This is a genomic window from Sulfurovum sp. (assembly GCF_041562805.1).
Taxonomy (GTDB): domain Bacteria; phylum Campylobacterota; class Campylobacteria; order Campylobacterales; family Sulfurovaceae; genus Sulfurovum.
This window is the reverse complement of the sequence record NZ_JBFFOH010000006.1, coordinates 1-52,240: the sequence shown is the minus strand read 5'-3', so window position 1 is coordinate 52,240 and position 52,240 is coordinate 1. Positions and strand designations below refer to the sequence as shown.

The following is a 52,240-nucleotide window of genomic DNA, read 5'->3' as shown; positions in this document are numbered from 1 at the left end:
GTGAAGAACAACCAAACACAACAGCATCTGGACTTTACATCCCAGATACAGCCAAAGAGAAGCCTCTAGAAGGTAAAGTAATTGCAGTTGGACCGGTCGCAAGAGAAGACGGTATCGATGTAGGTGACACGGTAGTATTTGCAAACTTTTCAGGTATGGAAATTACTATAGAAGGTAAAGAATATCTTATTTTACTCAGTAAAGAAGTCTTGGGACTTATCAAATAATTATTAACTATATAAGGAACAAACGATGGCAAAAGAAATATTTTATTCAGACAAAGCAAGAAGTGGACTTTATGCAGGTGTCAGCAAACTAGCTGATGCTGTAAAAGTGACAATGGGACCTAGAGGTCGTAACGTACTCATCCAGAAAAGTTATGGTGCACCACATATTACAAAAGATGGTGTCAGTGTTGCTAGAGAGATAGAACTTGTAGATCCTTTGGAAAATATGGGGGCACAACTTGTAAAAGAAGTTGCAAGTAACACAGCAGATGAAGCGGGTGACGGGACTACTACAGCAACCGTACTTGCACACTCTATTTTCAAAGAAGGTCTTAGAAACATTACTGCCGGAGCAAATCCTATAGAAGTTAAAAGAGGGATGGATAAAGCATCTGCAGCAATCATCGTAGAACTTCAAAAAATGGCCAAAGAGGTCAAAGATAAAAAAGAGATAGCTCAAGTAGCAACTATCTCTGCAAACTCTGACGAGACTATCGGTAATTTGATCGCTGAAGCGATGGATAAAGTGGGAAAAGACGGTGTCATTACGGTAGAAGAAGCTAAAGGTATCAATGATGATCTGGAAGTAGTAGAAGGTATGCAGTTTGACAGAGGATATCTCTCACCATACTTCGTAACAAACTCTGAAAAGATGACATGTGAGATGGAGAATCCTATCATACTTTTAACAGATACAAAGATCACATCACTTAAAGACCTTGTTCCTATGTTAGAGCAAGTACAGCAAAGTGGAAGACCTCTTCTTATTATTGCGGATGATCTAGAAGGTGAAGCACTTGCAACACTTGTACTTAACCGTCTTAAAGGTGTGCTGAACATCGTTGCAGTGAAAGCACCTGGTTTTGGTGACAGAAAAAAAGAGATGCTCAAAGATATCGCTATCCTAACTGGTGCGACACTCATCACTGAAGAGCTTGGACTTACCCTGGAAAAAGCAACACTGGCTGATCTTGGTCAAGCGACAAGAGTAGTCATAGACAAAGACAATACAGTGATCGTAGACGGTAAAGGTGATAAAAATGCCGTAGTTGCAAGAGTGGGAGAGATCAAAACACAGATTTCGACAACTACGAGTGAATATGACAAAGAAAAACTTCAAGAGAGACTTGCAAAACTCTCCGGTGGTGTTGCGGTTATCAAAGTAGGTGCTGCAACAGAGACTGAAATGAAAGAGAAAAAAGACAGGGTAGATGATGCACTTTCAGCAACTAAAGCTGCTGTAGACGAAGGTATCGTTATCGGGGGTGGAGCTGCACTCATCAAAGCAAGTCAGGCTGCTTCACTCAACCTTACAGGAGATGAAGAAGTAGGTGCACAGATCATACTAAGAGCTGTATTTGCACCAATGAAGCAAATCGCACAAAATGCTGGATTTGATGCAGGTGTTGTAGCAGATAAAATTGCTCATGCCACTGAAGAAAATTTAGGATTTAATGCTGCAACTGGAGAATATGTAGATATGCTGGAAGCAGGTATCATCGATCCGCTTAAAGTAGCGCGTGTAGCACTTCAGAATGCTACTTCAGTAGCATCATTGCTTCTTACAACTGAAGCCACAGTTTCAGATATACCAGAAGCACCGGGTGCACAACCTACTATGCCAGACATGGGTGGTATGGGTGGAATGCCAGGTATGATGTAAATATGAGAGGCACTCTGCCTCTTATACTTACTATTTTAATAACTCTTGAAACTCAATGGCTGGTAACGGTCTGGAAAATAAATACCCTTGAGCATAATCACATCCTAAATTAAACAGAAGCGATGATTCCTTCGAAGTTTCAACTCCTTCAGCTACAACTTCAAAACCCAGTCCATGAAAGAATGCTATCATAGATTTAACAGCTATTTGATGATCTAAATTTAAATAAAGATCAAAAATAAGCGATCTGTCTATTTTGATCATAGAGAGCGGTAATGCCTGCAGATGCTTTAATGATGAATAACCCGCACCAACATGATCTAAAGAAAGAGAAAGTCCCAACTCTTTAAAGAGTTTAAAATCTATCAGTGTCTGTTCAATATTTGCCATAGCGGAATCTTCTGTAATATCTAAATTAAAATCTTTTGGATTTACAGAATAATGTTCAAATAGATTTGTCAGTTTTTGTATGAGCGTACTTACTTGCATCTCTTTTAAAGAGAGATTTACTGTGATTTGAAATTTCTGCACACCTAATGCATCCCACTGCTTACGCTGTTTAATAGCTTCTCTAAATACATACTCTCCAATGTCAACTATCAGGCCAGTTCTCTCGGCAACATCTAAAAATTTATCTGCTGTGATCAAACCATGTTCAGGATGATTCCAACGTATAAGTGCTTCAGCACCAACCATCTCTTCATTTTTCAAACTGAACATAGGTTGATAATAAAGAAAAAATTCGTTATTTTTCAATCCTTTGCGGATCTCTTCATTCATTTTGACTTCATCTTTGTGTACAGCTTGATGTTCTGTCGCAAAAAATTCAATATTTGCTTCACTCTCTTTTTGCGAATGATCTAGCGCAATGTAACTATGATTGATCAATTTAGTAGCATTCTCACCATGTGCTGGGAACATAGCAATACCTAGTGAAGCAGTCAATCGAACTGCACTGTCTGACTTATAAAAATTACAAATATTAGCAACCATTTCCCTGGCTACATTACGTACTTCTTCTTCATCTTCTATCTTCTCAACAATGAGTAAAAACTTGTCACCATCCATACGATAAACGCGAATATTTTCTTCTTTATTTTTTTTGAAATAATCAGACATTTTTTTGATGATCTGGTTTGAGTATCCTAATCCCAAAGTAGTCTGTAATTCTTGAAAATTATCAATACCCAATAAAAAAAGTGCAAATGCCTTAGATTTATTTTGACTCTCTATCACTAGAGTATTGATATCTGTAAGCGCAGAAAATTGGCTGGGTAATCCTGTAAAAAAATCAACACCTCCATCTTTTGGTGCAACTTGATTCGTTACAGCGGGTGTGATCAATTGCATATCTATAATACATGTGATTGTTTTATTAAGGTTCCAAGCACTTTTATCAACATATATATTGACTTGTTTCATCTTTCCTGAGATCACAAGCAGTACATTTTTTAAATGGAAACTATCTGCTTCCCCTTGAGCTTTTTCTTTCAATACCTTAAAAAATTCATCAGGATAAGAAGTATCGAGCTTAAGTTCAACTACCTTACCCGTGTTAAGCCTGATATTGTTTGAATCTAGAGAAAAGAGTACTTTTGCTGATTGATTAGCAAAAACGATATCATAGTTGTCAGACAAAACTAGCATTGCTTCATCATAATATTCTTTTTCTTGTTTAAAAAATTTTAATTCATCACATGCAGTTACCAATTGTTTTTTAGATGATTTATATATCCATAAAACCCCTATAACGAGTATGATTACCGCCACACCCAAAATATTAACCATCATATTATCCATTGTTATACACCTTCTTTTTCTTGATATAATAATTTTTGAAATTCATACACAGGTACAGGTTTTGCAAAATAATACCCCTGAAGATAGTCACATCCGTAAGAAACAATAAGATCGGACATCCTTTGATTTTCAATCCCTTCAACCACCACTTTCATCTCTAAAGTGTGCCCTAGTTCTATCATCGCTTTTACAATTCTTTGATTCTCTTTATTTGTTACAATGGAATCAACCAACTTTCTATCTATCTTTAACAGTTCACCAGGAAAATTTTGTAAATAAGAGAACGAGTTATATCCTGTTCCAAAGTCATCCAGAGTGATACCTACACCCAATTCTTGTAATTTAGACAAATATTTTTCTATATTACCTTCATTGGTCAGTGCAGAATTTTCAGTGATCTCAAAACGAATAAGTTCCGGATTTACCTTATAGTGAATGAGCTGCTGTTCAACATTCTCTATAAAATCCTCTATTTTTAACTCCATTGAAGCCACATTGATAGCTATAACAATCTGCTTGAACTGAAACAGTTCCCAACGTTTTTGCTGTTTCAAGACCTCTTCTAAAACAAAATGTCCCAATTCTACAATAAACCCTGTTTTTTCCATAAGGGTGATAAATACATCCGGTGTAATGATCCCATGTTCAGGGTGTACCCATCGTACCAATGCTTCTGCAGATACGATCTTTTGTGTCTTAGCATCAAAAACAGGTTGATAATAGACTTCAAATTCATTATTTTTCAATGCACTGTACATTTCATTATGTAGAGAAAATTCATCATAATCTTCTTTAGATTCATCTGGTATATAAATATGAATTCTACCCTCTCCACTTTTCTGTGCCTCATATAAGGCCTTATAGGTATTATCAAGTAGGTTTCGAGATGTACCACTGTCTGGATAGATACTTATACCCACAGACATCGTTAGGTGTAATCTCACTTCATTCATTTTATATAATAAGGCTACTTGTTCCTGTATCTCTTCTACCAAAGAAATAACGGCCAGTGAAGAGTTTATATTTGATATAGTCAATAAAAAATTATTACCAAAAGTATGATAAGACGATAAATTGAGCTCCGTTTCTATATTTTGTAAATAGTCTGTAAATTTAATCAGTATTTTATTGGCTTGTTCATACCCAACAATAGCTCTTACCATATTAAGGTTATCTAAATGTAATAATACAAGTGCTACTTTGCTATTTTGTAAATGTATTTTCGAATAAAGGATAGGAATATCATGAAGTGCCTGGATCTCTGTTGGCATTTTAGTCACAGGATGAAGATGTTTACCTTGTACATACTCCTGTTCTTTACGTAAGTCCTCTATAGAAATGATGGTACAAAACTTTGTCTCTTTCTCCTTCATTTCACTTCTTTGAAGATGTAAATTTATCGGTATACCTTCTTCATATTCAAATCGTAGATCCACCTGCTGGAAAGAAAGAGTATGTTCTTTAAATGCTCCCTTATTCTCTTCTATCATTATATCTAATGGTAACCAACTCTCTTTGATTTTTATTTGTGGTATCGGAGAAAGTTTTTGAGTAAGAAAATTACGCTTTAATTTAAATAATTTCACCATAGTACGATTGGCATAGAGTATTTCATTTTTATCTGAAAGAATTAAAGTGGGATCTTGAGAAACATCAAATGTTTTTTGAAATATTTCCACTTTATTCTCTGCGATCATTTGTTGTTTCTTTTGCTTTCGAAACAATGAATAGAGATAGAGAGATACTAAAAGAGATAAAATAAGCATACCTAACAATAGATATTCCTCCTGACTTAACTGCCCGGATAGTTGCGTAACTGTCTCTAATTCATTCTGCATTCGGCGGCCTTATTATTTAGTATTTAATTGTATCATACACATGTCAAGTTACTATTAAACATTAAGTGCAATATTCTGGTCTATACCATCTTAAAGTCTATCTAAGTAGTTTTTGAAATTCAAAGACAGGCAGGGGTTTTGCAAAATAGTACCCTTGCATATAGTCACATCCATAAGAAGCTATCATATCGACCATTTTCTGATTTTCTATACCTTCCACAACTATTTTCATTCCTAAGGTGTGTGCCAATTCTATAATTGCTTTTACAATTCTTTGATCTTCTTCATTTGTTAAAATATAATCTACTAAACTCTTGTCAATTTTTACATTATCCGCAGGAAATTTTTTCAAATATCCAAAAGAAGTATACCCAGTACCAAAATCATCCAATGAAATACCTACACCCAACTTTTTTAGCGCAAGAAAGTATTTCTCAGTCTCAGACTCATTGATCATAGCTAGGCCCTCTGTGATCTCAAACTTTATACATTCGGGATTAACCTGATGCTCACCAAGTTTTCTTTCTACATGTTGTACAAATTCACCCGTATTGATCTCAACCATAGATACGTTGATCGAAACCTCAATCTGCTTAAATTTAAATAACTCCCAACGCTTATGCTGTTTAAGTACCTCTTCAAGTACATATTGACCTAACTTAATAATAAAACCTGTTTTTTCCATTAAAGAGATAAATACATCTGGGGGAATCAAACCATATTGAGGATGTTTCCAACGAATAAGTGCTTCAGCAGCTACAATCTCTTGATTTTCAACTTTGATAATAGGTTGATAATAGACTTCAAATTCACCCTTTCTTAATGCCCCTGGCATATCACTATTCAGTCTCAATTCATCGTAATCCTTAGCAAATTCTTCAGGTATAAATATATTGATCTTACCATCACCATCTTTTTCTGCCTCTGCCAATGATTTATAGGCATTGTCAAGCAATTTACGTATATTTCCGCTATCTGGATATATGGCTATACCTGCGGAAACTGTTAAATGTAGATTCACGTCTTCTATCTTATAAAATAATGCCAGTTGCTTCTGGATATCTTCAACGAATGTTCTTGCCTCTTCTAGGGAATGTAAATTGGTTACAGTCAGTAAAAAATGGTTATCGAAGGTATGATAAACGGATACATTTAAACTCAGCCCTAAAGTCTCCAGATAGGTAGCAAACTTTTTTAGCACAGCATTGGCTTGTTCATACCCTATAATAGATCGCAACATGGAAAAATTATCTAAACTCAGTAGCATGAGTGCAAGTTTGTTTTTTTCTAAATGCACTTTAGAAAAAAATGACGGTAGATCATGATATGCTTGCAGTTGATTGGGTAAGTTTGTAAGTTGATGCTTGAAATGTGTACCGGAACGTTCTTTTTCTTTCGTCATATCTTGTATGGATATTACATCACACAACACCTCATTAGGCATTCTCATAATGATAGTATCCAAATATAAATTAATAGGTATTTCATCACCCTCTGAAATTTTCAAGATCGCGTGGCGGTATGAGCGGACCTTTTCCTTGGTCCCGACACGATTATCTTTGACAAATTGATCTAACGCTATCCAATCTTTTTTTACTTTTACTTCGGCGATGCTTTTAAATGATTTCAATAAAAAAGTATTATTTAACTGCAGTAGTCTGACCATTGTGTTATTGGCATACATCACTTCATTTTTATCAGAGAGTATTAAAACTGCATCTTCAGAGATCTCAAATGCTTTCTCGAAAACCTTTAGATTATCCTCAAGGGCTTTTCTTAGTTTCTTTTTTTCTTGCGCAAGTGAATAAATATAGAGTAAAAAGAAAATGATTAAGATAGACAACATGATCAATGCATATCCCTCTTGCGTCATTTGATTCATAACCTGCCCAAGTTTTTCCAATATATTATTCATCCAGCAACCTTATAGGTATTAAATTAGGTTATATTATACCAATATTCAAACTCATGTTTTACTTAAACATAAAGCTTCTATTTGTGTGGTAGCATCTTCAATGATGAATTTTTGATTCTCTTTGAGTGCACTAAGTTCTATTATCTTTCCGTCTATAGACGTTTGTGCCCATCCCTTACGGTACTGAAGTTTTGGATCATTCATCTTCAATTTTTTATCTATATACTCTAGATATTGGCTTTTTTGTTCCAAAATAAAGAGCATATTTTGAGTATAGCTCTTATGCATTTCAGGTAAAGAAGAAGAAAAACGCTCTAACTTGTACGCTATTACCCTCTTAAGTTCATCTTTTAAACGCATAAATTCTATCTGCGTCTCATTTAATTGTCTAGCAGGTGAACTACGTAACAATATCTCCTCTGTATGTTTTAACTCACGTACAAGATGTTGTAGCTTTTGATTCATCATGTAGGTAAATCGTTCGCTGGTCTCAGCCAGAGTATAGAGTATCTCTCTCGCATCAGGGAGTATCATCTCCATGGCAGCACTAGGTGTAGGTGCACGTAAGTCTGCAACCAAATCACTTATCATGACATCTACCTCATGTCCTACTGCACTCACAACTGGTGTTTGTATGGTAAAAATGGCATCTGCTACAACTTCTTCGTTAAAACTCCATAGATCCTCTGCACTTCCGCCGCCACGTCCCACAACAATAACATCCACAGCCAAACTATCTGCATAATGTAAGGCATTGGCTATTTGAACAGCTGCCTGATCTCCCTGTACCAAAGTATCGACGATCACAACTTCAAGTAAGGGCCAGCGTTGTTCAATAATTTTTAACATATCATGTAATGCCGCACTCTCTTTTGCTGTGACTAAAGCTATTTTTTTTATATGTTTAGGGATGGGGTTTTTCCTTTGTGTATCAAAGTAACCTTTCGCCTTAAGACGCTCTTTAAGCTGTTCATAGGCCAGTGCCAAAGCACCCTTTCCATAAGGTTCAATATGTACAGCATAGAACTGATATTCACCTCTTGGTGTATATACCCCTACAGAACCTTCTATAACGATATGCATCCCTTTTTCTATACGAAACTTCAATTTCGAAACAGACGAACGCCACATGACACATTTGATACTGCTCTCTTTGTCTTTTATCGAAAAGTATACATGTCCTGTAGTATGGTAAGTAACGGAAGCCACTTCACCTTCAACAAGGATATGCATAAATGTAGCTTCAAGTAGTGATTTTATTTTTATATTGAGTGAGGAGACACTCATCATTGATTGTGACATATGAGACTCCTGTAGTATGTAGTTTTTACTTTTTTTGTGCGACTAAAAGTGTAGAGATCCCCATAGAGAAGGATTTTGTGTATTTCATTTCAAAGCCTGCTTCTTCTAACTCTTTAGCCAACATTTCTGTAGTTAAAAACTCTTCTATAGATTCAGGAAGATACTTATATGCTTCATAGTTCTTAGAGATAAGTCCGCCAATTCTAGGTAAAACTTTTTTCATACCAAAGTCAACAACTTTATCTAAAAGCCCTGCTCTTTCTTGTTTTGTAAACTCCAGGATCACTACGATACCATTAGGTTTTAATGCCCTGTAAAATTCTTCCAATGCTTCGACTCTATCTACCACATTACGTATACCGTAAGAGATAGAAATTACATCCGTACTCTCATCAGCAATAGGCAATTCTTGTGCTTTACCTTCTATGAACTGTGCAAAATCCACTTTCTTTTTAGCTACTTCAAGCATACCTACAGAAGGGTCAACGCCAACATACTTATCAATAGCTACACCATTCTTTTCTGCCTGTTCTTTCCAATAAATAAGTAGATCACCTGTTCCAGTTGCGACATCAGTGATTTGCGTTAACTCTTTTTGATCTAATATCTCAAATGCCTTATCACAACCTTTTTTACGCCACTGGATATCAATCCCCATACTCAATACTCTATTGGCTAAATCATAAGTTGATGCAATATCATCAAACATTGTGACAATTTTTTCTTGTTTTTCTTGTTTATCTGTGAGTTTTTCAATGCCCAATTTGTTTGCTCCATATCATCAGATCTATATCTTTTTTATTTTGATGTAAAAAATGTAAATTCATAGTTGTATTATAGGTTAAATTATTCGTAGATAGCTTAGGGACTTGATAAATCAGCATCCAGTCTATCTTCTCTTGGAGTGCCTCCAGCATCCCCTCTCCACCTTCTACCAAGACAAAAGAAGGATCATCTAAAAAGTCTAATCTATTGACGATCTCAACATTCCTCTCTTCAATACCAAACAGTGGGATATCTCTATCAAAATTATCTTCCTTCGTATAGATCTTGACACTGGGTGCTTTTCCTTCTACAAATCGGCAATCCAAAGTTGGTCTATCTTCTCGTACGGTATTGCCACCTATGAGCAATGTATCACAAACTTCTCTTAACTGATGTACATGTGTTAAAGAAGCTTTACAACTGAGATATCCTCCACCGATACGTCCATTGGTTGTCTGTGCAAGTTTGAAGAGAACAAAAGCTCTCTTTTGCCATATCAGAAAGGGCTCTATCAAAGATTGACATGCTTCTTCAAGCAAACCAATACTTGCATTTTCTAGCATTTGCATACCACCATCATGCCCCTCGACAGGGTCACGTATACCTATCACCACTCTACTTAATGTCAATGACTGTAATAAAGAGGCACATGAAGGTGTTTGACCTTCATGAGAACAGGGTTCAAGTGTCACATAAATAGTGCATTGACTAAAAAAATCTTTAGGGAGTGCTAATAGAAAAGAATGTGCTTTTTGGGCATTTTGAGGCTCAAAGTCTATAGAGGTGTTTGAAAGTGTTTCGTAGGCTGAAAGTAAAGCCAAAACTTCAGCATGTGAGGTACCTGCTTTTTGATGGGCTGCTACTGCTAAGATTTTACCGTTTAGAGTGACGACTGCACCCACAGCAGGATTTGGGTAGGTTAAACCTTGGTATTCCCAAGCTTTATCAAGAGCGAGTTGCATATAAAATTCGTCTCTCATAGCAACACCTCCCTTTATTTAAAAAGTAAATTAGTTCCAGTCAAAATAGGTTTTTGCTGTACCTAATGCCCCATATTCAAAGCTTTCATCACCCTGCTTTGTTTCCACAACGATACCATTATTATCGGCACTTTTCAGTATACCTTTTAGTTTATCTGCACCTGTGATCTTGAGCTTCACTTTTTCACCAATGGCATTTTTAAAGTGTACTGGTTTTGTAAGTTTTCTCTCTATGCCCGGAGAACTGACCTCTAAACGGTATCTTTGACTCATAGGCGGATGTACATCTAAAAAAGGTGATAGTTCATGAGAAATAGTGGCACACAAGTCAAGACTTACGCCACCTACTTTTGTGACCAAAACACGAAAAATAGTCTCATCAAATTCACTGACTATCTCTGTATCATACAGCGCTGCCCCGTTGGCTTCTACGATTTTAGCTATTTGTGTTTCAAGATTCATCTTTTGACTCCTCATCATCTTTAGAATGTCTACTGCCTATTTGTTTAAAAAGGTCTTCTATACGACTTACCTTTTCTAGCTGATGGTCAAATTCAAAAGTAAATCGTGGGGCCTTAAACCAGCCTTCACTCTGTTTACAATGATTTTGTATATACCCAGCCACAGCTCGTAGCTGTCTTAATGCTTCATTTTGTTCTTTCTCATTCAGAAATGAAGTATCAAGATACACTTTTGCATCTGATCTACCTTTTGAACAAACCACATCTGTAACAGTAAGTCCATTGATACGTTCATCATCCAAGCTGCCAAGTGCTTCTGGAATGATCTCTTTCAGTACAGACTCTACTCTATGTCGTTTAATTTCTTCCTGCGTCATATTAGAACCTTTCTAAAATGCAACTGCTTGCATGAGCACTCTTAAGAAGAGGACTCAGTGTCAACAATCTCAACTTCAAAGAAGGTGCTTGGGTGCACGTTCTTGAATAGAGACAATTTTGGTCTTTACTCAAATTGCGTCCTATAGTGTAACCTGTTCTTCAACATCTTTAAATGTTTCAATCACATCACCATCTTTAATATCATTAAAGTTTTCAAGCATGATACCACACTCGTAACCGTTCTTCACTTCTTTAGCGTCTTCATTGAAACGCTTGAGTGAAGAGATAGTACTTTCATATACAACAATACCATCACGGATAAGTCTTGCTTTAGAGTTTCTTGTAATTGTACCATCGGAGACTTTACATCCAGCAATCGTACCAACCTTACCAACAACAAATGTCTCACGTACATCTGCTTGTCCCGTAACTTCTTCAGAAATAACCGGACTCATCATACCACCAAGAAGTGCTTTCACATCATCAAGAAGATCATAAATGATAGAGTAAGAACGTATCTCTATACCTAATTCTTTTGACTTCTTCTTCACTGCACCTGTTGGACGTACATTAAATCCAAGTACAACCGCATGTTCTGATGCATCTGCAAGCGCAAGATCACTCTCAGTCACTCCACCTACACCTTCATGAATAATGTTGACTTTTACTTCTTCATTTCTAAGCTTCTCTAAGCTGCCTTTGATGGCTTCAAGAGACCCTTGAACATCCGCTTTGATAATCACAGGAAGTGACTTTAGCTGTCCTTCTGCAATAAGTGCAGAAAGATCATCAAGAGATGCTTTCGTACTCTTAGAAAGTTGCTTAGTTCTATCATATTCAGCTCTTTTCTCAGCCAATTCACGTACTTCTCTATCTGTACCCATCACAATAAGTTCATCACCGGCCCCAGGTACTTCATTAAGTCCTACGATAGCTGCTGGTGTACTTGGTCCGATCTCTTTAACATTACTTCCGTCATCAAGTCTAATCGCCTTGATACGCCCATATGTTTTACCTACGATCACATTATCACCGATACGCAATGTACCATTTTTGATAATCACATTGGCAACTGGCCCAAAACCTTTTTCAAGAGAACTTTCAACCACAACAGCTTTTGCTTCTCTACTTGGATCAGCTTTTAGTTCCATCACTTCTGCCTGCAGAAGAATAGTTTCAAGTAAATCATCTATACCTAAACCAGAGTGTGCAGAGACAGGAACGAATTCATACTCTCCACCCCAGTCAGTTGCCATGACACCAATCTCTGACAATTGAGCCGTAACATTATCAGGATTTGCACTCTCTTTATCCATTTTGTTAATGGCAACAATGAGTGGTACACCTGCCGCTTTAGTATGGGCAATGGCCTCTTTTGTTTGAGGCATTACCCCGTCATCTGCTGCAACAACGATAATAACAATATCTGTTGCCTGTGCTCCACGTGAACGCATTTCTGTAAATGCCTCGTGACCCGGAGTATCGACAAAAGTGATCTTCTTACCATTCTTTTCTACCTGGTAGGCACCTACGTGTTGCGTAATACCACCGGCTTCCTTGTCTGCTACTTTTGAAGTACGAATTCTGTCAAGAAGTGATGTCTTACCGTGGTCAACATGTCCCATGATAGTAATAACCGGTGGTCTCTCTTCAAGATTCTCGTCTTCAACTGCATCATAAGCGTCTGAATAATCAAGTTCATCAAGCGGGTTGACCGTCGTGACTTCCACTTCAAACTCTTCAGCTAATATTTCGATTTCATCTTTACTTAAAAAGTCATTCTTCGTTACCATCATACCAAGTGCAAAAAGTACACCGACAACTTCACCTACAGAACGGTTTACTTTTTCAGCAAACTCATAAACCCTTACATTCTCAGGAATCTCTACAGAAGTTACAACTTCAGTATTTTCTATTTTGTCATACTTCTTACGTTTGCCGCCACGCTTAAGTGAACGTTTTTGTTGAGGACGGAATGGCTGTCTACCTTTTGTAGGTCCACCATTTGCTGCTTCTCTCTTTTTCGCTTCTTCTTTACGCTTTTGCTCTTGACGCATCATATCTTCATAGATATTTTTATCAGAGAAATCTAAAAGTACTACTTCTTCACCACCAAAACCGCTATCGATCTCAGTACTCATACTATCATGATTGAAAATATCTATCTTCGTACCAGTGTCTCTGGCTTCTGCTACTTTCTTAGGTTTCTTTTTTGCTACATATTGCTCACCCATAGAAATCTTGGTTCCTGCTCTTACAGGTGCCGGCTTCGCTTTTCTAACGATTTTGATTCCACCACGTGAAAGTGTTCTTCTCTTTGGTTTATTTTCATCTGAAGCAGCAGATTCTTCAGCTTCTGTTTTCTTACTGACAACAGAAATACCCTTACGTTTCTTCACCTCTTTAGGTACAGGTTTTTCAACGATCTCGTCAGTGACTTCTGGAGTCACTGCCTCAACTGTTTCTTCTACTATCACTTCTGGAGTCACTGCTTCAACTGTTTCTTCTGCTATCACTTCAGGAGTCTCTACAGTAGTTTCAACTGCAGGCTCTTCTGTAACTGCGGTTTCGACTTCAGGAGTTGAAACTTTCTTCTCAACAACTTCTACTTTTTTCTTCACTACAGTAATGTTTGGTTTGCTACCTGGCTTAGTAAAGCCTTTTGGTAATGTTCCGCTAATCGCATAATCTACGAGGATACCAGCATCTTCCATACTGATAGTACTGTTGGCTGCTTTTACATCAAAACCTAACTCTTTGGCTTTGTCTAGCAAATCTCCGTTTGACAATCCCGCTTCATCTGCTATTTCTTGGATTTTAACTTTATCCATTCTTGATTAACTCCTTTAATATAATGCAATTACTTGCATGTGTTGACTTCTGAAGTCAACTTTCTCAACAACTTAGTAAATCGTTACGCATCTTGTTTAAAACGCTTCACTAAGCCTTTGATTTTTTTCTCATTTGTTCCACAAACATCACAAAGGTAAAAACTTCTTCCTTTACCATCAAATGCTATTACCTCATTACCCTCATATTTTAATCGAATCAAAGTGTTTTGAGGATGTCTACTTCGGCAAGAGATGCACATACGTGTTGGCTGTAATTTTTTCATGCGTATTATACCTAAAAAGAGATTAAGCGTACAGCTTAACTTTTGGTGATGACACCATTATTGTCTAAAGAGAGAATAAAAACCCTGAATTGAGGGAAACGTGCTTGCAGTGCTTGTGCCATTTTATCTGCATCTTTATCGTATGCAAGGTTAAAAAATGTGGAACCCGAACCTGAAAGAGTACTCATAAGTGCACCATGTTTCAATGCCACTTTCTGTACATCAAACAGTTCAGGCATCATCTTCATTCGTCTCGCCTGGTGTAGTTTATCTTTGGATGCGATACGCAAAAGATCCCACGATTCACTCATAAACAGTGCTGTCATGTACGATGACCGGGAAAGTGAATAGACTGTCTCTTCTTTTCTATACATTTTAGGTAGGACCGTACGAGATCTAGCTGTGGAGATAGTACGGTTCGGTACAACCACTACAGCCCTTAAATAGTCAGGCATACGTCTTTTTTTACTATAGACTCTGTCGCCTTCCACACAGGCAACATTAAAGCCACCCATCACTGCAGGTGTAATGTTGTCCGGGTGATGTTCATAACGTAGTGCATGATTTAGTATTTCTCTTTTGTTGTATTTTTTATCTGCCGCAGTATAAGCAGCACTCAATGCTGCAACGATCACTGCAGAAGAACTTCCAAGTCCTCTTGAGATAGGAATACGGTTTATAAACTCAAATCTAAAATTATCATCCCTGCTTGTAAGTCTTTTATAGTTTTCATTAAAAATACTTAAAAACAGTGAATTCTTTTTGATCTTAGGGTTGTCAGCACCCTCTCCATGTGTGGAGATACTTAAAAATTTTGAAGGTGTGATCGTAATTTCATTTCTGAGATCGACTGCAAGACCCAAGGTATCAAATCCTGGTCCCAAGTTTGCAGAGGTTGCGGGTACACTTATAAACATCGTTGTCCTTATTTTGAACGCTTTTAGAGCAAAACTCCAAAAACTACGCTGACGCTATGTCTCAACTTCAGCTCTTAGCTCATGCAACGGGGTACATGTAATCTAGACAGCTGGTAGTATGTAGTCAGGTGTTGATTCTTCATCTAATTCAAGATCTTGAATACTCTGAGGTAATGTAAACTTTACATTGACTGGTTGTTCATATTTTTTTGTAATTATAGTCTCTTTTTCCTTGATAAAATAAAGATTTCCTACCGCTTTGATAGGTTCCCCTCCATTTAAGGCAAAACCACTACATCCCACACACTTAATACCTTGCATGATCTCTATCGTTTTCAGCATAATATAGGTGAGTTTTATGGCCATATATGACCCGGGACCTCGTGTATATATGATCGTAGAGATATCATATTTATCTAGACACTCTTTGATCAGAGGTAAAAGAATTTCAGAAGTTTTTAAATCACTTGATAGCGTTTCAATAAGCATATCATCTTCGTACACCCCTAATATAAGAGGTGAAGAGATAGATATAATGAGAAGTTCGTATCTCTTAGGCAAAGCTTTTTGCAAATGCTCTACTTTGTAACTCTTCTACTGCTACAAGATCATAGTTTTTACTGTCAGAGAGTAATTTCGCGGTAAGCTGATAATTCAAATTATGACTTCCTGCAAATGATTCATATTTAGCCAGAATATTGTGTCCAGAGACCATCATATCTCCCATAGCATCCAATATCTTATGTCTTGCAAACTCATTGTCAAAACGTAATCCTTCTGGGTTCAAGACTTTATGGTCATCCAGCCCTATGGCATTTTGAAGTGTTGCACCAAGTGCCAGATTTTGACTTTGCAGATACTGTATGTCTTTGGCAAATCCAAATGTTCTTGCTCTTGCGATCTCTTCTACAAAATTCTTGGTACTAAAGTTAAAACTTGCTTGCTGATCACCTATGACTGGGTGGTCAAACTTGATACGAAAATCAAATTGTGCACTGTCATGAGGCAGTAGACGTACAAACTTATCACCATCACTAACCTCAATCGGTTTTTTAACGCAGATGATTTTCTTTGGTGCATCCTGTTCCTGGATACCTGCTTCTTCTAACAAAAGACAAAAAGAGATAGATGAACCATCCATAATAGGCATCTCATTTCCATCTACAATTACACGTATATTGTCTATTCCATACGCATATACTGAAGAGAGAAAGTGCTCTATCGTAGAGATATACCCTTTCTCATTTCCTATCACTGTAGCCATACGTGTATCGATCACTGAGTCCGGAGAAAGTGGTATACTCATCGCAAGATCTTCCCGATAGAACATGATACCAGCATCTACATCCAGTGGTTCAAGTCTTAACTTAATAGGCTCACCTTTGTGTAAACCAATACCCACAACTTCAACTGGTTTTTTAAGTGTTCTTTGTTGCATTACTTCCTCCTTTCTAGTTTTTTATTGCTGGTATTATAGTGTAAAATTATAATTATTGCAAAGTATACACTTTTACTGTGTATACTTTGTGGACTATTTCCCTTGTATTATCTTATCTGCAGCCTTAAATATATCGTCCACATTCTTCCTGATCCACTCTTTATCAAACCACTCTACCGGTCTCACTTCTATACCTTGAACCAAGAGACCAAAATGCAGATGATCTCCAAGAGCCAAGCCCGAAACGCCTGTTTTAGCTATGTCATCTCCTGCCTTCACTTCATCGCCTTCACTCACTAAAAGTTGTGAACAGTGACCATAGAGTGAATAGAGTCCCAATCCATGATCGATCATAGGCATATTTCCGTAGATCCCATTTTCTCCTGCATAGACTACTTTACCGGCATTGGATGTTTTGATCGTTGCCATTTTTGTACTGGCCAGATCATATCCGACATGAAAAGAGTGTGAAACTACATTGTCTTTTGTTTCATAGTAATAATGTCTTTCATCACCGTAACTGGCAACTTTCTGTCCATTTCTAAGCGGATAAAATCTTTGCACTTTCCAACTCTCCAACATTTCTGAAGAGACTTCTTGACTTAAATTATGGATTAGGTCCTCATTTTTCAAACGCATTGTTTCGTTGATCGCTTTTAATTTTTCCAGTCTATCATCGATATGGGCATATTCAGGGTTACTTGATGCCAGATCTGTGATCTTCCCATCTATAAATTTGTCTTTTGCTTTGATCCATGAAACTTTATACTCATGATTTTTAACATAAAAAGGAATATCCACAGTACGTTTATTCTTCGCAGCATCTATCGCTACAACTTTAGCTTTAAAGTCTTTATCCGTAAATGGCCATGCTATGAGTGCAACATAGTATCCTTCTTTTTTATAGGGCTGTGCTTTAAACTTTTCTTTCCCTACTTCTACATACAGTGTGTCTAGATTTTCATCTGCTGCCTGAAATATAACCAAAGCACTTCCACCTTGTGTAATACTATAAGAGTTTGCAAGTACATTTACATTTGGTCTTTTAAAGTCAACATTGATATCGATCTCTTTTTCACTCTTATTACCTTGAGAAAAATTCCACATACTACTGTCATTGACCAAGACTTTTAATTTTAGCTTGGTTGCTTTAGGGTCCAGTGTTTTACTTTTAGGGTAGTTCACAAGAAGCGTTTGCTCTTTTGGTTTTCCATCAAATCTCCCCTGTCCAACAATAAGACTATTTTTTCCATCACTCATGATGAGTTCAAAACTTTTTAACCCTTCATTATCAGCAAGTTGAACCATAAATGGATCCGTACGATTCCAAAACAAATTTTGTTCACTGTGCACTGTTGGAACTTCTCTTTCAAATTCCGGTGCAGTATAGACGTATCCAGCTCCGACAAGTAAAGCCACTAATAACAATAAGAATAATCCGCCTACTATTTTTGCTCCGCCTCTTTTACCATTTCTATTTCTCATCTATTAATCCTAATTCTTTTATCTTTACTAAAATTGTATCTATACTTTCTTGTAATCCGCATTGTGATCCCCCATTGGGGAAGGTAAAACCTGCAGCGACTTTATGCCCACCACCGCCAAAAGCCATAGCCACTTTGGACACATCCACTTTCTTGCTGCGTAAAGAGATACGTATACCATCTTCTAACTCCATGGCAAAAAGTGCCACTTCTACAGTTGCTAAAGCCCTTGCATAATCCACAATACCTTCCATATCCGGTATTGTTGCACCAGTCGCTGCTATCTCCTTTTTAGTCACCATGAGTGTAGCTATTTTCGCTTCATGATATAAAGATAAAGAGGCTAAAGCTTTTTCCAAAAGACGCAATGAACTCAAAGGTCGTCTCTGTGTACAATTATAGGCAACCTCGTCAGGCATGGCACCTGCTTTGACTAAATTTTTTGCTACGCTAAACACCTCTTCATTCACTGAATTAGTAGTAAAGTACCTTGTATCAGAGAGTAGTGCCGCATAAAAACATGTTGCTGCATCAGCCTCTACAGCATAAAGGTCTTTAAACAATGCAAATGCAACTTGAGATGCAGACGCATATTCTGTTATCACTACATTGATACTTCCATAACGTGTATTACTCTGATGGTGATCGATGTTGATAATATCTCTACCTTCTAGATCAAACCCCAGTCTATCTACACTTCCACAATCACAAGAGAGTATCAAACTGTCTGTATAATCCATATGGTGCTTAATTTTTTTAAAGTTTGGTAAAAAATCAATATGTAAAGGGAACACAGTTGAAGCATTCACCACTTCCACTTTTTTACTTTTATCTTTACTTAACAGTGCATAAATACCTAGTGCTGTACCCAACGTATCGGCATCGGGGTTAAGATGGGAAAGTATCGTGATAGAATTTGCAGATTCTATCTTGTTTTTAACTTCATCATAGGGGAGACTCTCAATAATCATTTTGTTCTTTCATTGTTTAGTTCACACAGTCCTAAATTATATATGAATTGTGTTAACAGAGTATTACTACTCTACCTTCATAGACAAATCTATCCAGTTCGCCTGATGTATAACTGCTCCTGAACTAATAGCATCTACTCCAGTACTCGCAATTTCTTTAATCGTCTCAAGTGTTACATTACCACTGGCTTCGAGTAAAATATGAGGATAATTTTGATTTCTGTATCTGACAGCCTCTTTGGTCTCTTCTATAGACATATTATCACACATCACGATATCTGCTTCGGCTTTCATCGCCTTTTTAACCATATCAAGTGTTTCGCACTCTATCTCAACCTTTGAGGTAAAAGGAATTTTTTGTCGTACTTCTTGCATAAAAGCATCTAAGTCATCTATGGTCTGAAGGTGGGTGTCTTTCAGCATGAGACAATCATCAAGCCCCATGCGGTGATTTATGCCTCCCCCGCAACGTACTGCATATTTTTCAAACTCACGAAGCAGTGGTCTTGTTTTTCTTGTATCCAGTAACTTCACACCCGTATCTTTGATGGCATCTACATACTTAGCCGTCAAGGTTGCTATAGAACTTGCATGAAGTACCATATCCAAAATGGAACGCTCCAGAGAAAGAATAGTTTTTGAGTCTCCTGTCACAAATAAGAGCTTATCACCTTTTTGAAATGAGTCACCATCTTTCACTTCCCAGATCAGGTCAAGATCATACATCTTTTCCAATACTTCAACATATTCACGTCCTGCAAATATCCCATCACTCTTTGCGATGATATAGGCACGTATCTCTTTACTCTGGCTAATACGTGAAAAAAGGTCTCCTCTTCCTACATCCTCAGCGATCAATGCTTTTAAAAAATTTTCTTTTAACATTATTTAATCGCCAACATACGTTCTAATGCCAAGTTTGCATACTCTATCGTATGAGGATCCACCACGATCTCATTGATAGGTTTGTTGTCCTCTATCGACTTTAAAGTATTATAGAGGTCTTCCAAAGTGGTTTCATTCATTGTAGGACACTCCGGCTTTGTTGAAGAGAGCACATAAGTATTCCCTTTTCTCATTCTATTTACAAGATTGTACTCCGTACCTATAGCTACTTTCTGTTCAGGATCAAGGTCATTGACATACTTGATAAGCTGTGATGTAGAACCTGAAAAATCGGCTGCAAGCACTACGCTTGGATCACATTCTGGGTGTACAGCTATTTTAATGTCTGGATATTTGTTACGGTAAAACGCTATGTCATCTACAGTAAAAAGCTGGTGCACGGAACAAAAACCGTTAAAACAGATGATATCTGCTTCGTTAGGATCACACTCTTTTCCATCTACCTCTACACCAATCACACAAGACTTCAAACCCATCTGTATGGCGAAGTTTTGTCCTAAACATCTGTCTGGCACAAAGAGGATCTTCTTCCCACTTTCCAAACCTTTTTCGATGATCTTAAAAGCATTGGAAGAGGTACATACCAGTCCACCCATTTCACCCACTTTTGCCTTCACTGAAGCATCAGAGTTGATATAGGTGATAGGTAGAATATTTTCTTTGGCAATACCTCTGTCCACCATATACTGTACAGACTCTTCAAAATAAGAACCATCCATCATACGTGCCATGGCACAACAGGCTATTTTTGGCATTAGTACACGCTTTTCAGGTGCGATGACCTTTACACTTTGTCCCATAAAACCAACACCACAAAAGACAACCCAAGGGTTTGTATCTGCTTGGCATCTACGTGCCAACTCAAGACTGTCACCAATAATATCAGCCATTTCAAACACTTCATCACGCTGATAATAGTGTGCCACGACTGTGACATCCAATTCTTTTTTCAGCCTGTTAATTTCAGCTTTGTAATCAATACTCATTTATATCCTTCAGGAATTGAATCCTCTCACTAATGTGGCTATTTTATCAAAATTCGGATAAAATTGCACTATTCAAGTACTTATACCATTTTTTAAATAAGTGCAGTATAAATTTTAATTGTGGACTAATCATGGACTTTTTAACAAATCAAAATATTTTACTCTATCTTGCGGCATATCTCATAGCCGGAATTCCTTTTGGATACATACTGGCTAAAAAGTTTGCAGGGGTAGATATCAAAGAATCCGGTAGTGGCAATATCGGTGCAACCAATGTGCTTCGTGTGGTGAAAGAACAAGACCCGAAACTGGCAAAAAAGTTAGGTGCGATCACCCTCTTTTTGGATGCTATAAAAGGTGTTCTTGTCATACTTGTGGCTATGATGCTTGAGGCTCCGGAAAGTGTACTTTGGACGATAGCAGTGCTCGCTGTTGTGGGACACTGTTTCTCTGCATTCCTTTTCTTTGAAGGAGGAAAAGGTGTTGCTACAGGTTTTGGAGTACTGCTGGTCATGATGCCCGTTCCTGCGCTTATAGCTATTATTGTCTGGCTAGGAGCTGCAAAAGGCTTAAAGATCTCGTCACTCTCCTCACTCATAGGTCTCGTTGGCTTCATTATCGCATCTTATGTAATGTACCCTGAAGTGCCGGGTATCGGTTCTCATGCCCCTATCTGGATCATCGCATTTATCATTTTCTACAAACATATTCCAAATATTGTAAGGATCTTCAAGAAAGAAGAAGGCAAAGTCTAAAATGACCATTCATATAGAAGCTCTGACCTTTGATGTAATCATCGGTTTACTCGACTTTGAGCGGGATAAACCACAACGTGTCATCATTAATCTTGAAGCTTCTTATGATTACAGCGATAATAAATTTATCGATTATGCAGATATGGTATTTTTGATACAAAATGAACTCAAAGAAAAACGCTATGAACTTTTAGAAAATGCCCTTTTAGGTCTCAAAGACATCCTCTACACTACCTACCCAAACCTCAAAACACTTTCACTCAAAATATCTAAACCCGATATCTTACAGGAATGCACTGTTTCCTTAAGTAAAACTTGGGATTTTTAATTTTTTTTAAAAAAGCGCTATTTTTTATGTTATAATATTAAATAAATCTTAAAGATAAAAAGGTTCACTTATGAGAATATTGATCATAGAAGATGAAGTGACACTCAGCAAAACACTTTCAGATACACTCACTGAAGAAGGTTATCAAAATGATGTAGCTGAAAATCTGGGTGATGCAAAGTATTATATTGATATCAGAAACTATGATCTGGTACTGCTTTCATGGCCAGCTACCAATGACAAAAGTCTTGATATGATCTCTACTATCAAAACGGAAGCACATAAAACATCTGTAATCGTTCTCTCTGAGCGTGAAGACAAAGAGAGTGAGATCAAAGCGCTAAGATCTGGTGCTGATGATTTTATAAGAAAACCTCTTGACTATGATATTTTACTCGTACGTATTGAAGCCAAGCTAAGATTTGGTGTCTCTAACATTATTGAGATAGAAGACCTTATCATCAATCCGGAAGAAGAAAAGATCATCTATCAGGGTGAAGAGATAGAGCTCAAAGGTAAGCCATTTGAAGTCTTAACGCATTTGGCTATGCATAAAGACCAGATCGTTTCCAAAGAACAACTGCTTGATGCCATCTGGGAAGAGCCAGAACTGGTGACACCAAATGTTATTGAAGTAGCCATTAACCAGATCCGTCAAAAAATGGATAAACCTTTAGAGATAACTACCATTGAAACGGTGAGAAGACGCGGTTATAGATTTTGTTTTCCTAAAAGTATCTCATAAGTCATCACTTCTATGACACCCTTTTGGCGTCTTCCTCTTACCTGGTTCAAAGCATCTCATCATAAAAATGAAGCCATTCTTTTTTATGATGGAACTTGTGCCTTTTGCCATGCGATAGTTCGATTTGTTGTAATAAGAGATAAAAAAAACCTACTGACCTTTTCTCCACTTCAGGGAGAGACTATCAAAGAGAAAAATATCGATATCATGGATATGAAGAGTATTATACTCTATATACAAAATGAAGAAACACTCTATAAAAGTGACGCAAGCATTGCTCTGTTTGAAAGACTTGGTGGAATATGGTTCATTATGGCAAAAATAATTAAATTCATACCTAAGATCTTACGAGATGCTTTGTACGATCTTATCGCAAAAATACGTTACAAAATTGCAGGTAAGCTCGAGAGTAAAACATGCCCTCTTTTACCAAAAAACTACCAAAGTAAAATTTTATTATAAATTCACAGATAATTTAACTTAAGAATAAGCTTTGTTCGGTTATAACTCGTATAAATAACATATACAGAGGAAACCATGGCATTAGTAATAGATGACGAATGTATCGCATGTGATGCATGTAGAGAAGAATGCCCTAATGAGGCCATTGAAGAAAATGATCCGATTTATCTTATAGATCCAGATAGATGTACAGAATGTGTAGGTCATTTTGATGAGCCCCAATGTATCGCTGTATGTCCTGTAGATTGTATCGTTCCAGATCCGGACAATGTTGAGAATGTGGAAGAGTTAAAATTCAAATATGACAAACTGCAAGAAGAAGAGTAGTTAATCCATGGCAAAAAGAACTGCTATCATTGATATCGGTTCAAACTCTGCAAGACTTGTTATTTTTGAAAAAACAAGTCGTTACGGCTTTCATCTCATCTGCGAACAAAAATCCAAAGTACGTATTGGAGAAGGTGCCTATGAAAAAGAAGGCTATCTTCAACCCATCGGTATCAAAAGAGCTTATCTCACTTTAAAATCCTTCCTTCATACCATAGATAAATATCAAGCGAACAAAACACTTTGCGTTGCCACTTCTGCACTGAGAGATGCACCAAACGGAAAAGAGTTTGTCCAATGGATACAAAAAGAACTCGGCCTTTCTATCAAAGTCATCGATGGTAACAAAGAAGCAAAATATGGTGCTATTGCTGCAAATAATCTACTCCCCATCCATGAAGGCATAAGTATAGACATTGGTGGTGGTTCATCTGATATGGCATTCATCAAAAATGGCCATATCATAGATACCTATTCCCTTAACCTTGGTACCGTTAGACTGAAAGAACTGTTTTTTGATAAAGGCCTCAGTTCCACAGTGATAAATGAAAAAGCAAAAGCATATATACAAAATGAGTTAAATCAACTTCCGGAGCATTTTAGACATACCCTTGCCATTGGCATAGGGGGAACAGCAAGGACACTCTCTAAGGGTATTATGAAGCGAGTTGCATATCCTTTAGATAAGCTGCATGCGTTTTCTTATAATGTACAAGAGCATCAAGACTATCTTAATGCTATCCCTCTTTCTAGTGCAAAAAATCTCAAACGGTTCGGATTGCAAAAAAACCGTTATGATACCATACGTGAAGGTGCACTCATCTTCAACGAAATACTTGCCCATATAAATGCAAAAACTGTCATTTCAAGTGCTGCAGGGGTACGAGAAGGGGTATTTTTAGAACAACTCCTTAGAGAGGATAATCTGAAGTTTCCAAGCACCATCAATCCAAGCATTGTTTCTATATTGGATAGATTTAAACCTTTGGATATTATAGAAAAAAAACGGAAAACAAAACTCAAACTGGCTTCAAATCTTTATAGTGTACTACAAAAAGATATTGAGGATAACAAACAATACGAAGAAGAACTTCTCTGGGCTGTAAAGCTCTCTAGTATTGGACAGACACTTACTGTTTACAGATCACATCAACATGCCTTTTATATCGCTATGCAAGAACTTAACTATGGCTTTACGCATAAACAGATACTTCTTATATCCTTGCTGTTGCGCATGCATGGTAAAGAGCTTCTCAACAAACCTCTCTTTACACACTATAAACCGCTTCTTCCTGAGAAACAAGTACTGCTTTGGTTGAGTTTTATCTATACACTCACTGTACTTCTTCATGAGGCATCAAACAGTGCGAATATAACATTTGGCTATGAGAACAAAACCCTGCGCATCTTCTCTGACAAACCTCTATATCTTGCAAAAGAAAAGATCAAAGCTTTAGAAAAGCCTATACCGTTTGCGATTATTATTGAAGATGAAAGTAAATTGCCTAAAAATAAAAAGTTGGGAATTTAAACTATTTTGTAGAGGCCAAGGAAAAATCCTTGTCCTTTTATAAGTGGAAATCTAAAATTTTGTTCCCATAGAGAACTCAAATACAGATGTTTCATCATAGTCTTCATCATCAATAGGCCATGCAAATACAAGATTAATAGGCCCAAAGGCAGACTGCCATTCCAAAACCACACCGGTTGAAGATCTCGTAATATTACCAAAGTCTACAGTTCCTTGCTCTGCTGTATTTACACTGTCAGAAGAGATCCAACCATAATCATAGAAAAATGCCAGTCTCATCTTTGCTGCTTCTGAGAGAGGAATACTCGCTTCTATGCTTCCTGAAGCACTTTGTGTACCACCAATTCGATAGTCATACACGATGCCATTGTAATCCCTTGGCACTATTGGTGAAATAGAGTATGGATCATATCCACGTACGCTTCCTATACCACCTAAAAAGAGTCTTTCCCCAATAGGAATATACTCTCCATCCACTGAGGTAAGACTTGATACCCTTCCTTTTAAACGCAAGATCATATCATAATCGATCCAATCTTCCAATCCATAATAATATCCCACTTTTCCACTTACTTTGAATATATCTGCATATCCTTCAGGATATAGGGTTGCATTGTAATCATCTCCATCCAATGATGAGTATTCAAGGCTTAGAACTGCTTTCCAACCTTCTCTTGGTGTGTAATAATCATCTGTATTATCAAAACTGACTGAGGTGAATACTGAAGTCTTTTTGTATTGATCATAGTAGGCATTATAGGCAATATTAGTAGGGTCATAACTGCCATTATATGTTGAGTCATTATCTACATATCCTAGTCCGACAGAAGCATGTATGTGTCTATAGAATTGTCTACCTAATGATATAGACCCACCTAACTGGTCCTGTGTATAATCAATATACTCATAATCTTTTTTATAAAAACTCACTCCCAAACTGTACATACTGTCCCATACTTTCGGATTCACAAAAGAGAGGTTATAATTCGTTGAGATCTTTGAAACCTCAAATCCTAAAGTAGTGTTGATACCTGAACCAAATATATTTTTATCTGAGATAGAAGCGTTGACCATTAATCCTTCATAACTTCCATATCCACCACCTGCTGAGATCGTACCCGTAGATGTCTCTTTCACTTTCACAAGAAGATCGATCTTATCTGCTGAGATCCGCTGACTTTGTATATCTACATTTTCAAAGAATCCTGTTCTTCCCAATGCACTCTTTGAGTCTTTAAGGTCTGTGGCACTAAACGTATCACCCGGTGCCAAATAGATATAACGACGGATTACTCTGTCTTTTGTAGCATCATTACCAGAGATCACAACATCGTTGATAGTCACAATTTCACCTGGTTGCACTACATAATTTAGGTTGATCGTCTTCTTTTCAGGGTCTTTATGCATTTGCGGAGCCACTTTTACAAAGGCATATCCGAAGTTACCCACTGCTTCTTCCAAGTTCTTTATATCTTTACGCATACGCTTAATATTAAAAATCTTACCCTCTTTGAGTGTAAGTCTATCTTTTAGATCTTCCGTGTTAAGTCCTTCGACATCTTGTGTGATACCAACAGTTCCTACACGATATTGTATGCCCTCAGTTACCTGATAATCTACTTTTGCATTATACGAACCAAAGTCGACTCTCATAAGAGGTTTACTCACATCAGCATCCAGATAACCACTTTTCATATATACATCTTTCACTCTGTATGCATCATATTCAAGTTGATCTACTGTTGCTTCACCAGTATTTCTAAAAGGCATCCAACCGAGCCAGTCTTTTTCTTTATTTGCAAGTTCAAATTCAAGATCACTTTGATCTATCTTATCCGCACCTATAAAGTTTTGTTTCTGGATAATGATCTTCTCACCTTTATTTACATCAAAGACAATAGCAACACTGCTTTCTCCTACAGGTACTGTACTCACATCCACCACTGTGTCATAATAACCTTGACTTTCTACATTTGAGATGAGTGTTTTTGTTGCTTTTTTAATACGTCTCTCATCATACAGGTCACCTTTTTTGAGACCTATGGTTTCTAAAAGTTTTGCACCATCATCACCTGAGCCATACCCTTTAATGTCAACATTTGCAATCGCCAACTTTTCTTTAAAATGATACACAAGTACGCCACCATTTTGATCTACCCATACATCTTCAAAATAACCCTGTGAAAAAAAGTTTTTAATAGAATCATTTATGTTTCCAGCATTGATCTCATCTCCAACCTTGATACCTGCAATCTCTTTTGCCATAGTAGGAGAGAGATGTGCAAGTCCTTCAAATTTAATCTGTGTAACTTTTTGGGCTGAAAGGAGTGAACCTATGAGTATCCACGTAAGAAGTATTTGAAAAAGTGCTATCTTTTTGATCATAATGGGCCTTAGTATAATTTGCAATATTTTATCTTTATTTCAATAAGAAGCTGATAAGAAACAGAGAAATCATGCTATACTCTTTCAAAAAATGGGGTAGGTATATGATGGCCAAAATCAAAGTCGGTATCGTTGGTTTAGGGCTTATGGGTGGATCTTTAAGTCTCGCACTGAAAAAACATTCTAAAGACTACTACTTTGTTGGCTTGGATCATAACGAGCTTCATTGTTCAGATGCACTTAAACTGGGTCTCGTAGATGAGATCTGTACCTCTATTGATGGACTTAAAAGCTGTGATATCATCTTTTTAAGTATCCCTGTCGATGGTATTATCTCTGTTACCAAGCAGTTAGGGTCGCTCAATGACACATGTACTGTCATTGACTTGGGAAGTACCAAAGAAAAGATCTCTCTTTCGATCCCCTCTGAGATAAGAGATAATTTTGTGGCTGCCCACCCTATGACTGGTACAGAAAAATTCGGTCCTACTGCTGCACTTGAAGATCTTTATACCGACAAGGTTGTTGTACTTTGTGACCTTGAAAAAAGTGGAATGCATCAACAAAATGTTGCTAAAAAGCTTTTTACTGACATAGGTATGAATATCGTCTGTATGGGTGCAAAAGAGCATGATAAACATGCTGCTTTCATCTCTCATATGCCACATGCAGTAAGTTATGCATTGGCAAATTCCGTCATGGCACAAGAAGCTTCCAAAAGTATTATTGCTCTTGCTGGCGGTGGTTTTAAAGACATGAGCCGTATTGCAAAATCATCACCTAATATGTGGGAAGATATCTTTAGACAGAATAAAACCAATGTACTCGAAGCGATCAACTCATTTCAATCAGAACTTAAAAAGTGCGAAAAAATGGTAGAAAACGAAGAATGGGAAGCATTAAATGATTGGATGAAAGAGGCCAATACCTTACATGACATTTTAGACTAGGCTACAACCTATATCTAAATGTTGCTATCACCTCAACCTTTTTACCTATGCTTTTTTGTATCACTTCTTTTAAGCGTAGCTTCTCTTCTTTTGTAAGTATCCCTGTTGCCATCACCTCACAACGAACTTCATTTAAGTTCTTACGATGAACAAGCTCTATATGCAGCAGTTTTACATCATTTTCACCTACAGAAAATGCTAGATTTGAAAGTATGGTCTGTACACGTATATCTTCTTGCATTTTATTAAATGAACTATACAGTGGTATAGCTACAACTGCCACAATAGTCATCCATATCAGTATCCCTTTTTTGGCAATGTGCAAAGGGGAGAAACCCAAAATAACAAAGGTCAATGCCGCAGCAAGAACAATACCAACAAGATTGGTAATAAAAAGTAGAAATGCCGTACCAAACATATGCCAATCAACCCAACCAAGTCCTATCCCTGCTACAGCGAGAGGAGGGACTAAAGCAACCGCAATAGCAACCCCTGCCAGGGAACCAAGTATCTTTTCATTACTCTTTGCGTAAGCTGCTGCTACACCTGATACGATGGCAACAAAGAGATCTAGTATGGTGGGAGAAAGCCGTCCTGCCATTTCTGAAGTTAGTCTTTCCATCGGTGTAAAAAATGCAATAATAGCAGCAGTAGAAAGAACAGCTATAACGCCTATAGCGATGGTTTTCGCACCATTCAGTTCCAGATCACTGTCTTGCCTTAATACCCCCATACTTAAACTCACAATCGGCTGCATCAGGGGAGCTAACAACATTGCCCCAATAACCACTGAACTTGAATTAATAAAGAGTCCAAAGGTAGCGATCATAGTTGCAAGTATAAGTAATATCATAAAACTTGATCTAAGCCGGCTCTCTTCCCTCAGATTTTTAAAAAGTGTCGTATATTGTGACTGGCTAGCATGGGAGAAAAGAGGGATGGATTGACTTAAATGATCTGTATTCTCTTTATCTGAAGGAAGATGATCTACTTTCATACTGTCTTTTGTACTGTATTCTTTACTCTGTTTTTCCCAAAATCCATCACCTACGCCCAATGCTAAAGCACTCTGTTTAACTTCCAAATCTACAGGCGTCTGTTGTACTGCAGAAGAGTCTATGAGCACCTTTATAGGATCTTGAGACTCTATGGTAATTTTACTGCTTCGTATATATCCTACAGACTTTGGTAAAGCTTTAGGTGTCCAATGTGAGACTAAAGAGCTAAATAAATACCCTACATATTGTACGATCGACGCAGGAGAAAGCACTACAAGGGAAAACCTCCCGTCATTTCCACTGAGTTGCGAAGTAACGAGTTTGGCGGCGAACGTGGAGTTGTTGTATTCAAGTCCTACTGCACCTACTGCAGATAGATTAATCACTTTGTCTTTTGCATCAGTGATTTTCATTTGTGTATGTTTAAGTGTTTTAACTTTTTTGATTGTACTCCAAAAAAGTTTTATCCTATCTAAAAAAGTTTTACCCTCTAAAGTTGTATCAAACTGATCGAGCGGAGGCGCATCACCTACCACAACTTCTTGAATGACGATACTGCCATTACAATAAAGTAAGTCAATCTTTTTTTCACTTAGTTTTAATGCCTTTTCAACAGCATCTTCTGTCTTAGTCTCTAAAGCAAATGTACGGATAAGTTCTTTTTGTGTAGGTCGAGGAATGATGCCCAAAGGAAGGTTATTTTGATGTGCTATGCTCATCAGCATTTTTATCTCTTCAATACATCCAGTCACAAGAAGATGAGAAGCCTTAGAAAGATCAAGTTCTCCAAGGTTAGTGAAAGAAATATAGGTGACCGTTTCTTTCACTAAAAATGTTTTGACTGTTTCAAGGTAAGCTTTATCTTCTTCTGCATAAATATAATAAATCATAGATACTTCCTCTGCTCTTTACATACTAAACTAAAGACATTGTACCTATTCTATCTAAAACGCTCAACCATCTCTTTGAGTACTTTTTTATCTATCTCTACTGTTTTATCACCATTTTTACGGGCATACAGTTTACGTACCATCTCTTCAACTTCTGTATCTTCACTCATATGAGCATACAGTATTTTCAAAGCTTCAGATTCCTTATACGGATTTGCACGCCTGCTTTTCAAACGTGGCAATCGTTGGAGTACTATTATAGACAACGCACCTAGACCAAAGGATGCAACAAGCATCCACCATGCTACAGTTTTGACTTCAACCCGTTCTTCCTTGCTCGCTTCCTGGCTAGATAAAGGTTGTGCTATCTTTGTTTGGACCATACCATTTGTATGGGGTTTCAAGCTCAAAGAAGCAGAGGTAGATGACTTCTTAATAGTAACCTCGTATGCATTTACATTGAGCTCTTTCATCTGCTGATCTTCAGGCGCTAACATAGAAAAACTTCGTGCTGGTATTTTAAAGTCATCTTCTGAGATAAAGGCAAAACTTTTACTGTAAGTGCTATAAAGTTGACCATCTAAAACCTTGGTTTCGACCTTCGCTTCATCACTATACACCGTGACACCATCTATCTCATATTTAGGGAATTCAAAACTTTCCAGATTACCTTTTCCTTCTATCTTGACTGTAAGGTTTACTGGTTTATTGGCTTTGACTTCTTCAGCATCGATCGTTACATCTACTGTAAAGTCACCCACTAGATCACTCTCTTTTGCTTGTGGCAACACTTCTATCTCTAGAGTGTTAGATGCCATTTGCTTCCATTCTGTTCCAAAGGTCATTCCAAATATATCTCTTCTACTTCTATCGGCCACGCCAACTTTCGCATGTGCGGGGGTTACAGTAAAGTTCCCTTCTTCTTGTGGCGTGAGGATATACCTTACTTCCTGGACTTGATAGTTTCCTTTGATATAGGCATTTTGATCTCCGCCTTCTGTCACGATAAAGCCTGAGAAATTCGGTGCAGTATATTGTATATCATGTGACAGTCTCACACCATTTTTCAAAGAAAAATAAACTGTTACCATGAGCGATTCGCCTACCATGACCTTAGTCTTATTGGCACGCATTTGCAAAGAGAATATGTCATTACTTTGTCCTACAGTTGCATTGGACTTGACCATTTTTATCTCAATGGGTTGTGTTTTATAAATTTTTCCATCAATCTTCACTTCATATGAAGGGATACTTACATTTTGGTTGGGAATAAAGGTATATGTTTTTGTCGTAGTATACTGGCTTTTCATTTTTCCATTTATGTAGCTATATGAACTGCTGCTTCCGGAATTTGTACCTACAACACTATGTCCATCGATCATTTGGATATCTGGGAATTGTGCATCATCCCCAGTAGCCTTGATCTGTAATTGAACAGGGTTACCATTTACTATTTCTGTGCTGGACACAATAGCTTCTACCCCATCTGACCAGAGAGATTGTACCGCCAATGTCATGACCAATAATACTTTACCAAGGTTTCGCATTTTCATTCCTTTCACCTTTTTTACCTTCACCCATCTGATACATCATCGTCGGGGTCTTACCTTTTTGCATCTTTTTCATAAGACGCTTCAACTCTTGTTCTTGCAACTTTTCTTCTTTACTCATCTCTTTTTGCTCTTTAGGCTGACCTGATTCTTGGTCACCTTTTTTGTCTTGGGGCTTTTTCTCTTTTTCACCCTCTTTTTTCTTCTTATCTTCTTTTTTCTTTCCGTCGTTTTTCTCTTTTTTGTTTTGATCTTTATTTTTTTGGTCTTGTTTTTGCTGATCTTGCTCTTTTTGATCTTTATTTTGTTTTTGATCCTGATTCTTTTTGTCGTCTTTGTTTTGTTCTTTATTTTCGTCTTTATTTTCTTGATCTTTCTGATCTTGTTTTTTCTGCTCTTCTTCTTTTTTCTTCTGTTGTTTAGCTAATTCAAGATTGAATTTCGTATCTTCATCCTCTTTAAGCTTCAAGGCTTTTTCATATGATTCAATGGCTTTGTCCCACTCTTTTTTCTGAAACTGGCTGTTACCTATGTTATGCAGTCTAGTGGATTCATCTATACCTTCTGCCTTTTCATAGGCTTCCATAGCTTCATCAAATTTTTTATCTTTATAGAGTGCATTTCCGATATCATACTGTTTTTGAGGACTTTTTGCCTCTAAACTCTTTAACAAAGTTGCACTCTTGCCATACTCTTTCGCTTCATATGCCTGATTTGCTTCTTGTATCGTTTTAAAGTCAGTAAGCCCGGCATGGAGTATGACACCACTACTTAGCATCAATAAGATCAATCTTGTCATACGGCTCTCCTTCTAGGCATCGAACTAAATGCGATCAGCAACAACAACAATCCAGCCCCTAACGGATAGTAAAAATACTCTACACGCTCTTTGACTGTCACTTCACCCTGCTGTTGATTTTTATATTTACCCCGTATCACGGAAACCAATTGTGTTATATCTTCTTTTCCTGTGCTGGCTACCACGTACGCACCATCATTCTCTTTAGCCACTTCGCCCAAGGCATCATTTCTTTGCGTGATCGCTATCGTACCGTCTTCAAGTGTAAAAGGTTTTCCATTTTCATCTATAACCGGAGATCCCTTCTCTGTTCCTACAAGCACCACATAAAGATCTATCTCATTTGCTTTTAGTATCTCTGTAAAACCTGCTATAGCTTCCTCATCTCCGCCATCAGTGAAAAGAACTATCATCTTAGGCTTTTTCTCCTCCAGTAAAGAAGAGGCCAATTCACCTAATGCTGAAAAATCAGTAGATCCCATGTTAATATAAGAGTCATCTACCCCTTCAACCATCATTTTCAAGGTTTCCTTATCACTTGAAAAAGGTGCCAGGACAAAAGGACTGTATGCAAATGCTACCACACCTATCTCATCGCTCGGCATAGCATCAAACAGTAAACTCATCTTCTGTTTCGCAAATGTCAGACGGTTAGGATAGACGTCCGTACTTCGCATAGAACCAGAAATATCAAGTGCTGTAAGCAGTGTCAATCCCTGCACTTCTACCGTTTTATCACCCTTTTCCATGACAGGTCTGGCCATCGCAACAATCATTAAAAAAAGTGCTAAGAGCATCAGTATATTACGCACTATCAAAGGCATACTCTCATCTGTAGCACTCAATCGTTTCAGTACTTTCTCATCAAAAATACGGGAAAGTCTCTCTTTGTTCGTAGAGATCAAGAACGTGAAAATAACAAAAGGAATGATAAGAGCCCAAAAAAACTGTGGATTTACAAAACTCATCTCTACAACCCCTTACTATTTCTAAAATAAACAAACAACAACAGACTCAGTATGGCTAAAAAGAGTGGATAGACATACAGATAGGTATGCTGTACGATCTTTTTATCATCGATCTTCGTTGCTTCGAGATTGTCAATCTCATCATAAATTTGCGAAAGTGTTGTTGCGTCTTGTGCACCAAAGGCCACACCTTTACCTGCATCAGCAAGTGTCTGTAGATAATGCGCATTATAGTCACGTGCATCACCCACACCGATAGCATAAAGTTTAATGTCACGCTTTTCTATAAGACTCTTTACATCCCCGAACGGCACCTTACTCATATTGTCTATACCATCTGTCAGTAAGATGGCGATCTTTGACTTAGCTTTACTTTTACTCAAAAGATTATAACTCTGAACCACGGCATCATTGATGGCAGTCCGTTTTCCTGCCATACCCATCGATTGCATTTTTGTAATATCTGTTAAAAACTTTTTTTCAAATGTAAGTGGTGATGCGATGAATGCAACATCTGCAAAAGTCACCATACCTATACGGTCATTTTCTCTTTTCTCTATAAAATCACCTACCACTTCTTTGACCACATCAAACTTGTTTCTCCATGGATCAGATGGATCAAATCCACGTTGTCGCATGGAATCACTCGAATCAATGATTAAGACGATATCGCGTCCCTCTTTTTTAGAGTTCGTATAACTTTTGGTGATGACGGGTGAAGCTAAAGCGATCACTGCTGCTATGATCCCTACCCACTTTAACCAGGAAAGCAATGAGCTTTTTCCTGCACTTTTAGCCATAAGTGTTTTGACATGAGGGAAAAAGATGGCACGGCTTCTCTCTTTGCACCAGTAACTACAGATCATAAAAAAGAGAATAACAGCTAAAAGGTATGGATATTCGAAATTAAATTGACTCATCAGCCACCTGCACATAGAGATTAAATTTATTTCGTGTCTCTTGATCTACTTCATCAACCTCTTTTTTGTATTTATACTGTTCTAACAGTGCTTCGAGTTGGGAAAAAAGTTCTTGTCTTCTCTCATCTGTTGCAAGAAGTCTTGCATAATGCGTGGCTTCATAAGCAGACTTTTTTGTATCTGTCCAATCTATTTTTTTGATCGATGCAAGATAACCTTTGGCAAGATTTACTTTTCTATTATCCCATAATTTTTTCAGTATAAAAAACACAATACCAACTATAAGTACAATAGCAAGATCAATGAGCCCCCAATAGATATAATAAGAACTATCCGGTATCTCAAGTAAAGGTTTAATGTCTTTGAGTTGCTCATTTATATTTGCTGTTTGATTCATATCCATCACACTCACCTCATTTTCTTCATTAACTTAAGTGCGGGTTCTTCATGTGTATATATTTTTGTAAACCGTACACCCTGTTTTTTGAACTGTTTATAGAGTTTCTCATCATTGTCATGTAATGCTTTTTTGTAGTTTTTGAGTGTTCCGCTATTGACATCACCTTCAAAACTCTGTTTTGTTTCCATGTCTATGAGTCTAAGATAACCCAGTTCAGAAGGATCTTCTTCAAATCTATCACGTACCATCACTGCAAACACATCATGTTTCTTAGTCAATATCTTCAAGTCAATGTCACCTACAAAATCAGACAGGATGAAAAGTAAAGACTTCTTTTTTAACCGGTTATGCAATGTTTCCACTAAGGCAGAAAAATCACCCTCTTTCCCTATGGGGTCAAATGCAACCACATTTTCCACTGCTCTATGTACAGAAAATAGTTTTTTGCTGGGTTTACTCAGTTCATAAAGTCTGTCGGAAAAAATCATATGTGAAAACAGATCAGCATTTTTTACTGCTGAAAAGCCCAATGTAGCTACAACTTCAGCGATAATATCCGACTTTTGTTTCACCGTACCAAAGTACGTTGAACCAGAAAGCATAGAGACAACAACTACGTTAAGTTCTCTCTCTTCTTTATAAATTTTTACAAAAGGTTTACCTAACTTTGCTGTAGTCTTCCAGTCTATCTTCCGGACATCATCACCATAGACATACTCACGAAGTTCTGCAAATTCAAAGCCTTCACCCTGAAAGATGGAAGCGTTGTTTCCCAGCATATCTCCATAGACTTGCTTTTTGGTTTTAAGTACTATTTTTTTTACAGCTTTATTCATAATGCATGTCTCCTTAAAGACGAGCAAAGCCCATCTTTAATTCCTCTCACTAAAGCTTCGGTAGCCACCTCAGAAACATATGTTTTCATCATTCTATATTCTCTACGGAATCGGAACAGCAGCTAAAATCTTCTCAATAATCTCATCTTGTGTCACTTCTTCCGCCTGTGCTTCATAAGAAAGTATGATACGGTGACGAAGGATCTCTTTAGCAATATATGCTATCTCTATAGGGGAAACATAATCCTGCCCTTTCAGGTAAGCGATCGCACGTGCAGCTTTGTACATATCTATACTCGCACGAGGACTCGCTCCAAACTCTATATAAGCTTCAAGTTCTTCAAGACCATAGGCCTTAGGGTCACGCGTCGCAGCCACAAGCTCAATGATGTAGACTTCTATCTCTTCATCCATATGTACTTGCAGCGCTTCTTCTCTGATCTTATTGAGGTCATCAATCGTTGCTACTTGTTGGATATCTCCAAAAGTATTGTTCGCAGCACGTCTTGCTATCTCCAACTCTTCTTCTTTTGTGTTGTACCCTACAACCACTTTCATCATAAATCTATCAAGTTGTGCTTCAGGAAGTTCATAGGCACCTTCCTGTTCAACCGGGTTTTGTGTAGCCATAACCAAAAACGGAAGGTCGATCTTAAATGTCTCATCACCGATAGTGACTTGTCTCTCTTGCATCACTTCAAGCAGTGCAGACTGTACTTTTGCAGGAGCACGGTTGATCTCATCTGCCAGTAAAAGGTTGGTAAAAACAGGACCTTGCTTGATCTTAAATGTATTGTTAGAAGGATCATAGATCTCAGTACCAATAATGTCAGAGGGGAGTAGGTCAGGGGTAAACTGTACACGTTTAAAGTCTAGTCCCAATGTCTTGGCTAAAGCATTTACAGCTGTTGTTTTTGCAAGTCCTGGAACACCTTCAAGTAGTATATGTCCACGACAAAGTAAACCTGCCAAAAGCCCTTCAACCATCTTATCTTGTCCTACAAGTACTTTAGAAATTTCTGTTTTGATATTTTCTATGATTTGACTCAAGTTACTCTCCTACATTTTGATATAGAAAGTATACTTTTGTGAGGTTAATTGAAGGTTAATAATTTAGTGATGCTTGCAATAAACATCGAAACTAAATTAAATGTGAACTTTGAAGTGAATACCCTACTTTACTATGAGAAATAATAGGTAGATCAGGAAGTAGTTTTCGTACAGAATATACCAGCGTACGCAGTGTAGAATCCGCTACAGTGTCATCCTCCCATAGTTGTGAGATAAGGACATCATAACTAACCGTATGATTCACATTTTGACTTAAAAGCCCTATAAGTTTACTTTGCTTTTTATTCATTTTAACGGCTTTTCCATCATAATACAACACCGATAAATCGCGTGAGTAGGAGTAGTATTCGTTGATAGCGATATCATTGGATTCATTACTTGTTTTATTTACACCAGATGCTTCTGTATGTATCAGATATCGTTTATAGGCTATCTTGAGTGTGACAAGTATCTCTTTACTTGAAAAAGGTTTTCCTATAAAACCGTACGGTGCAAGTTCTAAAAGTTCTTCAAGTGTTGCATCATCATTATGCGCAGTGATAAAGACAATAGGAAGTGTATGGGTTTCTAGAATTTTTTTAGATAACTGTATACCATCCACGGGACCTTTAATATTTATATCCATCAAGATCATATCACAGTCGATATTTTTAAGTGCCTCTATCGTATTTGAAGCGTTATCAAAACAACCCGATACATTGACATCAACCTGTGCAAGAATATCTTGTAAATGACGCTGGGTGATCACTTCATCTTCGACTATGACAATATTTTTAGGTAAGCCCATTATAACTCCTTTACCTGATCAAAAAAGATCTTAATTTTAACCCCTTTATCACCCTCGATATTTATCGAACTGTTGGGGAAGGTAGCACTCAAATCTTTTATAAGGGTCAAACCTAAAGATTTGTATGTCTTTGAAGTATCATATCCTTTACCGTTATCTTCTATACACAAACTATATCGTCTACCTACTCTCTTAAAAGAGATGTCAATATTTCCTATCTCATCACCAAAAGCATGTTCTATGGCATTAGTCACAGCCTCATTGAAAATAAGACCAAGATTCATGGCTATTTTCATATCTACAATGATAGGTTCTATATCAGTGTTGATATTGTGCTCTGTATAGGTTTGTAAACTTTGGGCTATCTCTTCGAGGTATTCCTGTATATCTACTTCTTCATAACTGTGATTACTGTAAAGGTTTTTATGCATGAGACTCATGGCCTTTAATCTGTCTACATGTGTTTCAAACATTTTTTTATATTTGGGATCGTCGATCTTAAAAGATTGGCTTTCAAGTAGACTCATGACCACCTGCATGTTGTTTTTGGTACGATGGTGCACCTCTTTAAAAAGTATTTTATTCTCTTCAAGTGCTATGTTCAATCTCTCTTCATATGAACTTCGTTCACTTTCGATGACATACAGCATATAAGAGACAACCAGATACCCTAAAACGATCTGAGAAAGCAGTTCCCATTCATATACGAACTTGACGCCTGTCAGGTAAGAGAACAGAGGGATGAACAATAAAACGAAAAACATGTTCGTACTCCACCGGATACCCTTGTCCACTCCTAAAAAGAAGAAAACAAATATAGGTAAAGAAGCCAACCAAAACAGTGAAAGTTCAGGATCCTGATCTGGGACGATCAATGACATAGCAAGTAGAAAAGTAAGTGCTCCAAGTATCATATAGGAGGTATGAGTGACATTTATATAGTGAGGGAATATAAGATAGGCAACCATCAGGATAGTGATGATGAACATTTCAACCATCAACATCACATAGTAACCCTGGATCAGGTTTTCATACGCATAAAGCAGAAGGATAAAAGCACCGACCAAGATGAACAAGTTGACCATCGTTGCTCTTAGTCTATCACGACTTTTGGGTATAAAATACTTACCTTTTAATACTTCTTCTTCAAAAAATTTCAACTACAACACCCTTTATAAACTATCTATTCAAGTATATTATGAGCTTGATTAGTTGATGCTTATAAAACTATTTTTTTAAGTAGCCCATCGCAATAGCGATGATATCATCATCATCTTTACTTCGTGATTTGAGTACCACTCTCTCTTTACCCTCTTCTATAAATTCTATAAAGACATTTTCACCATAAGAAGAGACTTTAGAAATGCCTCTTTCTCTTGCCAGCACCTTCATCACGATCACATCGATGAACTGCCTGGTAATCACATCAAGTTTTCCAAACCTGTCTGCAATCTCTGATTCAATCTCATAGACCTCACCTGTACTTTCACATAGAGATAGACGTCTGTAAAGTTCCAAACGCAGTCTGTCCTCTTCTATGAGTTCTTCATTGAGGTAGGCATCAATAGAGAGTTTCATGTCTATACTCTGTGCCACTTCCTTGTCTTGTCCAGAGAGTTCTTTAATGGCATCCTCAAGCATACGTAAATAGAGTGAATACCCTATCTGTTTAATGTGTCCCGACTGTGCTTCACCAATAATATTTCCTCCACCACGTATCTCAAGGTCATGGAAAGCCAGTACAGCACCGCTCCCCAGATCTGAGTGTGACTCAAGTGCAACTAGGCGGCGTTTAGCATTGTCCGTTAAACGCTCTTTATCTGTAACCATAAAGTAGCAATACCCCTCTTTGCCTCCACGTCCAACACGTCCACGAAGCTGGTGTAGGTCTGCTATACCAAAACTGTCTGCACCATCAACGATCATAGTGTTGGCATGAGGCATATGGATACCTGACTCTACAATGGATGTAGAGAGCAGTACATCATACTCACCATCTTCAAAAAGCATCATTTCATCTTCGGTCTCTTTGGCTGAGATCTTGGAGTGGAGCACAGCGATACGCAGTTTAGGGAGTATCTCCAAGAGTCGTTTTTTCTTCTCTTCTATCCCAGCGATGGAATTAAAGACATAAAATATCTGTCCGCCACGACGCATTTCACGAAGAATCGCCTCTTTGATCACTTTATCATCATAGCTCTTCACAAACGTACGAACCCCCTGACGCTCTGTAGGAGGGGTGAGGATTTCAGAAAAAGATTTTACATCAGACATGGCAAGGTTCAAAGACCTGGGGATAGGTGTAGCTGACATCGAAAGCAGATGCACATCAATGGCTATCTCTTTAAGTGCCTCTTTTTGTTTTACTCCAAACTTATGCTCTTCATCGATGATTACAAGAGCCAGATTTTTGAACTTGGCTTTGAGCAAAGCATGGGTTCCCACGACTACATCTATGGTCCCTTCTGCCAATCCTTTCAGTGTTGCATTTTTCTCTTTGGTTGTCGAAAACCTGTCAAGCTTGGCCACTTTTATACCGTGCTCGTAAAAACGCTCTTTAAGACTTTTATAGTGTTGAGAACTAAGCAGTGTTGTAGGCGCTATCATCATCGCCTGGTAACCATTTTTCACTGCGATAAACATCCCGTTCATCGCTACTTCTGTTTTACCGAATCCCACATCTGCAGACAAAAGTCTATCCATCATCTTACCAGAGCTCATGTCATCCAACATATCGTTGATGGCACGTTCCTGGTCTTCTGTATGTACAAAACCCGCTTCAGACATAAAGATGGCATGCTCTTCCATATTTCTTTTGAGCGTAATACCTTTTTTCAAATGACGTTGTGCAGAGAGGTTGATTATCTGTGAAGCGATGGCAAAAAGTTTCTCTTTGACTTTGGCTTTAAGTTTTTTAAAACTGGCTTTCCCTAATTTATCAAGTATCGGTAATGTTCCGCCTTCAGCCACATAACGGTCTATGACTTCAAGATTTGAGACAGGGATGAGCAGTGAGTCTTCATTTTGGTAGAACATCACTACAAATTCACTGGTAGCCCCCAGTACATCCCGTTTTTCTATACCTTTAAAGATACCTACACCGTAATTCTCATGCACCACATAATCACCGGGTTTAAGCTCATCAAGTATGATAGTGGCTTTCTTTACCTTTTTTCGTTTGAGAGGTTTATTGAGTGAGAGTATAAGTCTATCTGCACCTAAAAGATTCACTATACCCTCTTGGTAAACAAACTCTATATTCTCAAATGAATCCAGTTCTGAACCACGTACGATACTCTCATTTTTAGCAATGATTGTGATCTTTTTGTCTTTATGGGACTCTAAAAGTTTATTCGGACTTACTACTTCGAGGTCACGATATTTATTTCCTTCCGGAATAGCGGGTAGTAAAAATGACTTTCTTGGAACAAGCGGTTCCTCCAACTCATACACTTCTTTCAGCTCATCATCTAACGCAGATGCCCATACAGCATCAAAAAGCGTTAAAGCACTTTCTCCAAGATCATCCAGATGCCATAGTCCAAGTGAATCAATGTCTTTCACAAAAGTATCATACGTACTTCGTTCTGTTCTGTTTTTAAGTGCTTCATGTTGGGTTTTGTTTAATGCTAAAAATGTGGGAATAAAGGTCAAAGACTCCAACTCATCACTTAAACGTTTTTGCGTTCCTTCATCATAGTGCTGGATCATCTCAACTTCTTCATCAAACAAAGAGATGCGATATGGTTTATCTGCATCTATCGGGTAAATGTCTATGATATCCCCACGAAAAGAGACTTCACCTCGACTGGCCGCGATATCTGTAAAATGATATCCCCACTGATACAAGGTATCCTTGAGTTTCTGCAAGTCTAAAGAATCGCCAAACTCTATAGACTGAGAATCAAACAATTCTGCTTTTGGAAAAGGGATAAGCAAAGTTCTTAGTGGTGATATAAGGACCTTTTTCTTTGTGCTTTTATGAAAAGAAGCCAACTGCATAAACAACAACTGTACATCTTCATCATACGCACGCAGATCTTCACCTACACTCACACGCAGGTCGGGAAGAACATAGGTATCAAAACCAAGAAGAACTGCTACATCCCGTATTTGTACAGCTTCTTTGTCATCTTTACAGATAAGCAGTTTTTCATCTTTTAACGCTTCTAAGTATTGGTAAATATTACTTTGGTACATTGATCTTCTTTTGCATCTTATTTAAAAACTCTTCTACAACATAAAATGAACCAAAAACCAGGTACTGCTCATCTTTGTCTATCTTTTTCTCAAAATAACCATAATCCATACCTACTTTCTCCAGTGCCTTTTCTATCTCACTTAAGGTCGTCGCTCTTTGTGAATCAATAGGGATGATCTCTACACGTTTTACTTTAGGTTTTAGTGTCCGTAACACTGATTCATAATCTTTATCATCAAGACTGTTATAGATAAGCACTACTTTTTCTTTTAATGCTTTTTCTATAGCTTTTGCAGCTAATGGGTTATGACCAACATCAATGCGTATATTTTCTGTCAATGGATAGAAACGTCCAAAGAGTTCGAGTGAACGAAGATCGTTTACGTCATAAGTGATCTCTAAAATATCTAAGGCTTGCAGTGCAACGCAAGCATTTTCTATCAAGTAATTACCCCAAGATTTTTCTTGACTTATCACTTCTAACTCTGACATCTTATCCGTCGGGCATGGGGAAAGGTATAATTTTGCACCTTTTTCCTCTGCTATCTCTCTAGCAACTTCAACTACCTCATCATACACTTGCGGTGCCAATAATAAAGCTTGTTGTATACTTCGTATCTTCGTACCGGCGATCTCTCCTATAGTTTCACCCAAAAAAGCCTGATGATCTATGCCTATGGGTGTAATGACTGAGAGTGCTTTGTCACATACATTTGTCGCATCAAATTCTCCACCCAACCCTGCTTCCAAAATCATAAGATCACAATTTTCAAATACGATAAAAGCTAACAGTGTCGTATATTCAAAGTAGCTCAACTTTTCACTCATCTCTCTACCAAGTATCGAAAAAAGTTTTTGATGTGCCTCTTCAAGCATTCTATCCGAACTGTCACAGCCGTTCAGCCAAATACGTTCATTGAATTTTAAAATATGAGGAGAAGAGAAGTGTCCCACAGTCAAACCACTTTTATATGCCAAATGTGCCATCATACGCCCGGTTGAACCCTTTCCATTGGTTCCTACAACATGTACCGTCCTTGGCTGCCGGATATGCGGTTGCAACATCCCGTAAGCAATATGCACACGCTCATGGTCTATCTCTTTATAATAAAGAGGCTTAGCTTCAAGAAAGCTATTAAAAGGGTTCATCATTTATCTTCTTTTAACATCCCTTTAGCACTCGCATAGGCTAAGAACTCATCCAATGCTTTTGCCAATCCTACACGGATAGCTTCTGTTCTAAGCGCGGAAGAGGCCAGTGAACTTTCCTGAATATCGGTTTCATGGATACTTGTAATAGTTTTATTGAGCTTACCTTCTTTCGTTACCATATCAAAATTCACTCTGATATTTGCACGGTAACGTGTCACATAACCATCTTTATATGCAAGCGCTGTAAACGTACTTCCTGCATAAGAGAGACGAAGTTGGGTCTCTGCCTGTTCTTTAGAGACTACATGTCCTTTAAAGCGCGTGTAGACCAAACGGTTCATCTCGTCTTTAAGGAAAGGTGCATTTTCAGGTTCTGCCCTATCAACCAGTACTTCTACATACACTTTATCTGAAAAGACATGTTTGATCATATGGGAAGAGGGTTTATATCCGCAAGCACTTACAAGGAGTACCATACTGACAGTCATCCAAAATTTTACAATAGTATTCATACTTTTCTCTCTTCTCATCATTTTTTAACTCGGTTTTACAGCCAAGTTGACTAATTTATTTGGCACAACGATCTCTTTAACAATACTCATACCCTCAAGCCATTTCGCTCCAGCTTCTTTTGCAGCAGCTAATATCTCATCTTGTGTAGCAGAAGGGCTCATCTCTATTTCAGTACGTTTTTTGCCACCTATCATTACTACATACAACACACTCTCCTGAACAAAAACTTCTTCTTTCACTTCAAGGACAGCTTGTAAATTCTTACGTTCGAACAATTCTTCACTGAGCTCAGTCGTTACATGAGGGATGATAGGTTCAAGAAGGTTTAGCATAATATACAACCCTTCAGTCCAAACAGTCCCATCATCTTGTTTATCCAAGGCATTCAGTGCTTCCATACAGGCTGCGATAAGTGTATTGAATGCAAAAGTCTTCTCATACACATCAGATGATTTCTGTAATGCTTCATAGACTTTCACACGTGCAAGTTTAGACTCTTTACTCAAAGACCCTTGATCTACCTCAGGTAAAGTGTTTTGCGTAACTTTCTCTTTTCTGTCATAGAGTTTTTTGATAAATCTAAATGCACCCTCTACTGCTGAATCATTCCATTCAAGTTCTTTAGCCGGTGGTGCAGCAAAAAGGGTAAAAAGTCTGGCTGTGTCTGCACCATACTTTTCAACCAGTGCATCCGGATCAACAGTATTCCCTTTAGACTTACTCATCTTTGCACCGTCCATCAGTACCATACCTTGGGTCAATAAATTTTCAAAAGGCTCATTGATGTCATGGTAACCAAGGTCACGAAGTACTTTCGTAAAGAAACGTGCATACAACAAGTGTAAGATAGCATGTTCTATCCCACCGATGTACTGATCTACACCTAACCAATAGTTTGCCTCTACCTTGTCTATACCTACTTCATTCCACTTCTTAGGATTGGTTGCATAACGGAACTGGTACCAGCTTGACTGTACAAAAGTATCCAGCGTATCTGTCTCACGAATCGCCTCTTCACCACATTTTGGACAAGCACAGTTTTTCCATGTAGGATGGTTCTCCAGAGGATTACCCTCACCTGTGATCTCTACATCTTCCGGCAGTGCAATAGGAAGGTTTTCTATCTTTTCAGGTACAAGTCCACAATTCTTACAATGTACAAACGGTATAGGTGCTCCCCAGTAACGCTGACGGCTTACACCCCAGTTTCTGAGTTTAAAGTTTGTCGTACCCTTACCAAATCCTGTCTCTTCAAACATAGCAATGATCTTGGCCTTGGCTTCGTAGTTACCTAACCCTGTAAATGCTGCCGAATCAACAAGTTCACCTTCAAGCGTGTAAGGAAGCTCTTCCCCTCCACTAATGACTCTTTTGATAGGAAGATCATACTTACTCGCAAACTCAAAGTCCCGCTCATCATGTGCAGGTACAGCCATGACAGCACCTCCACCGTAAGATGCAAGTACAAAGTTCGCTGTCCATACCGGTATCTCTTCATTGGTAAGAGGGTGGATAACCGTAATACCTAAGTCATACCCCTCTTTACCTTCTTTTGCACGTTCTATTTCTGTCATATTTTTGATAGTTGTAATTTTTTCAACCACATCAGCAGAGAGTAGACCATTGTCTATTAAATATTTTGTAATAGGATGCTCAGCAGCAAGTGCAGAGTACGTCACTCCATAAATCGTATCTGGACGTGTCGTAAACACTGTATATTTATCAAACTTTCCACCTAGTTTAGCTTTACTCGCTTCACTTAGTTCAAATTCAAACTCAAGCCCCTGAGATTTTCCTATCCAGTTCTCCTGCATGGTAAGTACTTGATTTGGCCATTTGCCCTCAAGCTCTTTTAAATCATCTAACAAATCATCTGCATATTTAATGATATCCAGGTAGTACCCTGGCATCTCTTTAAGCTCTACAGGATTATCACATCGCCAACAACATCCCTCTTCTACCTGCTCATTTGCCAAAACAGTATGACAGTCTTCACACCAGTTTACAGTCGTAGACTCACGGTAAAGCAGTTTCTCTTCAAACATTTTGATGATAAACTCTTGTTCCCACTTCGTGTAGAGTTCATCACAGGTAGCAAACTCACGTGTTTTAGAAAATGAAAGTCCAAGCGTATTGAGCTCTTTTCTCATATAATCAATGTTCGAGTACGTCCAGTCTTTAGGATGACGTCCGTGTTTGATGGCAGCATTCTCAGCAGGCATACCAAAAGCATCCCAACCGATAGGATGAAGCACATTAAAGTCTTGTTTTCTGTAGTAACGCGCAAAGGCATCACCTATAGCGTAATTACGTACATGACCCATATGTAAACGACCACTTGGAAACGGGAACATACTTAAAATATATTTTTTCTTTCTTGTTAAGGCATCATCAGGTTCAAAAGCCTTCTCATCATCCCATTTCTTTTGCCATTTGGCTTCAATCTCACTTGGATTGTAACTCATATTTTCTCGCTTATGTTGTGATTATTTAATTAAGGGGATTATATCTAATATGGGGTTAGAGATGAATTGATACCTCATAGACCCCGTTATTCCCGGGATCAAGAAGGATGAAGAGAAATTACTTAAACGTATTACACTCTCTCACATCACCAGTACGAAGCCCTCTTCTAAACCATTCTACACGCTGTTTCGAACTTCCATGGGTAAATGCATCCGGTCTGACCGTACCGGTAGATTTTCTCTGCAGGGTATCATCACCGATGGCACTCGCGGCTCTAAGTGCCTCTTCTACATCTCCTTCTTCAAGAATGTTAAAACGCTTATGTGCATGGTGTGCCCATGCCCCGGCATAACAGTCAGCCTGAAGTTCTACCTTTACCTGCAACGCATTAGCCTTTTTGGAGTTACCCCATTGCTGTTTGGCTTTTTGCACTTTGGAAAGTGTGCCCTGCAGGTTCTGAATGTGGTGTCCTATCTCATGAGCCAGCACGTAAGCCTGAGCAAAATCACCGGGCGCATCATGTGTTTTTGACAGTTCATCAAAGAAACTAAGATCAAGGTACACTTTCTGATCAGCAGGGCAGTAAAATGGACCGACCGCAGAATTGGCAAAACCGCATCCGCTCTGCGTTCCTCCGCGGTAAAGTACCATCACCGGTTCTCTGTAGCCACGTAACTCTTTTGTCCAGACATCTTCTGTACTGGCCAAAACAGTAGAAATAAAAGCGGCATTTTTATCATCTTGAACTTGATTGACCGGTGCTGAAGTGCTGCCTCCCATTCCGACCAGTGAAAGTGGATTAAATCCGGCAAAATATGCTGCAACACCTAAACCGATGATCACCCAACCCAATTTTGTTTTAAGTAATGGTTTGATGATAGGCCATATCATCATAATCGTTCCTATGGACGGTGTACCGTGCCTCCTACTCGATGTAGCTCTTCTATCATCGACATTGGAACTTTTTCTGCCGCCTTTCCATTTCATAAGGGTTGCCTTTTAAATTCTATATTATACTCTCAATTATACCAATCAAAAGTAAAATTTAACTACAATAATAGCAATGAAACCAAGGAGTCTGTTTGTCTTTAGCTTTAGCAAGAAAATACCGTCCTGCCACCTTTGATGACCTCATAGGACAAGAATCCGTGTCACAAACACTCTCCCTTGCACTTGATGGAAACAGACTCTCTCATGCCTACCTGTTCTCTGGACTCAGAGGAAGCGGAAAAACCTCTACAGCACGTATCTTTGCTAAAGCGTTACTCTGTGAAACAGGTGCTACTTCTCACCCTTGCAGCACCTGTGCACATTGTGTCATGGCAAGTGAAAGCAGCCATATGGATATCATTGAAATGGATGCTGCTTCCAACCGTGGTATTGATGATATCAAAGACCTCATCGAGCACACCAAATACAAACCAAGCTCTGCACGTTACAAGATCTTTATCATTGATGAAGTACATATGCTTACAAACCAGGCTTTTAATGCTCTGCTCAAAACACTTGAGGAGCCACCTGATTTTGTGAAGTTCATCCTGGCAACAACAGATCCGCTAAAATTGCCTGCCACCATCCTTTCGCGTACACAGCATTTCAGATTTAAAAAGATTCCTCAAAATCTTGTACTGAAGCATTTAGAGCACATTTTAGATCTTGAAAACATAGAGTATGAAAGAGCTGCTTTAGATATCATTGCACGTTCCGGTGCAGGAAGTTTGAGAGATTCTCTCACCTTGATGGATCAAGCCATTGTCTACTCTAAAAACTTTGTAGACCTGAACACGGTGACGGGGATGCTTGGCATCATAGAACCAAGCCATTTGGAAGCGTTACTCTCTGATATTATGGCAAAAGATACAACAAAGATTTTAGCCTTTATTAAAATGGCTGCAGACTATGAAGCGGAGATGATACTGGATGAACTGACCCTCTACCTCAAAGACTTGCTTCTTAATGGCAAAGGTAACTTCAGCCCTATGATCATAGAGCGTTTTTTTAGAGTAATTGCAGAGTCTAAAAGCTTACTCTCTCTTGGCAGTGATAGTGAGTTCGTTCTCTCCTTGTCACTTTTTAAAATGATGGAGTCGTTAGAGATCAAAGATATTGATACCATGATACGTGGTTTGGAACAAGAACTCAAAGGTGTTGAAGTTTCTGAGATCATGGTAACCACTCCCTCTCCAGATCTCTCTGTGCCACCAGCAGTCATTACCATTACTGAAGATGAGATCATCGCAACACTTCCTGTTACACATCCTACAGAAAAAGCATCTGCAGAAGAAAAAATGCCCGAAATTTCTTCTCCGGCAGTAGAAGAAGCCCTTATAGAGGAGACGGATGCGCTTCCTATACAAAAAGAAGAAGTGCCTGTCGTTGAGCAGCAGCCAAGCATAGAAACAGCACCAGTAGCTCCAAAATCGATTACACCTCAAGTAGATCCTCATCAAAAAACATTTGATACACTTGTCAAAAAGCTTTATGATAGAGACTATGACCTGGGTGCATGTTTTGAACGTAATATTTCGTTTGAAAGCTTTGCAGACAATAAACTTACATGGGGCTCGATGGCTGATGGTGCAGATAAAAAAACACTCATTACACATTGGGGCCTTATCAATATGTTTGTGAAAGATATTTTTGGTTTTGAAACCAAAATCATCAATACCCCTAAAAAAAAAGTTGATACACAAACTGTAGAGAAAGAAGCACCTCAAGAAGAAGAGAAACCTGCGCATCAGGATGCAGATTCTGCTTCAATGATAGAAGATATTGAAATGAAAAGTTCCTGTATCGCACCCGAAGCTGGAGAAACGGAAGCAGCAAAAGAGAAAGACCCTTCTACATTACTTGAAGAGCCTATGATCAAAGAGGCTATTGCCCTCTTTGATCCAAAGAAAGTAAGGATCAAACGAAACAGTTAAGGGGAAATATCTTTTATCCTTAGGTATCCATCCACGCCGTCGTGACTATTTTTGGTTTATCATCATAGATCTTAATTTTCTCAGCAGCAACACAGTATCCGTCATCATCAAGTTCAAACACAACCATTTGCAAAATTGATCTACACTCATCAGGTACATCAAAATGTCCTCCAAGTCCTGTAAGAAAACGTTTCATAGGTACCTCAATGTCCATACCTATCACCCCGTCACAGCAACCCGTAAGTCCCACATCTGTCACATAACAACAACCGTCTCTCACCTGCAGATCATCTGTAGCTACATGAGTATGCGTACCGATTATCGCAGAGACATCATCTTTGAGCATATGCAAAAGTGCCTGCTTCTCAGAACTTGCCTCAGCATGCATATCAAGAATGATATGTTTGATCCCCTGTGATTTGAGTTCTTTAACCACTTCTACGATCATCGTAAAAGGATTATCGACCATAGGCATAGTGTAATGTCCCATAAGGTTTAAAATGGCTGTTTTATGTCCTAAGACAGTGGTTTCATAGATACCCTTACCAGGTGTTGCCTTCGGGTAATTCATAGGACGAATGAGAGGATAGGTATCAAAGAGGTTAAGTATCTCTTTTTTATCAAAACTATGGTTACCGCCTGTCATCATATCGATGCCATAACCCAATAGTTCAATACAGTTTTTTTCTGTTAAACCAAAACCATGACTTGCATTTTCATAGTTGGCTATCATGTAATCTACAAAATGTTCTTGCTTGAGACGTGTTAAATGACGTTTGATGATCAAGCGCCCAGGTTTACCTACAATATCACCAATAAACCCTATTTTCAAATTTATGACCTACTTTTGGATTGCTTTGCCGGAAAAAGGAAGTAAAGCACTTGCCCAAGTCAGTCCGCCACCAAAAGTGTCAAGTAACATAAGTTCACCTGTTTGCAGTCTACCAGACTCCCAGATGTCATTGATCGCCATAGGAATAGAAGCGGCTGAAGTGTTTCCATATTTACCCACAGTCAGTACCACTTGCTCTTCTTTCATTTTCAATGCATCACCTACTGCTTTGATAATACGATAATTTGCCTGATGCGGAATAAAATGTGGTATATCATCTGAGTTTATCTCATTCTTTGCCAATATCTCTTTCACATCTTTTGTAAGTGTTTTTACTGCAAGTTTAAAGGTTTCATTCCCTTTCATTTGCACAAAATTAAGCCCAGAATCAATCACTTGCTGACTCGCAGGGTGAATAGCACCAGGCGCAGGTGTCACCAAGAAGTCTGCATAAGACCCATCAGCACTTGCATGTAGATCAACAAATCCTTCTTCTTTATTTGAAGTAGCACAGATCATTGCAGCCCCTGCACCATCTCCAAACAATATACAGGTACCTCTATCTGTATAATCAACAATGGAAGAAAACTTTTCTGATCCAACGATGAGCACATTTTTCTTCATACCTGATTCTATAAATGCTTTAGCTACAGAAAGAAGATAAACAAATCCACTACATGCAGCAGAGATATCAAATGCCTGAACATCTCTAATACCGATCTTGTCTGAAATGATACATGCCGTTGATGGCATGTTAAAATAATCCGGTGTTACTGTAGCACAAATGATCAGATCTATCTCATCTTTTGGTATACCGGAACGTTCTATGGCAAGCTCACACGCTTTGGCAGCCATATCACTCGTATACTCATTATCTGCAGCTATACGACGTTCGCTGATACCTGTACGCTTCACGATCCATTCATCTGTTGTATCTACCATTTTCTCAAGATCTGCATTAGATAAAATCTTTTCAGGCACGTATGCACCTATAGATCTAAATGAAGCATATACTGGTTTTGTTTGTGACATAGTTATCCTTAAGCCATAAATTATATGCCTTATTTTACCATAATTTTCCAAGAAGGATTCTAAAATTTAGGGAGAAGTGTGTTGATTATTTAAAGTGTGCCCCTGTTAGCACAGGGGCTGAAGTTAGAAGGATTATTTATCGTTTGAAAGTAGGTCTTCTATCGTACTGTTTACATCAGATTCTGTATATCTGATAGCTTGGAAAATCGCATTTTTGATCGCTTTTGCATTAGAGCTACCATGGCTGATGATCGCACATCCATTGATGCCCAATAGTGGTGCTCCACCATACTCAGCATAGTCAACTTGCTTTTTCATATTTCCAAACACTTTTCTTTTCATCATCAATGCACCGATCTTTGCCGGCAATGATTTACGAATATGTTGTCTCATAAGTGTAAAGATGGTGGATACAACACCTTCGCTTGTTTTAAGTAAAATGTTACCGGTAAAGCCATCACATACCACAACATTCACATTTCCATTGAAGATGTCACGTCCCTCCACGTTACCTACAAAACCATCAAGATTTTTGAGTAACTTAAAGGCTTCTTTTGTTAAAGCATTCCCCTTAGAGTCTTCAGATCCATTAGATAAGAGCCCTACTTTAGGTACTGAAATTCCCATGATCTTTTGTGCATACGCTTCACCCATCGCACCAAACTCATATAGATTTTGAGGTGTACAGTCTGTCACAGCCCCTACATCCAGTACCAAAGTTTTATCAGCCGTAACACTTGGCATCAATGTTGCCAATGCCGGTTTTGAAATATGCGGTAAACGCCCTATACGTAATGTAGCCAGTGTCATCGTTGCCCCACTGTGCCCAGCTGAAACTACAGCAGATGCTTCTTTATCTCGTACAAGTTCTACTGCTTTGAAAATAGATGAATCTTTACGTTTCAATGCATTCGTTGCCTGATCACTCATAGATATAATATCTGAGGCTTCAACAATTTCAACTTTATCTGCATAATATGGAGGGAGGAAAGAACGGATCTCTTCTGAGTTACCTACTAAAATAGGGAGGAATTTTTCTGTTTCAAGTGCTTGAACCACGCCTTCTATGATGGGTTCAGGACCGAAGTCCCCACCCATAGCGTCAATCGCGATTTTAATCATCTAGATTACGCTTTAGTTGTTTTGTACTCACCGGTAGTCATGTTCATGTGGTGAGGCATTCTCCATGTTCCATCTGCATCTTTAACTGGCATTGGTAATGTCAATTTGTAATGTGTTCTTCTTTTCGCTGCTCTTGTGTGACTCACACGT

Annotated in this window: 47 protein-coding genes; 10 read left to right on the top strand and 37 right to left on the bottom strand. The window is 38.1% G+C overall.

The window, feature by feature from the left end:
• Together ABYK33_RS01830 and groL are read left to right on the top strand one after the other, a co-directional pair.
• On the top strand, positions 1-227 hold a 227-nt coding region (locus ABYK33_RS01830), incomplete at its 5' end, for a co-chaperone GroES (RefSeq protein ID WP_373031199.1).
• A gap of 25 nt (positions 228-252) precedes the next feature.
• Entirely contained in the window at positions 253-1,890 is a 1,638-nt protein-coding gene (groL, locus tag ABYK33_RS01825) for a chaperonin GroEL (RefSeq protein WP_373031198.1), read from the top strand.
• 30 nt (positions 1,891-1,920) lie between these two features.
• On the opposite strand, the gene ABYK33_RS01820 is transcribed toward groL, so the two are convergent.
• From ABYK33_RS01820 to nadA, 17 genes are all read right to left on the bottom strand, one after another.
• On the bottom strand, positions 1,921-3,690 hold the full coding sequence (locus ABYK33_RS01820) for a putative bifunctional diguanylate cyclase/phosphodiesterase (RefSeq protein WP_373031197.1): 1,770 nt from the start codon (positions 3,688-3,690) through the stop codon (positions 1,921-1,923).
• A gap of 2 nt (positions 3,691-3,692) precedes the next feature.
• The gene (locus ABYK33_RS01815) at positions 3,693-5,528 is read right to left on the bottom strand and encodes a putative bifunctional diguanylate cyclase/phosphodiesterase (RefSeq protein WP_373031196.1); all 1,836 of its coding nucleotides are present in this window, start codon (positions 5,526-5,528) and stop codon (positions 3,693-3,695) included.
• Positions 5,529-5,625: 97 nt separating this feature from the next.
• Positions 5,626-7,443 (bottom strand): putative bifunctional diguanylate cyclase/phosphodiesterase, encoded by a 1,818-nt coding sequence (locus tag ABYK33_RS01810; RefSeq protein ID WP_373031195.1) that lies wholly within the window; start codon positions 7,441-7,443, stop codon positions 5,626-5,628.
• A gap of 51 nt (positions 7,444-7,494) precedes the next feature.
• The gene (gene xseA / locus ABYK33_RS01805; RefSeq protein ID WP_373031194.1) at positions 7,495-8,745 is read right to left on the bottom strand and encodes an exodeoxyribonuclease VII large subunit; all 1,251 of its coding nucleotides are present in this window, start codon (positions 8,743-8,745) and stop codon (positions 7,495-7,497) included.
• Positions 8,746-8,770: 25 nt separating this feature from the next.
• The gene (ubiE, locus tag ABYK33_RS01800; RefSeq protein WP_373031193.1) at positions 8,771-9,508 is read right to left on the bottom strand and encodes a bifunctional demethylmenaquinone methyltransferase/2-methoxy-6-polyprenyl-1,4-benzoquinol methylase UbiE; all 738 of its coding nucleotides are present in this window, start codon (positions 9,506-9,508) and stop codon (positions 8,771-8,773) included.
• Positions 9,498-10,490, bottom strand: coding sequence for a bifunctional diaminohydroxyphosphoribosylaminopyrimidine deaminase/5-amino-6-(5-phosphoribosylamino)uracil reductase RibD (gene ribD / locus ABYK33_RS01795; RefSeq protein ID WP_373031192.1), 993 nt, complete (start codon positions 10,488-10,490; stop codon positions 9,498-9,500). The genes ubiE and ribD overlap by 11 nt, the downstream gene beginning before the upstream one ends.
• A 30-nt stretch (positions 10,491-10,520) precedes the next feature.
• Positions 10,521-10,952, bottom strand: a complete 432-nt coding sequence (gene rimP, locus ABYK33_RS01790; RefSeq protein ID WP_373031191.1) for a ribosome maturation factor RimP — start codon at positions 10,950-10,952, stop codon at positions 10,521-10,523.
• Positions 10,942-11,328, bottom strand: a complete 387-nt coding sequence (gene rbfA / locus ABYK33_RS01785) for a 30S ribosome-binding factor RbfA (RefSeq protein ID WP_373031190.1) — start codon at positions 11,326-11,328, stop codon at positions 10,942-10,944. The genes rimP and rbfA overlap by 11 nt, the downstream gene beginning before the upstream one ends.
• A gap of 141 nt (positions 11,329-11,469) precedes the next feature.
• A complete protein-coding gene (gene infB / locus ABYK33_RS01780; RefSeq protein ID WP_373031189.1) occupies positions 11,470-14,160 on the bottom strand; it encodes a translation initiation factor IF-2 in 2,691 nt (896 codons plus the stop codon).
• An 83-nt stretch (positions 14,161-14,243) separates the two neighbouring features.
• Positions 14,244-14,444, bottom strand: coding sequence for a DUF448 domain-containing protein (locus ABYK33_RS01775; protein ID WP_373031188.1), 201 nt, complete (start codon positions 14,442-14,444; stop codon positions 14,244-14,246).
• A gap of 35 nt (positions 14,445-14,479) precedes the next feature.
• Complete coding sequence (thrB, locus tag ABYK33_RS01770) at positions 14,480-15,361, bottom strand: homoserine kinase (protein ID WP_373031187.1); 882 nt, start codon at positions 15,359-15,361, stop codon at positions 14,480-14,482.
• Positions 15,362-15,463: 102 nt separating this feature from the next.
• Positions 15,464-15,934 carry a hypothetical protein gene (locus ABYK33_RS01765; protein WP_373031186.1) on the bottom strand — a complete coding sequence of 157 codons (471 nt, stop codon included), beginning with the start codon at positions 15,932-15,934 and terminating at the stop codon, positions 15,464-15,466.
• Positions 15,915-16,799, bottom strand: a complete 885-nt coding sequence (gene lpxC, locus ABYK33_RS01760) for a UDP-3-O-acyl-N-acetylglucosamine deacetylase (protein WP_373031185.1) — start codon at positions 16,797-16,799, stop codon at positions 15,915-15,917. Before lpxC ends, ABYK33_RS01765 begins: the two co-directional genes overlap by 20 nt.
• A gap of 93 nt (positions 16,800-16,892) precedes the next feature.
• Complete coding sequence (locus ABYK33_RS01755) at positions 16,893-18,284, bottom strand: M23 family metallopeptidase (protein WP_373031184.1); 1,392 nt, start codon at positions 18,282-18,284, stop codon at positions 16,893-16,895.
• Positions 18,274-19,254 (bottom strand): bifunctional oligoribonuclease/PAP phosphatase NrnA, encoded by a 981-nt coding sequence (locus ABYK33_RS01750; RefSeq protein ID WP_373031183.1) that lies wholly within the window; start codon positions 19,252-19,254, stop codon positions 18,274-18,276. Before ABYK33_RS01750 ends, ABYK33_RS01755 begins: the two co-directional genes overlap by 11 nt.
• A gap of 66 nt (positions 19,255-19,320) precedes the next feature.
• A complete protein-coding gene (nadC, locus tag ABYK33_RS01745) occupies positions 19,321-20,139 on the bottom strand; it encodes a carboxylating nicotinate-nucleotide diphosphorylase (protein WP_373031182.1) in 819 nt (272 codons plus the stop codon).
• Positions 20,139-21,146, bottom strand: a complete 1,008-nt coding sequence (gene nadA / locus ABYK33_RS01740; RefSeq protein ID WP_373031181.1) for a quinolinate synthase NadA — start codon at positions 21,144-21,146, stop codon at positions 20,139-20,141. Before nadA ends, nadC begins: the two co-directional genes overlap by 1 nt.
• 131 nt (positions 21,147-21,277) lie before the next feature.
• Between nadA and plsY the strand changes: the two genes are divergently transcribed.
• The 6 genes from plsY to ABYK33_RS01710 all read left to right on the top strand — a co-directional run bounded on the left by plsY (position 21,278) and on the right by ABYK33_RS01710 (position 25,294).
• Positions 21,278-21,901, top strand: coding sequence for a glycerol-3-phosphate 1-O-acyltransferase PlsY (gene plsY / locus ABYK33_RS01735; RefSeq protein WP_373031180.1), 624 nt, complete (start codon positions 21,278-21,280; stop codon positions 21,899-21,901).
• 1 nt (position 21,902) lies between these two features.
• Entirely contained in the window at positions 21,903-22,229 is a 327-nt protein-coding gene (locus tag ABYK33_RS01730) for a dihydroneopterin aldolase (RefSeq protein ID WP_373031179.1), read from the top strand.
• 70 nt (positions 22,230-22,299) lie between these two features.
• The gene (gene hsrA, locus ABYK33_RS01725) at positions 22,300-22,974 is read left to right on the top strand and encodes a homeostatic response regulator transcription factor HsrA (RefSeq protein WP_373031178.1); all 675 of its coding nucleotides are present in this window, start codon (positions 22,300-22,302) and stop codon (positions 22,972-22,974) included.
• Positions 22,975-22,986: 12 nt separating this feature from the next.
• A complete protein-coding gene (locus tag ABYK33_RS01720) occupies positions 22,987-23,436 on the top strand; it encodes a thiol-disulfide oxidoreductase DCC family protein (RefSeq protein WP_373031177.1) in 450 nt (149 codons plus the stop codon).
• A 75-nt stretch (positions 23,437-23,511) separates the two neighbouring features.
• Positions 23,512-23,763, top strand: a complete 252-nt coding sequence (locus ABYK33_RS01715) for a YfhL family 4Fe-4S dicluster ferredoxin (protein WP_373031176.1) — start codon at positions 23,512-23,514, stop codon at positions 23,761-23,763.
• A gap of 7 nt (positions 23,764-23,770) precedes the next feature.
• On the top strand, positions 23,771-25,294 hold the full coding sequence (locus ABYK33_RS01710) for a Ppx/GppA family phosphatase (protein WP_373031175.1): 1,524 nt from the start codon (positions 23,771-23,773) through the stop codon (positions 25,292-25,294).
• Between the two features lie 51 nt (positions 25,295-25,345).
• Here ABYK33_RS01710 and bamA read toward each other — a convergent pair whose 3' ends face one another.
• Positions 25,346-27,679: an outer membrane protein assembly factor BamA gene (gene bamA, locus ABYK33_RS01705; RefSeq protein ID WP_373031174.1), complete on the bottom strand. Its 2,334-nt coding sequence runs from the start codon at positions 27,677-27,679 to the stop codon at positions 25,346-25,348.
• A gap of 107 nt (positions 27,680-27,786) precedes the next feature.
• Here bamA and ABYK33_RS01700 point away from each other — a divergent pair, with 107 nt between their 5' ends.
• A complete protein-coding gene (locus ABYK33_RS01700) occupies positions 27,787-28,629 on the top strand; it encodes a prephenate dehydrogenase (RefSeq protein ID WP_373031173.1) in 843 nt (280 codons plus the stop codon).
• A 1-nt stretch (position 28,630) separates the two neighbouring features.
• Here ABYK33_RS01700 and ABYK33_RS01695 read toward each other — a convergent pair whose 3' ends face one another.
• The 15 genes from ABYK33_RS01695 to ABYK33_RS01625 all read right to left on the bottom strand — a co-directional run bounded on the left by ABYK33_RS01695 (position 28,631) and on the right by ABYK33_RS01625 (position 47,167).
• The gene (locus ABYK33_RS01695; RefSeq protein WP_373031172.1) at positions 28,631-30,517 is read right to left on the bottom strand and encodes a DUF389 domain-containing protein; all 1,887 of its coding nucleotides are present in this window, start codon (positions 30,515-30,517) and stop codon (positions 28,631-28,633) included.
• Positions 30,518-30,567: 50 nt separating this feature from the next.
• Positions 30,568-32,064: a BatD family protein gene (locus ABYK33_RS01690; RefSeq protein WP_373031171.1), complete on the bottom strand. Its 1,497-nt coding sequence runs from the start codon at positions 32,062-32,064 to the stop codon at positions 30,568-30,570.
• Positions 32,048-32,866 carry a tetratricopeptide repeat protein gene (locus ABYK33_RS01685; protein ID WP_373031170.1) on the bottom strand — a complete coding sequence of 273 codons (819 nt, stop codon included), beginning with the start codon at positions 32,864-32,866 and terminating at the stop codon, positions 32,048-32,050. The genes ABYK33_RS01690 and ABYK33_RS01685 overlap by 17 nt, the downstream gene beginning before the upstream one ends.
• A complete protein-coding gene (locus ABYK33_RS01680; protein ID WP_373031169.1) occupies positions 32,863-33,834 on the bottom strand; it encodes a VWA domain-containing protein in 972 nt (323 codons plus the stop codon). The genes ABYK33_RS01685 and ABYK33_RS01680 overlap by 4 nt, the downstream gene beginning before the upstream one ends.
• Before the next feature lie 2 nt (positions 33,835-33,836).
• Complete coding sequence (locus ABYK33_RS01675; RefSeq protein WP_373031168.1) at positions 33,837-34,754, bottom strand: VWA domain-containing protein; 918 nt, start codon at positions 34,752-34,754, stop codon at positions 33,837-33,839.
• A complete protein-coding gene (locus tag ABYK33_RS01670) occupies positions 34,741-35,157 on the bottom strand; it encodes a hypothetical protein (protein WP_373031167.1) in 417 nt (138 codons plus the stop codon). Before ABYK33_RS01670 ends, ABYK33_RS01675 begins: the two co-directional genes overlap by 14 nt.
• Positions 35,158-35,162: 5 nt before the next feature.
• Positions 35,163-35,990, bottom strand: a complete 828-nt coding sequence (locus ABYK33_RS01665) for a DUF58 domain-containing protein (protein ID WP_373031166.1) — start codon at positions 35,988-35,990, stop codon at positions 35,163-35,165.
• A 102-nt stretch (positions 35,991-36,092) separates the two neighbouring features.
• Positions 36,093-37,040, bottom strand: a complete 948-nt coding sequence (locus tag ABYK33_RS01660) for an AAA family ATPase (protein WP_373031165.1) — start codon at positions 37,038-37,040, stop codon at positions 36,093-36,095.
• A gap of 91 nt (positions 37,041-37,131) precedes the next feature.
• Positions 37,132-37,848, bottom strand: a complete 717-nt coding sequence (locus ABYK33_RS01655) for a response regulator (RefSeq protein ID WP_373031164.1) — start codon at positions 37,846-37,848, stop codon at positions 37,132-37,134.
• On the bottom strand, positions 37,848-39,008 hold the full coding sequence (locus ABYK33_RS01650; protein WP_373031163.1) for a sensor histidine kinase: 1,161 nt from the start codon (positions 39,006-39,008) through the stop codon (positions 37,848-37,850). The genes ABYK33_RS01655 and ABYK33_RS01650 overlap by 1 nt, the downstream gene beginning before the upstream one ends.
• 67 nt (positions 39,009-39,075) lie before the next feature.
• Positions 39,076-42,048 (bottom strand): transcription-repair coupling factor, encoded by a 2,973-nt coding sequence (mfd, locus tag ABYK33_RS01645; RefSeq protein ID WP_373031162.1) that lies wholly within the window; start codon positions 42,046-42,048, stop codon positions 39,076-39,078.
• Positions 42,035-43,201 (bottom strand): folylpolyglutamate synthase/dihydrofolate synthase family protein, encoded by a 1,167-nt coding sequence (locus tag ABYK33_RS01640; RefSeq protein ID WP_373031161.1) that lies wholly within the window; start codon positions 43,199-43,201, stop codon positions 42,035-42,037. The genes mfd and ABYK33_RS01640 overlap by 14 nt, the downstream gene beginning before the upstream one ends.
• Positions 43,198-43,713 carry an LPS assembly lipoprotein LptE gene (lptE, locus tag ABYK33_RS01635; protein WP_373031160.1) on the bottom strand — a complete coding sequence of 172 codons (516 nt, stop codon included), beginning with the start codon at positions 43,711-43,713 and terminating at the stop codon, positions 43,198-43,200. The genes ABYK33_RS01640 and lptE overlap by 4 nt, the downstream gene beginning before the upstream one ends.
• A gap of 24 nt (positions 43,714-43,737) precedes the next feature.
• Entirely contained in the window at positions 43,738-46,179 is a 2,442-nt protein-coding gene (gene leuS, locus ABYK33_RS01630) for a leucine--tRNA ligase (protein ID WP_373031159.1), read from the bottom strand.
• A 118-nt stretch (positions 46,180-46,297) separates the two neighbouring features.
• Positions 46,298-47,167: a neutral zinc metallopeptidase gene (locus tag ABYK33_RS01625; protein WP_373031158.1), complete on the bottom strand. Its 870-nt coding sequence runs from the start codon at positions 47,165-47,167 to the stop codon at positions 46,298-46,300.
• Between the two features lie 95 nt (positions 47,168-47,262).
• Here ABYK33_RS01625 and ABYK33_RS01620 point away from each other — a divergent pair, with 95 nt between their 5' ends.
• The gene (locus tag ABYK33_RS01620; RefSeq protein WP_373031157.1) at positions 47,263-49,104 is read left to right on the top strand and encodes a DNA polymerase III subunit gamma/tau; all 1,842 of its coding nucleotides are present in this window, start codon (positions 47,263-47,265) and stop codon (positions 49,102-49,104) included.
• Between the two features lie 19 nt (positions 49,105-49,123).
• Here the strand turns inward: ABYK33_RS01620 and ABYK33_RS01615 are convergent, their stop codons facing one another.
• The 4 genes from ABYK33_RS01615 to rpmF all read right to left on the bottom strand — a co-directional run.
• On the bottom strand, positions 49,124-49,936 hold the full coding sequence (locus ABYK33_RS01615; protein WP_373031156.1) for a YmdB family metallophosphoesterase: 813 nt from the start codon (positions 49,934-49,936) through the stop codon (positions 49,124-49,126).
• Positions 49,937-49,945: 9 nt separating this feature from the next.
• Positions 49,946-50,968, bottom strand: coding sequence for a beta-ketoacyl-ACP synthase III (locus tag ABYK33_RS01610; protein ID WP_373031155.1), 1,023 nt, complete (start codon positions 50,966-50,968; stop codon positions 49,946-49,948).
• Positions 50,969-51,100: 132 nt separating this feature from the next.
• Positions 51,101-52,090, bottom strand: a complete 990-nt coding sequence (plsX, locus tag ABYK33_RS01605; protein WP_373031154.1) for a phosphate acyltransferase PlsX — start codon at positions 52,088-52,090, stop codon at positions 51,101-51,103.
• A 5-nt stretch (positions 52,091-52,095) separates the two neighbouring features.
• A partial coding sequence (gene rpmF, locus ABYK33_RS01600; RefSeq protein ID WP_373031200.1) for a 50S ribosomal protein L32 occupies positions 52,096-52,240 on the bottom strand: 145 nt, incomplete at its 5' end.

Bases quoted from the DNA above. Each gene is read 5' to 3' on its own strand.
- groL (WP_373031198.1), top strand. From the start codon at position 253: ATGGCAAAAGAAATATTTTATTCAGACAAAGCAAGAAGTGGACTTTAT.
- ABYK33_RS01820 (WP_373031197.1), bottom strand. From the start codon at position 3,690: ATGGATAATATGATGGTTAATATTTTGGGTGTGGCGGTAATCATACTC.
- ABYK33_RS01815 (WP_373031196.1), bottom strand. From the start codon at position 5,528: ATGCAGAATGAATTAGAGACAGTTACGCAACTATCCGGGCAGTTAAGT.
- ABYK33_RS01810 (WP_373031195.1), bottom strand. From the start codon at position 7,443: ATGAATAATATATTGGAAAAACTTGGGCAGGTTATGAATCAAATGACG.
- xseA (WP_373031194.1), bottom strand. From the start codon at position 8,745: ATGTCACAATCAATGATGAGTGTCTCCTCACTCAATATAAAAATAAAA.
- ribD (WP_373031192.1), bottom strand. From the start codon at position 10,490: ATGAGAGACGAATTTTATATGCAACTCGCTCTTGATAAAGCTTGGGAA.
- rimP (WP_373031191.1), bottom strand. From the start codon at position 10,952: ATGAATCTTGAAACACAAATAGCTAAAATCGTAGAAGCCAACGGGGCA.
- rbfA (WP_373031190.1), bottom strand. From the start codon at position 11,328: ATGACGCAGGAAGAAATTAAACGACATAGAGTAGAGTCTGTACTGAAA.
- infB (WP_373031189.1), bottom strand. From the start codon at position 14,160: ATGGATAAAGTTAAAATCCAAGAAATAGCAGATGAAGCGGGATTGTCA.
- ABYK33_RS01775 (WP_373031188.1), bottom strand. From the start codon at position 14,444: ATGAAAAAATTACAGCCAACACGTATGTGCATCTCTTGCCGAAGTAGA.
- thrB (WP_373031187.1), bottom strand. From the start codon at position 15,361: ATGTTTATAAGTGTACCCGCAACCTCTGCAAACTTGGGACCAGGATTT.
- lpxC (WP_373031185.1), bottom strand. From the start codon at position 16,799: ATGCAACAAAGAACACTTAAAAAACCAGTTGAAGTTGTGGGTATTGGT.
- ABYK33_RS01755 (WP_373031184.1), bottom strand. From the start codon at position 18,284: ATGAGAAATAGAAATGGTAAAAGAGGCGGAGCAAAAATAGTAGGCGGA.
- ABYK33_RS01750 (WP_373031183.1), bottom strand. From the start codon at position 19,254: ATGATTATTGAGAGTCTCCCCTATGATGAAGTTAAAAACAAGATAGAA.
- nadC (WP_373031182.1), bottom strand. From the start codon at position 20,139: ATGTTAAAAGAAAATTTTTTAAAAGCATTGATCGCTGAGGATGTAGGA.
- nadA (WP_373031181.1), bottom strand. From the start codon at position 21,146: ATGAGTATTGATTACAAAGCTGAAATTAACAGGCTGAAAAAAGAATTG.
- plsY (WP_373031180.1), top strand. From the start codon at position 21,278: ATGGACTTTTTAACAAATCAAAATATTTTACTCTATCTTGCGGCATAT.
- ABYK33_RS01730 (WP_373031179.1), top strand. From the start codon at position 21,903: ATGACCATTCATATAGAAGCTCTGACCTTTGATGTAATCATCGGTTTA.
- hsrA (WP_373031178.1), top strand. From the start codon at position 22,300: ATGAGAATATTGATCATAGAAGATGAAGTGACACTCAGCAAAACACTT.
- ABYK33_RS01720 (WP_373031177.1), top strand. From the start codon at position 22,987: ATGACACCCTTTTGGCGTCTTCCTCTTACCTGGTTCAAAGCATCTCAT.
- ABYK33_RS01715 (WP_373031176.1), top strand. From the start codon at position 23,512: ATGGCATTAGTAATAGATGACGAATGTATCGCATGTGATGCATGTAGA.
- ABYK33_RS01710 (WP_373031175.1), top strand. From the start codon at position 23,771: ATGGCAAAAAGAACTGCTATCATTGATATCGGTTCAAACTCTGCAAGA.
- bamA (WP_373031174.1), bottom strand. From the start codon at position 27,679: ATGATCAAAAAGATAGCACTTTTTCAAATACTTCTTACGTGGATACTC.
- ABYK33_RS01700 (WP_373031173.1), top strand. From the start codon at position 27,787: ATGGCCAAAATCAAAGTCGGTATCGTTGGTTTAGGGCTTATGGGTGGA.
- ABYK33_RS01695 (WP_373031172.1), bottom strand. From the start codon at position 30,517: ATGATTTATTATATTTATGCAGAAGAAGATAAAGCTTACCTTGAAACA.
- ABYK33_RS01690 (WP_373031171.1), bottom strand. From the start codon at position 32,064: ATGCGAAACCTTGGTAAAGTATTATTGGTCATGACATTGGCGGTACAA.
- ABYK33_RS01685 (WP_373031170.1), bottom strand. From the start codon at position 32,866: ATGACAAGATTGATCTTATTGATGCTAAGTAGTGGTGTCATACTCCAT.
- ABYK33_RS01680 (WP_373031169.1), bottom strand. From the start codon at position 33,834: ATGAGTTTTGTAAATCCACAGTTTTTTTGGGCTCTTATCATTCCTTTT.
- ABYK33_RS01675 (WP_373031168.1), bottom strand. From the start codon at position 34,754: ATGAGTCAATTTAATTTCGAATATCCATACCTTTTAGCTGTTATTCTC.
- ABYK33_RS01670 (WP_373031167.1), bottom strand. From the start codon at position 35,157: ATGGATATGAATCAAACAGCAAATATAAATGAGCAACTCAAAGACATT.
- ABYK33_RS01665 (WP_373031166.1), bottom strand. From the start codon at position 35,990: ATGAATAAAGCTGTAAAAAAAATAGTACTTAAAACCAAAAAGCAAGTC.
- ABYK33_RS01655 (WP_373031164.1), bottom strand. From the start codon at position 37,848: ATGGGCTTACCTAAAAATATTGTCATAGTCGAAGATGAAGTGATCACC.
- mfd (WP_373031162.1), bottom strand. From the start codon at position 42,048: ATGTACCAAAGTAATATTTACCAATACTTAGAAGCGTTAAAAGATGAA.
- ABYK33_RS01640 (WP_373031161.1), bottom strand. From the start codon at position 43,201: ATGATGAACCCTTTTAATAGCTTTCTTGAAGCTAAGCCTCTTTATTAT.
- lptE (WP_373031160.1), bottom strand. From the start codon at position 43,713: ATGAATACTATTGTAAAATTTTGGATGACTGTCAGTATGGTACTCCTT.
- leuS (WP_373031159.1), bottom strand. From the start codon at position 46,179: ATGAGTTACAATCCAAGTGAGATTGAAGCCAAATGGCAAAAGAAATGG.
- ABYK33_RS01625 (WP_373031158.1), bottom strand. From the start codon at position 47,167: ATGAAATGGAAAGGCGGCAGAAAAAGTTCCAATGTCGATGATAGAAGA.
- ABYK33_RS01610 (WP_373031155.1), bottom strand. From the start codon at position 50,968: ATGTCACAAACAAAACCAGTATATGCTTCATTTAGATCTATAGGTGCA.
- plsX (WP_373031154.1), bottom strand. From the start codon at position 52,090: ATGATTAAAATCGCGATTGACGCTATGGGTGGGGACTTCGGTCCTGAA.